48 protein-coding genes, 1 tRNA gene and 1 riboswitch (1 of these 50 running past the window's edge) are annotated in these 57,671 nt (G+C 36.5%); of the genes, 34 read left to right on the top strand and 15 right to left on the bottom strand.

Annotated features, from left to right (window positions below; all coding sequences use genetic code 11):
- From RRB46_RS02270 to RRB46_RS02245, 6 genes are all read left to right on the top strand, one after another.
- Nucleotides 1–524, top strand: partial view of a hypothetical protein gene (locus tag RRB46_RS02270; protein ID WP_311537318.1) — the 3' portion only. Its footprint begins 52 nt before the window's first position; 524 of the gene's 576 nt are visible here — the last part of the coding sequence; its start codon lies off the left edge, out of view; the stop codon is at nucleotides 522–524.
- 146 nt (nucleotides 525–670) lie between these two features.
- The gene (locus tag RRB46_RS02265) at nucleotides 671–1,213 is read left to right on the top strand and encodes a hypothetical protein (protein ID WP_311537317.1); all 543 of its coding nucleotides are present in this window, start codon (nucleotides 671–673) and stop codon (nucleotides 1,211–1,213) included.
- A 143-nt stretch (nucleotides 1,214–1,356) separates the two neighbouring features.
- Nucleotides 1,357–2,739, top strand: a complete 1,383-nt coding sequence (locus RRB46_RS02260; protein ID WP_311537316.1) for an aminopeptidase — start codon at nucleotides 1,357–1,359, stop codon at nucleotides 2,737–2,739.
- Between the two features lie 147 nt (nucleotides 2,740–2,886).
- Nucleotides 2,887–3,126 carry a Veg family protein gene (locus RRB46_RS02255; protein WP_106461749.1) on the top strand — a complete coding sequence of 80 codons (240 nt, stop codon included), beginning with the start codon at nucleotides 2,887–2,889 and terminating at the stop codon, nucleotides 3,124–3,126.
- 77 nt (nucleotides 3,127–3,203) lie between these two features.
- Nucleotides 3,204–4,040 carry a PHP domain-containing protein gene (locus tag RRB46_RS02250; protein WP_311537315.1) on the top strand — a complete coding sequence of 279 codons (837 nt, stop codon included), beginning with the start codon at nucleotides 3,204–3,206 and terminating at the stop codon, nucleotides 4,038–4,040.
- On the top strand, nucleotides 4,024–5,397 hold the full coding sequence (locus RRB46_RS02245) for a sodium:alanine symporter family protein (protein WP_311537314.1): 1,374 nt from the start codon (nucleotides 4,024–4,026) through the stop codon (nucleotides 5,395–5,397). Before RRB46_RS02250 ends, RRB46_RS02245 begins: the two co-directional genes overlap by 17 nt.
- 45 nt (nucleotides 5,398–5,442) lie before the next feature.
- Here RRB46_RS02245 and RRB46_RS02240 read toward each other — a convergent pair whose 3' ends face one another.
- Nucleotides 5,443–5,823 carry a VOC family protein gene (locus RRB46_RS02240; protein ID WP_311537313.1) on the bottom strand — a complete coding sequence of 127 codons (381 nt, stop codon included), beginning with the start codon at nucleotides 5,821–5,823 and terminating at the stop codon, nucleotides 5,443–5,445.
- Between the two features lie 149 nt (nucleotides 5,824–5,972).
- Here RRB46_RS02240 and RRB46_RS02235 point away from each other — a divergent pair, with 149 nt between their 5' ends.
- Both RRB46_RS02235 and RRB46_RS02230 read left to right on the top strand, forming a co-directional pair.
- On the top strand, nucleotides 5,973–6,269 hold the full coding sequence (locus RRB46_RS02235) for a DUF2089 family protein (protein ID WP_297687750.1): 297 nt from the start codon (nucleotides 5,973–5,975) through the stop codon (nucleotides 6,267–6,269).
- The gene (locus RRB46_RS02230; RefSeq protein WP_296127243.1) at nucleotides 6,266–6,592 is read left to right on the top strand and encodes a hypothetical protein; all 327 of its coding nucleotides are present in this window, start codon (nucleotides 6,266–6,268) and stop codon (nucleotides 6,590–6,592) included. The genes RRB46_RS02235 and RRB46_RS02230 overlap by 4 nt, the downstream gene beginning before the upstream one ends.
- A 93-nt stretch (nucleotides 6,593–6,685) precedes the next feature.
- Here the strand turns inward: RRB46_RS02230 and RRB46_RS02225 are convergent, their stop codons facing one another.
- The 6 genes from RRB46_RS02225 to RRB46_RS02200 all read right to left on the bottom strand — a co-directional run bounded on the left by RRB46_RS02225 (nucleotide 6,686) and on the right by RRB46_RS02200 (nucleotide 10,659).
- Nucleotides 6,686–7,198 (bottom strand): GNAT family N-acetyltransferase, encoded by a 513-nt coding sequence (locus RRB46_RS02225; RefSeq protein ID WP_311537312.1) that lies wholly within the window; start codon nucleotides 7,196–7,198, stop codon nucleotides 6,686–6,688.
- A complete protein-coding gene (locus RRB46_RS02220) occupies nucleotides 7,195–7,998 on the bottom strand; it encodes a bifunctional 2-polyprenyl-6-hydroxyphenol methylase/3-demethylubiquinol 3-O-methyltransferase UbiG (protein WP_296127240.1) in 804 nt (267 codons plus the stop codon). The genes RRB46_RS02225 and RRB46_RS02220 overlap by 4 nt, the downstream gene beginning before the upstream one ends.
- A gap of 120 nt (nucleotides 7,999–8,118) precedes the next feature.
- Nucleotides 8,119–8,194: transfer RNA gene (locus RRB46_RS02215), tRNA-Ala, on the bottom strand.
- Between the two features lie 78 nt (nucleotides 8,195–8,272).
- Nucleotides 8,273–8,539: a hypothetical protein gene (locus tag RRB46_RS02210; protein ID WP_296127238.1), complete on the bottom strand. Its 267-nt coding sequence runs from the start codon at nucleotides 8,537–8,539 to the stop codon at nucleotides 8,273–8,275.
- A gap of 10 nt (nucleotides 8,540–8,549) precedes the next feature.
- Entirely contained in the window at nucleotides 8,550–9,890 is a 1,341-nt protein-coding gene (locus RRB46_RS02205; protein ID WP_399529817.1) for an MATE family efflux transporter, read from the bottom strand.
- A 10-nt stretch (nucleotides 9,891–9,900) separates the two neighbouring features.
- Nucleotides 9,901–10,659: a bifunctional hydroxymethylpyrimidine kinase/phosphomethylpyrimidine kinase gene (locus tag RRB46_RS02200; protein ID WP_311537310.1), complete on the bottom strand. Its 759-nt coding sequence runs from the start codon at nucleotides 10,657–10,659 to the stop codon at nucleotides 9,901–9,903.
- 94 nt (nucleotides 10,660–10,753) lie between these two features.
- Between RRB46_RS02200 and cls the strand changes: the two genes are divergently transcribed.
- The 11 genes from cls (at nucleotide 10,754) to RRB46_RS02145 (ending at nucleotide 22,849) form a co-directional block, all read left to right on the top strand.
- Entirely contained in the window at nucleotides 10,754–12,352 is a 1,599-nt protein-coding gene (cls, locus tag RRB46_RS02195) for a cardiolipin synthase (RefSeq protein ID WP_311537309.1), read from the top strand.
- A gap of 103 nt (nucleotides 12,353–12,455) precedes the next feature.
- A complete protein-coding gene (locus RRB46_RS02190) occupies nucleotides 12,456–12,830 on the top strand; it encodes a GntR family transcriptional regulator (RefSeq protein WP_296127230.1) in 375 nt (124 codons plus the stop codon).
- Nucleotides 12,820–13,683: an ABC transporter ATP-binding protein gene (locus RRB46_RS02185; protein ID WP_296127228.1), complete on the top strand. Its 864-nt coding sequence runs from the start codon at nucleotides 12,820–12,822 to the stop codon at nucleotides 13,681–13,683. The genes RRB46_RS02190 and RRB46_RS02185 overlap by 11 nt, the downstream gene beginning before the upstream one ends.
- Nucleotides 13,680–14,912 (top strand): hypothetical protein, encoded by a 1,233-nt coding sequence (locus RRB46_RS02180; protein WP_296127226.1) that lies wholly within the window; start codon nucleotides 13,680–13,682, stop codon nucleotides 14,910–14,912. Before RRB46_RS02185 ends, RRB46_RS02180 begins: the two co-directional genes overlap by 4 nt.
- Nucleotides 14,913–14,921: 9 nt before the next feature.
- Nucleotides 14,922–15,374 carry a deaminase gene (locus RRB46_RS02175; protein ID WP_311537308.1) on the top strand — a complete coding sequence of 151 codons (453 nt, stop codon included), beginning with the start codon at nucleotides 14,922–14,924 and terminating at the stop codon, nucleotides 15,372–15,374.
- Entirely contained in the window at nucleotides 15,352–16,029 is a 678-nt protein-coding gene (locus RRB46_RS02170) for an HAD-IIB family hydrolase (protein WP_311537307.1), read from the top strand. The genes RRB46_RS02175 and RRB46_RS02170 overlap by 23 nt, the downstream gene beginning before the upstream one ends.
- Nucleotides 16,026–16,793, top strand: coding sequence for a uridine phosphorylase (udp, locus tag RRB46_RS02165; RefSeq protein WP_297687783.1), 768 nt, complete (start codon nucleotides 16,026–16,028; stop codon nucleotides 16,791–16,793). The genes RRB46_RS02170 and udp overlap by 4 nt, the downstream gene beginning before the upstream one ends.
- A 199-nt stretch (nucleotides 16,794–16,992) precedes the next feature.
- On the top strand, nucleotides 16,993–20,865 hold the full coding sequence (locus tag RRB46_RS02160) for a pullulanase-associated domain-containing protein (RefSeq protein WP_311537306.1): 3,873 nt from the start codon (nucleotides 16,993–16,995) through the stop codon (nucleotides 20,863–20,865).
- A gap of 121 nt (nucleotides 20,866–20,986) precedes the next feature.
- Entirely contained in the window at nucleotides 20,987–21,370 is a 384-nt protein-coding gene (locus tag RRB46_RS02155) for a GntR family transcriptional regulator (RefSeq protein ID WP_311537305.1), read from the top strand.
- Complete coding sequence (locus RRB46_RS02150; RefSeq protein WP_311537304.1) at nucleotides 21,363–22,199, top strand: ABC transporter ATP-binding protein; 837 nt, start codon at nucleotides 21,363–21,365, stop codon at nucleotides 22,197–22,199. The genes RRB46_RS02155 and RRB46_RS02150 overlap by 8 nt, the downstream gene beginning before the upstream one ends.
- Nucleotides 22,199–22,849: an ABC-2 transporter permease gene (locus RRB46_RS02145; protein ID WP_311537303.1), complete on the top strand. Its 651-nt coding sequence runs from the start codon at nucleotides 22,199–22,201 to the stop codon at nucleotides 22,847–22,849. The genes RRB46_RS02150 and RRB46_RS02145 overlap by 1 nt, the downstream gene beginning before the upstream one ends.
- A gap of 43 nt (nucleotides 22,850–22,892) precedes the next feature.
- On the opposite strand, the gene RRB46_RS02140 is transcribed toward RRB46_RS02145, so the two are convergent.
- From RRB46_RS02140 to RRB46_RS02130, 3 genes are read right to left on the bottom strand one after another with little or no spacing between them, the layout of a single operon-like run.
- The gene (locus RRB46_RS02140; RefSeq protein WP_311537302.1) at nucleotides 22,893–23,825 is read right to left on the bottom strand and encodes a 1-phosphofructokinase family hexose kinase; all 933 of its coding nucleotides are present in this window, start codon (nucleotides 23,823–23,825) and stop codon (nucleotides 22,893–22,895) included.
- Between the two features lie 11 nt (nucleotides 23,826–23,836).
- A complete protein-coding gene (murF, locus tag RRB46_RS02135) occupies nucleotides 23,837–25,216 on the bottom strand; it encodes a UDP-N-acetylmuramoyl-tripeptide--D-alanyl-D-alanine ligase (RefSeq protein ID WP_311537301.1) in 1,380 nt (459 codons plus the stop codon).
- Nucleotides 25,213–26,250, bottom strand: coding sequence for a D-alanine--D-alanine ligase family protein (locus RRB46_RS02130; RefSeq protein WP_296127203.1), 1,038 nt, complete (start codon nucleotides 26,248–26,250; stop codon nucleotides 25,213–25,215). The genes murF and RRB46_RS02130 overlap by 4 nt, the downstream gene beginning before the upstream one ends.
- Nucleotides 26,251–26,677: 427 nt before the next feature.
- On the opposite strand from RRB46_RS02130, the gene RRB46_RS02125 reads away from it, so the two are divergent.
- The 7 genes from RRB46_RS02125 (at nucleotide 26,678) to RRB46_RS02095 (ending at nucleotide 33,011) form a co-directional block, all read left to right on the top strand.
- Nucleotides 26,678–27,529, top strand: a complete 852-nt coding sequence (locus tag RRB46_RS02125; protein ID WP_311537300.1) for an SH3 domain-containing protein — start codon at nucleotides 26,678–26,680, stop codon at nucleotides 27,527–27,529.
- Between the two features lie 254 nt (nucleotides 27,530–27,783).
- Nucleotides 27,784–28,800: a TRAP transporter substrate-binding protein gene (locus RRB46_RS02120; protein ID WP_296127200.1), complete on the top strand. Its 1,017-nt coding sequence runs from the start codon at nucleotides 27,784–27,786 to the stop codon at nucleotides 28,798–28,800.
- Entirely contained in the window at nucleotides 28,797–29,351 is a 555-nt protein-coding gene (locus RRB46_RS02115; protein ID WP_297690032.1) for a TRAP transporter small permease, read from the top strand. The genes RRB46_RS02120 and RRB46_RS02115 overlap by 4 nt, the downstream gene beginning before the upstream one ends.
- Nucleotides 29,351–30,652 (top strand): TRAP transporter large permease, encoded by a 1,302-nt coding sequence (locus tag RRB46_RS02110; RefSeq protein WP_297690034.1) that lies wholly within the window; start codon nucleotides 29,351–29,353, stop codon nucleotides 30,650–30,652. Before RRB46_RS02115 ends, RRB46_RS02110 begins: the two co-directional genes overlap by 1 nt.
- Before the next feature lie 207 nt (nucleotides 30,653–30,859).
- Complete coding sequence (locus tag RRB46_RS02105; protein WP_297690036.1) at nucleotides 30,860–31,129, top strand: ACT domain-containing protein; 270 nt, start codon at nucleotides 30,860–30,862, stop codon at nucleotides 31,127–31,129.
- 1 nt (nucleotide 31,130) lies between these two features.
- Nucleotides 31,131–32,480, top strand: a complete 1,350-nt coding sequence (locus RRB46_RS02100; protein ID WP_311537299.1) for a PFL family protein — start codon at nucleotides 31,131–31,133, stop codon at nucleotides 32,478–32,480.
- A 9-nt stretch (nucleotides 32,481–32,489) separates the two neighbouring features.
- Complete coding sequence (locus tag RRB46_RS02095; RefSeq protein ID WP_296127190.1) at nucleotides 32,490–33,011, top strand: peptidylprolyl isomerase; 522 nt, start codon at nucleotides 32,490–32,492, stop codon at nucleotides 33,009–33,011.
- 43 nt (nucleotides 33,012–33,054) lie between these two features.
- On the opposite strand, the gene RRB46_RS02090 is transcribed toward RRB46_RS02095, so the two are convergent.
- Nucleotides 33,055–33,441, bottom strand: a complete 387-nt coding sequence (locus tag RRB46_RS02090; protein ID WP_311537298.1) for a PTS fructose transporter subunit IIBC — start codon at nucleotides 33,439–33,441, stop codon at nucleotides 33,055–33,057.
- A gap of 163 nt (nucleotides 33,442–33,604) precedes the next feature.
- Between RRB46_RS02090 and RRB46_RS02085 the strand changes: the two genes are divergently transcribed.
- Both RRB46_RS02085 and RRB46_RS02080 read left to right on the top strand, forming a co-directional pair.
- Nucleotides 33,605–34,735 (top strand): SIS domain-containing protein, encoded by a 1,131-nt coding sequence (locus tag RRB46_RS02085; RefSeq protein WP_311537297.1) that lies wholly within the window; start codon nucleotides 33,605–33,607, stop codon nucleotides 34,733–34,735.
- The gene (locus RRB46_RS02080; protein ID WP_311537296.1) at nucleotides 34,735–35,436 is read left to right on the top strand and encodes a GntR family transcriptional regulator; all 702 of its coding nucleotides are present in this window, start codon (nucleotides 34,735–34,737) and stop codon (nucleotides 35,434–35,436) included. The genes RRB46_RS02085 and RRB46_RS02080 overlap by 1 nt, the downstream gene beginning before the upstream one ends.
- A gap of 36 nt (nucleotides 35,437–35,472) precedes the next feature.
- On the opposite strand, the gene RRB46_RS02075 is transcribed toward RRB46_RS02080, so the two are convergent.
- Nucleotides 35,473–37,371, bottom strand: a complete 1,899-nt coding sequence (locus tag RRB46_RS02075; protein WP_311537295.1) for a fructose-1,6-bisphosphatase — start codon at nucleotides 37,369–37,371, stop codon at nucleotides 35,473–35,475.
- A 51-nt stretch (nucleotides 37,372–37,422) separates the two neighbouring features.
- Complete coding sequence (locus RRB46_RS02070) at nucleotides 37,423–38,514, bottom strand: hypothetical protein (RefSeq protein ID WP_311537294.1); 1,092 nt, start codon at nucleotides 38,512–38,514, stop codon at nucleotides 37,423–37,425.
- Nucleotides 38,515–38,830: 316 nt separating this feature from the next.
- Here RRB46_RS02070 and RRB46_RS02065 point away from each other — a divergent pair, with 316 nt between their 5' ends.
- The 3 genes from RRB46_RS02065 to RRB46_RS02055 all read left to right on the top strand — a co-directional run bounded on the left by RRB46_RS02065 (nucleotide 38,831) and on the right by RRB46_RS02055 (nucleotide 46,826).
- Nucleotides 38,831–42,520 carry a DNA-directed RNA polymerase subunit beta gene (locus RRB46_RS02065; RefSeq protein ID WP_311537293.1) on the top strand — a complete coding sequence of 1,230 codons (3,690 nt, stop codon included), beginning with the start codon at nucleotides 38,831–38,833 and terminating at the stop codon, nucleotides 42,518–42,520.
- A 21-nt stretch (nucleotides 42,521–42,541) separates the two neighbouring features.
- A complete protein-coding gene (gene rpoC, locus RRB46_RS02060; RefSeq protein ID WP_311537292.1) occupies nucleotides 42,542–46,108 on the top strand; it encodes a DNA-directed RNA polymerase subunit beta' in 3,567 nt (1,188 codons plus the stop codon).
- Between the two features lie 238 nt (nucleotides 46,109–46,346).
- The gene (locus RRB46_RS02055; RefSeq protein ID WP_297690055.1) at nucleotides 46,347–46,826 is read left to right on the top strand and encodes a hypothetical protein; all 480 of its coding nucleotides are present in this window, start codon (nucleotides 46,347–46,349) and stop codon (nucleotides 46,824–46,826) included.
- A 43-nt stretch (nucleotides 46,827–46,869) separates the two neighbouring features.
- Here RRB46_RS02055 and tenA read toward each other — a convergent pair whose 3' ends face one another.
- Nucleotides 46,870–47,538, bottom strand: coding sequence for a thiaminase II (gene tenA, locus RRB46_RS02050; protein WP_296125871.1), 669 nt, complete (start codon nucleotides 47,536–47,538; stop codon nucleotides 46,870–46,872).
- Nucleotides 47,539–47,621: 83 nt separating this feature from the next.
- A riboswitch (TPP riboswitch) is annotated at nucleotides 47,622–47,709 on the top strand.
- Between the two features lie 66 nt (nucleotides 47,710–47,775).
- On the opposite strand from tenA, the gene RRB46_RS02045 reads away from it, so the two are divergent.
- Nucleotides 47,776–48,477: a class I SAM-dependent methyltransferase gene (locus tag RRB46_RS02045; protein ID WP_265212562.1), complete on the top strand. Its 702-nt coding sequence runs from the start codon at nucleotides 47,776–47,778 to the stop codon at nucleotides 48,475–48,477.
- Between the two features lie 50 nt (nucleotides 48,478–48,527).
- On the opposite strand, the gene RRB46_RS02040 is transcribed toward RRB46_RS02045, so the two are convergent.
- A complete protein-coding gene (locus RRB46_RS02040) occupies nucleotides 48,528–49,649 on the bottom strand; it encodes an aldo/keto reductase (protein WP_311537291.1) in 1,122 nt (373 codons plus the stop codon).
- An 82-nt stretch (nucleotides 49,650–49,731) separates the two neighbouring features.
- Between RRB46_RS02040 and RRB46_RS02035 the strand changes: the two genes are divergently transcribed.
- Nucleotides 49,732–51,009, top strand: coding sequence for a ClC family H(+)/Cl(-) exchange transporter (locus RRB46_RS02035; RefSeq protein ID WP_297690060.1), 1,278 nt, complete (start codon nucleotides 49,732–49,734; stop codon nucleotides 51,007–51,009).
- Between the two features lie 227 nt (nucleotides 51,010–51,236).
- On the top strand, nucleotides 51,237–57,671 hold a 6,435-nt coding region (locus tag RRB46_RS02030; RefSeq protein ID WP_311537290.1), incomplete at its 3' end, for a S8 family serine peptidase.

Below are 57,671 nucleotides of genomic sequence, written 5' to 3'. Positions count from 1 at the left end.
TGGGAAATTTATTCGAATCAACATCAAAGAACGACTCTGAAATACACAAGGACAAATGGAAGGAGTTTGAATATATTGATAAAGAATATAATCTTGAAAGCTTTCAAAAAGATTTGTTAGAGTTAAAACCTGGCTTGAGTAGCGATGAAGTTAAAGAATACACCCAGGATTATATTGATGCATATAATATGTTTAAAGATATGTATCCTGAGATTTCTAGTAAAGAAATCGCTAAAAAGGCAAGCTCTAGCTTATTAAATAAATTGGATTATTTGGTTGATGATAATGAGTATTATAAAAGTAAAAATGGCAAAGCCTCTTATGAACCAGATGGATATGAGCTAGTGGTTAACTATATTAATGAAAACTTAAATCCAGGATATGAAGCGACACTAGACACAACTGAAAAGAATATTGAAATCTTAAAGAAAAATCTTGATAAAATGAATAAATCGGATAAAGACTTGGCTCTGCTATATATTGAGGATATGGAATTAGAGGATAAATTAAATGCTTACAAATAAAAAGAAGATTTTGATCTCCTTATCCAAGGATCAACTTCAAGAAGTGATCAAGGGTATGCGAAACTTGCAAAGGATATAAAGGAAATATATGAAAAAATTATTGATAAGTAGTTTTTCATATATAAGAAATTTTGGAGGTGAAATTTATGAATTATTCTAAGTCTTGGAGTTTTAAGAAGCTTTTAGGAATTTTCCTTTGGGCATTTTTGGTTTCTAGCGTATTTTTACTAGCAAGTTGTGATAAAGAGCCTGTATTAGAAAAGAAAGAGGATATAGAATTTCCGGTCGATGATAAGGGATATCCGAAAAATAATGTTGTGATGATTAATAACAAAGCTTATCCTATAGATCTTGTAGGAGAATCACATATGGGTTCTGAAATAGAAGTTAAAATGGATCAAGATAGGGATATTGTTGAGATTGTTCTTCCTCAACGTCTTCCTATTAACTATTGGTCCCTTGATGAAAAAGAATATATGGATTTAATTTCATATAGTATGGTTGATTTTCCAATAAAAGATGAGGATATGGTGGAGGGCCCATCAGCAGCTGTACAAAAATTTGGAATCAGTGTTCCAAGAGATGAAAGGACCGAAATTTTACTAAAGTGGTCAAATGTAGATGAAATAGGAAAGTTATTTAAGGATAAAAAAGAGGATTATCTTTTAAAAATTATAGTAACTTATTAGGAAGTTTTGTTACAAAGGGGCTGGTTCTTAGCATCTTTTACTTTGTAAGAATTTGAAAAAAATAGGTAAATTTCACCATAAACCAGTATAATAATATAAAAAGAAATACAGGGGACTGAGGTCTCCTTTTATTGGGAGGAAATATGGAATATAAAAGAACTAATGCTTGGCTTGCTATGGATAAGGCTGACCTTGCTAAGTTAGAAGCTATGTCTAAGGATTATCTAGACTTTATGGATAAGTCTAAGACTGAGAGAATGGCTGTTAAGGAGATTGTTAAAAGAGCTGAGGCAGCTGGTTTTAGAAATCTTGATGACTTAATCGCAAATAATGACCTTAAGGCAGGATCTAAGGCCTATGTTATAAATAGAAATAAGGCTGTGGCTATGTTTGTGCTTGGTAAGGAAGATTTGGAAAAGGGCATGACTATTGTGGGTGCCCATCTTGATAGCCCAAGGCTTGACCTTAAGCCAGTTCCACTTTTTGAAAAAAGTCATGCCGCTTACCTTAAGACCCACTATTATGGAGGTATTAAGAAATATCACTGGACAAATATTCCCCTAAGTCTAGTGGGAGTTGCCTTTACTAAGGATGGTAAAAAGGTTGATATTTCAATAGGAGAAAGGGATGATGAGCCGGTATTTTTCATCTCTGAGCTTCTAATCCACCTTTCAGCCGACCTTAACCAAAAAAAGGCTGGTGAGGTTATAGAAGGTGAGCAGCTTAATATCATGGTTGGCTCAATTCCACTTAAGGATGAGAAGGAAAATCCTATCAAGAAAAATGTCCTTAAGATTTTAAATGAAAAATATGGGATTGAAGAGGAAGATTTCCTTACAGCTGAGCTAAATGTAATACCTGCTACAAAGGCTCGTGAAGTAGGCCTTGATAGGTCAATGATTATGGCCTATGGCCACGATGATAAGGTATGCTCTTATGCAGCCCTTAAGGCAATCCTAGAAGTAGAAAATCCAGCAAAGACCCTAGTTGGACTTTTTGTAGATAAGGAAGAAATAGGATCTGTTGGTGCAACAGGCATGACCAGCCAATTTTTTGAAGACATGACCCTTGAAATCCTAAATGCCTTTGGCAAGGGAAATATTGTTAGCTTAAAGAGAGCACTTAGAAATTCTAAGGTCCTTTCAGCAGATGTAACCTTAGCAGAAGATGCAAACTTCCTAGAGGCTACAGAAGAGATGAATACAGCCAAGCTTGGCCATGGGGTATGCTTAACCAAGTATACTGGCAGCCGTGGCAAGGGTGGCTCAAATGATGCGGACAGCGAATATCTAGCTGAAGTAAGGACTGCCTTTTCTAAAGAATCAGCTATTTGGCAAACAGGTGAGCTTGGTAAAATCGACCAAGGAGGTGGTGGAACAATCGCTTATATCCTTGCAGAATACGGAATGAGTGTAGTTGATTGCGGTACACCAGTGGTATCTATGCATGCTCCTTTAGAAGTTATTTCAAAGGCAGATTTATATCAGACTTTTAAAGCATATCTTGCCTTTTACAAACATATCTAAAATATTGATAACTACCCATTTAATCAGCTATAAAAACTTTACGAAAAATATTTGACAATACTTTTAGCAGGTGTATAATATATATTTTTTGACAAATACGTCCCTCTAGGGTATAATGATACAAGTATCAAACGGAAGGATGATTAAATGGCACAAAGATCAGTTCACGATATTAGAAAAGAAGTTGAAAGTTCGGTAGGTAAGGAAGTAATTCTCAAAGCCGATATGGGCAGGAAGAGAGTTAAAACTAAGACAGGTGTCATAGTAGATGCATTTCCAAGTGTATTTACAGTAAAGGTCAATAATGACTTTGATGTGGAAAGAACAGTGTCATACACTTATTCTGACATTCTCACATCTACAGTAAAATTGACTCCAAATAAATAAAAATAGGGGATGAGCTTGACTTGTCCCTATTTTTTTGCTAATTTTTAAGTCTTTCCGACAAATTCTAAAGGAGTTCTATGAAATACGCAGACTTACACATGCATACATCTTATTCGGATGGTGATTACGATATAGAAGAAGTAATAAAAATGATGGCTGAGGCAGGCTTTAAAAAAATTGCCATAACAGACCACGACAGGTGCGACCATTATGATAAAATTAAGCCCCTTGGCAAGGCGTATGACCTTGAAACTATAAAGGGGATAGAAATATCAGCCTATGACTATGAAGTGGGTAAAAAAGTCCATATAGTAGGTCTTTTCTTGCCAAATTCAACGCCTAATATTAAAAAACTTAATGACCACACAAATAAGCTCAGAGAAGCCTGTCACATCGAGCTTTTGCCTGAACTTGCGAAAAAGGGATTTGAAGTAGACTATGATTTTGTCAAAAAATTTGCCCCAAATTCCATAATCTATAAGTCAGACATATTTTGGGCCCTAAAGGCAAAGTATCCAGAAAAGATGGAAGGCCTAGGCTTTAAGGATATTTTTAATGAAAAAACTACAGATGACCTGGCTAGGAAAATGGGCTATATACCGGTAAAAGATGCCATTTCTGCTATAAATGCCGATGGGGGCTTATCTATCCTTGCTCATCCTCAAGAATATGACAATTGGGATGAGATTGGAAAATATGCAGGCTTTGGCTTAAGAGGAATGGAAATTAACCACTCTAGGATGAAGGGAGATGATTTTGAAAGGGCTAGGGAAATTGCAAAAAAATTTGACTTTATCATGTCAGGTGGGTCTGATTTTCATAGGCTGGGTCGATTTGAATTAGGCCAATATGGACTAAGTCAGGAAGAATTTGAGAAATTAGAGAAAGGATTTAAAGATGAATATATTTATTGATATTGCAAACTTTATGTGGGCCAATGTAATTGGCTATGTGCTTTTGGGGGTGGGCCTTTATTATTCAATAAGGCTGGGATTTCCCCAATTTCGCTATGCCAAGGATATCTTCCATGTCATAAAGAAAAACCTAAAATCTGATTCCAATGTATCAGGTTTTGCAGCCCTTGCAACAGCTGTAGGTGGCCAGGTTGGAACAGGATCTCTAGTAGGAGTTGCCACAGCCCTTGTAGCAGGAGGACCAGGAGCTATTTTTTGGATGTGGATTACAGCCCTACTTGGCATGATAATCACTTTTGCAGAAACAGTTCTAGGACAAATTTACAGGGTGAAATTATCTGACGGGACCTTCAGGGGAGGACCTGCTTATTATGTAAGGTTTGGCCTAAAATCAAAAGTTATGTCAGTAATAACTGCATTTTTCTACATAATAGGAGTTGGTCTTTGCATAGCCTTTATGCAGACAAACTCAATCGCCCAAGCACTTACAGGAGTATCAAATATCAACCCAATCTATGTTGGAATCGTTGTTACAATAATAGCGGCAATCGTCACAATTGGCGGTGTAAAAAGGCTAACAGATATTTCTAGTAAGATAGTGCCTGTAATGGCAGGCCTTTATATACTTGCAGTACTTGTTATATTTGTTACAAATATAGGCAAAGTGCCAGCAATGTTTTCTGACATTTTTAAGGGCGCTTTTGGACTAAAACAAGCCTTCGCTGGCCTTGGTGGCTATACAATCATGCAAACCTTTAGGTACGGGGTTGCAAGGGGCTTATTTTCAAACGATGCTGGTAATGGTATAGCAGGTATCATGCATGCTTCAGCAGATGTTAAACATCCTGCAGAGCAAGGATTTTTGGGCATGTTTGGAACCTTTGTCACAACAATCATAATTTGTACCCTTACAGCCTTTGCCATCATGCTTACAGGAGTTTTAGGCAATGGAAATGACGGCATAGTCCTAGTCCAAGATGCCTTCCAATCACAACTTGGCAACCTTGGTCGTTGGATGATATTCTTTGCCATGCTAATGTTTGGTTTTACAACCCTAATAGCAGACTTATTCTATGGCGAAACCAATGTCCTCCTCATATTTAAGGAAAATAATAAAATCCCACTTTGGATTTATAGGCTAATAGCCTTTGCCATGTTTATAATATCAACCACCTTAGACCTTGAAGTAGTTTGGGGCATTATAGATGTCTTTGTTGGGATAATCGTATTTATCAATGTAATCAGCTTATTCCTGCTTTTTAAGAAGGTAAAAGAAGTAATGGATGATTATGAAAGACAAAAAAGAAATGGAATCGAAGACCCTCTTTGGGAAAGAGAAGAAGAATATAAATTGTAGAATTTAAAAATCCGGATGAGATCATAAGATCAAATCCGGATTTTTTTATCTTTCTTGGATAATTTCTATCCTGTAACCATCAGGGTCTTCTACAAAGAAATATTTATTAGAATCTGGCCTAAGGCCCCTTACTTCTGTCACTTCGTAGCCTTTAGCCATCAAATCTTCCCTTAGAGAGATAATATCTGGGTGGGAAATTGCAATGTGGCCATAGCCTGTACCTAAGTCATAAGGCTCTTCTTGGTCGTAATTGTAGGTTAATTCTAATTCAAATTCTGGTGAATCAGGAAGAATTAGATAAACTAGGTCAAATTTCTTTTCAGGAAATTCCTTTCTTCTAGATTCAACAAAATTTAATTCTTCAGTATAAAACTTAAAGGACTTATCTAGGTCCTTGACTCTAATCATTGTGTGTAAAAATTTCATAGATCCTCCTTGTTCTATATATAACCCAAAAGGGTAAATCTTACACTTCTAAAATATTATTAAAGTAGTATTTTTAATTATTTTTAATAAAATTAAACTTGACTTTAATATTATTTAGGTTTATAATGGTATTAACAAAGGAGGATGCCATGGGAAATGATAAGAGAGAATGGATAGAAAATCTCGATGATAGCGAAATTGACTTTATCAAGAGATTTATCCTAGAATCGGGATCCTTAAAGGAAATGGCAAAAATCTACGGTGTATCCTATCCGACAGTCAGGCTTAGGCTTGATAGGCTAATTCAAAAAATAAAACTAGCAGACCAAAGAGAAGAAAATTCTTATATTGCCCTAATTAAAAAGCTAGCCATAGATGAGAAGATAAGCCTAGATGCGGCTAAAATTTTGATTGAAGAATACAAAAAAGAAGGAGAAGAGAGATGAGATTAGCAGTAAATACTATAATATTTCTAGGATTGTTTCTTATAATTTTGCCCCTAATAATTCAAATTATAGTTTGTAAAAATACCAAAGGAAAATGGGGCCTTATAATACCTATCTTATCTTTTTTAAATGTAACTTTGTGGTTGATAGGCCAGATGTCTTTTGATGCAGTTGGTAGTGAGAAAAATACAATACCAACTTTCATAGGAGCAATTCTTATAGGTAATATCCCAACAATGATTCACTATTTGGTTTATATTTACTACAAAAATAAGAAAAAACAAAAAGATGAACTAGACAAGATGGAAATAATGGATATGTAAAAAAAACAGAGCTGAGGTTGACCTTAGCTCTGTTTTTGAATTTTTATTGGATTTTAATTACTCTATAGTTTTGTATTTTCGGATAGTTTCGAATTATTTATTTTCAAGCTCAAGATATAAGATTTCATCAGATTCGTGAATGATTTTAAATCCCAAATCCTCATGGATTTTTAAAGCAGCTGCACGTTCTTTTTCAAAATCATTGTGAAGGACCCTTATAGAATCAAAGGAAAAAGCCTTCTTGATTAAAAGTTTTAGTCCTAATTTTCCATATCCTTGACCCCTAAATTCGTTTTTAATCACAACTCCTATATCCCTTGTATAAGGGTTAAGCTTTGAAGGATGAAAATTAACATCTCCTACAAAGGCTTTTAGATTTTTGTCATAAATATAGGCGTAAAAATATTCTCCTGGATTAGTAAAATAAAGGTCATACCATTTTTTCCGATAGGTATCATCATGGCTGATAGTGCCAGTTTCCTTATCATAGCCAGGAAAATCCAAATCATAGCCCTTGTTGTAGGCCATGGTGGCAGGATCTTTTAGGAGATTTTTGGCAAAGTCTAATTCCTTTTCTTTTGGGATGTATAAGTTGATATTTTTCATTTTTTATTCTCACCTACAAAAAGCAGGTGGTTAGTTGCACCGAGCGTTTCTGGGTCCTTGCAGTGGCTTAGGTGCCAGTCTAGGTAATTTTTGAAGGATTCTTCAGTCATTTCCTCAAGCTTATTACTCAAAACTTCTGCATAACCATCGCTTGCTATTATTTCTTTTATTTTTATATCCGCTTCTTCAATCATTTTTTTAGCTTCATTGACCTTAAAAAATACAAAGGGCCTATCAATTAACCTTTGTTTTTCACTATCATAGCTAGGTCCTGAAAAAATATCTGTATTGAAGTTTATAGTTTCGCTAATTAAAACCATATCGTGGTTTATAAAGGAAATTAAGATGTGGCCATCATCCTTGCAGACTCTTTTGGCTTGATTTAAGACATCCTTCCTGTCTTTTTCGTTAGAGAGATGATACATAGGACCAAAGATTAGAACTAGGTCAAAATAATTATCTTCCAAGTCTTTAAGGTCAAAAGATGACTTGTTGTAAGACCTAATATTTGGAAATTCCTTAGCCTTCGCCTCCAAGGCCTTAAAATTTGAACTTGCTGGCTCAAAAGCAACAACTTCTTTAATTTTAGTAGCAAGGGGGATAGTATAAACACCTGTTCCAGCCCCTATGTCAAGGGCCCTGGAATCTTTATTAATTAATTTATCAATTTCCCTTTGGGTAGTAATTTTCTCAACCAGGCCAGTCCTTGATTTAAGGCGGGCTTCCTCGTCAAAAAGCTTATAGAGCTCTTCGTTTCTTTCTAAATCATCATCTATTTTAATAATATTTTCCATGTCCATGAAATTCTCCTTTATGTAAATATACCTTAAAATAAATAAGATGTGGCAGAAGTTATTGAACTTGAAAAAACCTTGTTATAAAAAAACATCCGAGAATCAATTCCTCGGATGTTTGCTATTTGGTGGAGAATAGGGGACTTGAACCCCTGACCTCTTGGCTGCCAGCCAAGCGCTCTCCCAACTGAGCTAATTCCCCAAATATAAATTTATTATACCACAGAAGAAATTTAAAAGCCACCCAGATGGATGGCTTTTTGACTTAGTGAAATTACTATTAGTTATTTCCTTTGTCTTTTGATTCTGTTGCTTCTTCTACTTTTTCTTCAGCTGCATCTTTAGCTGCATCTTTTGCTTCATCTTCAGCTTTGTCAGCATCTTCTTGAGCATCTTTTGCTTCTTCTACTTTTTCTTCAGCTTTTTCTTCTGCTGGAGCTTCTGTTTTAGTAGTTGTTTCTGTTGGTTCTTCAGCTTTCTTGTCTGCTGAGTTTCCACATGCTGTTAGCACTAAAGATAGAGCTAGTAGTGATAGTAATTTTTTCATTTGTACCCTCCTAAATTTTCTTGTGTACCCATTCTCCTTTGTTGAATCTGTATCTTAAACTTACAAACCTTGATGCTTGGTCAGATAGGATACCAATCCAGATACCAGCTAGTCCTAAGTTTAGTATGTTAACACAGATAAGAGTTACTATTGATCTGATCAATGTAACAGATACTAGTGCAACTCCTAAGGTATATTTTACATCACCTGCGGCTCTTAAGCAACCCCCATAGATAATTTGTGATATTTGTATGAGGTTGATAAATATCAAGAACCTTGAAATTTCAACACCCATGTCGAGTAAATGTTCTTTATTAAAAAATATAGAAAATATGCTTCTTCCGAAAAATATCAATATTGCTGATATTATTATAGATGCTAAAAAGCCTATTTGCTGGCAGGTTTTGCCGTATTTTTTAGCTTCTTCTTTAAGGCCTGCACCGAGGGCATTTCCTGTTAGGGCTATGGCTGCTACTTGCATACCATCTCCTAGGGAAAATGACACGGATAGGAAGTTCATTCCAACATTGTGGGCCGCAAAGGCATCTGTTCCTAGTTTTGCAGCTGTGATTGCTGTTACTAAGAATCCCACCCTGGCTGATACGTTTTCTATGAAGATATTTACTGCTAGGTTTTTGATTTCTTTTGCAATTTCTAGTGAAAATTTAAATTTAGTTTTTATTATTTGGCTTAAGCTCATATAAGAAGTTTTTGAAAGTAGACTTATTATACACATTATTGATGCTACTACTGTACCTAAAACTGTGGCAAGGGCTGCACCGGCTACTCCCATTTTTGGAAATCCAAATTTACCATTTATGAGTAGGAAGTTAAATCCAATATTTACAAAAGATGATACAAGATTTGAAAAGAAGGCTATCCTTGTATTGCCACATCCCCTGTGGGCAGCATTTATTAGCATTGATAGGCAGTTAAAGAACATTCCCACCATGGTTATGATGTAATACTGGTAGGCTAGGTCGTGGGTATCTGCATTTGATCCGGCAAATTTAAGAATTGGATCAGCCAGAGGGATCATGATTAGATCTACCACTATTACAAAAAATATCATAATATAAAGCGCTGTTGTAAGGGTTTCATTTGCCTTAAATCTCTTACCTTCTCCTTGCCTACGGGCTACAAGTGCCGATACAGATGCATTTATGGAGAAGAAAACCGATAAGGCTATAAATTTTGGCTGGGTAACAAGTCCTATCGCTGATATGGCTGATGGGCCCATGCTTGATACCATGAAGGTATCTATCATACCTGCTATGGAAATAAATAAAAACTCAAGAACAGCTGGCCAGGCTATTTCAAGAGATTTTTTGAAATAGGCTTTATCTGCTATTTGCATTTTCCTATCCCTTTATAAGTGTGAGGTATTTTTCAATATTTACCTCGCTTGCACCAGGTTTATCTTTATCATTGGCCCTTAAAATTTTGATTATATCCTGGCAAGTCTTATCAATTGCAGCTTCTGAGTCATAATTTTTCAATTTATAGCCTATGAAAAGTCCATCGAACAAATCTCCAGACCCACCGACCTTGAGGTCTTGCTTGTCAAAATAGATTGTGAATTCATTTTTGCCATAGACTTTGACACAATCCTTATCTTCATCCTTACTAGAAGTTATAATCAATTCTTTCTTATTATCTTTAAAAGAATCTATATCAAGGTCTAAAAACTTTGCTTCTGTTTCATTTGGAATTACAATGTCAGCCAGGTCTATAAGGGACTTGTAATTTTCAATCTTTCCATCATCAAGACCTGGATAGAGGCTGCCATCATCACCCATTATTGGGTCTAGGATTATTGTTGTTTCATAGTCTAGATTTTCTAAAAAATCTCTTATTAGATTTCTTTGTTCAACATCATCGATATAGCCTATAAAGATTGTATCAAACTTAAAACCAAGTCTTGTCCAATTATTTAGGCAATCTTTAATGTAGCTATTTGTATTTAAAAATGCATTTCCGCCTAGGGAAAAGTTATTTGCAATCATTGCTGTTGGTAACAAAAAAACTTCCACATCCATGTAAGCTAAGACTGATGCCATAAGTCGTGCAGCAATCTTGCCCTTGGATACGAAGTCATTTAAAATTAAAACATTCTTCATTTAAACTCCTTATTCTCCTTATATATATCTTATGAACTTTAATTATATTGTCAAATATAAGAGAAAAATAAGTGGATTTGGGTATAATTACCATATGAACGAGAAGAAAAAATTATTGCTTAAAAAAGTTAAAGAAAATAAGTATGTCAAGAAGACTAAAAAGGGGATGGGCAGCCTTATATTCTCAAGAACTGGTCTTTTTGCCTTCTTGATAATCAGCCAGATTTTTATAATTTATGGACTTTATAGGCACTTTGCTATTGATGAATACTGGTTATTGGGAGGTTCTTCTGTTATTTCCTTTGTAATGATGATAATAATCCTGAATTTGGATGAAATGAATCCTTACATGAAGCTATCATGGTCACTATTTATCTTTGTGGCACCTCCCTTTGCCTTAGTTGCATTTTTAATGGCTCACTTTAGAATAGGCTACAGGAGGATACATAGGAGGGTATTAGAAATTGAGGCAGATGCAAGCAAAAATCACCACCAGGCAATGACTAAGGAAGCTGTTGAAAATATTGAAGATAAGAGGTTTATAAACCTAACTTCCTACCTTAAAAACACTGGGGGATTTCCTGTATACAATCAGACAAGGTCAGAGTATTATAAACTTGGTGATGACATGTTTAAGGCTATGATCAAGGATATTAGAAAGGCTGAAAGCTTTATCTTTATGGAGTTTTTCATCTTAGATTATGGCTATATGCGGGGAACTATTCTTGAAGAATTGGTTAAAAAAGTCAACCAAGGAGTCGAGGTAAGGCTTCTAATAGATGGGTCAAATCTCATTACTAGGCTTCACAGCGACTTTGAAAGGGAGATGGAAGACTTTGGTATCAAATTCAGGGTCTTTTCCAAGATGTATCCAATTATCTCAACCTACCTAAATAACAGGGACCACAGGAAGGTCATGGTTGTTGATGGCAAGTGGGGTTATACTGGTGGAATCAACCTTGCCGATGAATATATAAATAGGTATGAAAGGTTCGGCCATTGGAAGGATTGCGGTCTTAGGCTAGAAGGTCTGGGAGTAGACGCCCTTACCAATTTATTTTTGACCATGTGGAATGCAGCAAATCCTGAGACTGTAGTTGAAGATTATAACAAGTATTTAGTAGCCAAGCCTAGCAAAGACCACGATGGCTATTATGTGGCCTTTTCTGACAATCCAACTGACGATGAGAGGCTTTGCCAAAATATTTTCCTTGATATGGTAAATAATGCTAGAGACTATGTCTATGCCATGACTCCATACTTTATAGTAGATAATGAGATTATATCTGCCCTTCAAGCTGCGGCTAAAAAGGGGTTAGATGTGAGAATTTGTATACCTCACATACCGGATAAAAAAGTTGCCTTTAACCTTGCCAAGACTCATTTTGCGGAACTTATTAAGTATGGAGTTAAGATTTATGAATATACTCCAGGCTTTGTTCATTCAAAAACTTGGCTTGCTGATGGCAAGATTGGTATGGTTGGTACAATAAACCTTGACTATAGGGCCCTTTACCAAAACTTTGAATGCGGAGTCTTAATTTATAAATCCAAGTCCCTTGAGACTATAAAAGAAGACTTTGATGAGTTTTTCCAAGTTAGTCAACTTGTCACAGAAGAAGAAGTAAAAAATATGAAATTAAGAACAAAGCTAGCAGGTGCACTCCTAAAGCCATTTGCTCCTTTGATGTGAGTCCTAAGCCCAGTCTTAGGGCTTTTTTTCTTGACAATTATTAAGAAAGTCTATATAATTATTATATGATGTATGGCATATAACCAAACAATAAGGAGTTAAGATGTTTAAGCTAGATACTAGCTCTGACAGTCCTCTTTATATGCAAATAGTTGATCAGACAAAGATAGCTATAGCAAGTGGTATCTTTAGGAATGGCGATAAGTTTCCGTCAGTAAGAGACTTATCAAAAGAACTTTTGATCAACCAAACCACCGTATCCAAGGCGTTTAAGGAGCTGGCAAGTCAGGGAATCATTGAAAGTAAGCCAGGAGTAGGCACAATTATCAAGCTAGATGACAAAAAGATTAATCTAGAAAAGGAAGACTTTTTAAGGAAATTAGAAGAAGATATGTCCCAGGCGATTTTTTTGCAGGTGACTAAGGAAGAGATTATATCCCTTTATGAGAAAGTAAGAGGTGAGATAGATGATTTTTAAGGTTTCTAATATCACAAAGGCCTTTGGCAAAAACAAGGTCCTGGAAGATGTAAGCTTTGACCTAAAGCCAGGCACGATTACAGGCATAGTAGGCAGAAATGGGTCAGGCAAGACAACCCTCCTTAAAATCCTCTGCGGTATTTATAGGGCAGATTCTGGGAAATTTAGCCTGGATGGGAAAGAACTTACAGATGACCCAAAGCTAATTTCTCACATAGGATTTTTGCCAGATAGGTTTGACTACTTTTCTTTTTATAAGGCAAAGGATGTGCCAGATTTTTATAAGATAATTTATGAAAAATTTGATAGCGACTATTTCTTTTGCCAACTTAACAAAAACGAAATAGATCCTAATCAAACGATTAGAAACTTCTCCAAAGGTCAGAAAAATCTCCTAGGCCTAATTACAATTTTGGCAAGTGGGGCTGATATAATCCTTGTCGATGAAGTCCTTGATGGGATGGATGTCCTAAATAAAAAGCTAATCCTATCTTATTTATTAGATGCTAAGGAAGCTGGTAGGACAGTTCTTGCTTCAAGCCACGAGCTAGATTATCTGGCAGGAATTTGTGAAGAAATCCTCTACCTATCAAAGGATGGCAAGCTTAAAAACACAAGCCAAGACACTAAAAACATCAGAAAGGTCCAAGTAGTAGTCAAGGACAAACTCCCACAGACCCTGGCAGATAGTTCTGTGATAATATCATCCCTTGGCAGGGTCAAGGTAATTTTGATCAAGGCTGATGATAAGCTCTTAAGCGAATACCTATCAGATGATCAGATTGTCCAATACGATATCCTAGGTCTAAATATAGAAGACTACTTCTACATGGAAGCAGGAGGAAAAATATGAGAGATTTTAAGAAACTATTAAAAATATCCTGGAAAAGATATGCTATTTGGCTTATCCTTTTAGGATTTTTCCTAACTCTTTCAAATGTCCTTGGAGTAAAACAAAATATAGATTGGAATAAGAGAAGACTTTATTCTAGCATCATAGAGATTGAAAGGTACATGAATAAGGAAAGTGTCCACCTTGATGATCAGAAATTCGATGAAAAATATCTGGAAGATAGCAAAAAACTTGCTGAAGAATTTGCCAAAAAATACAAGCTTTCTAGAGACATGGATAGGAAGTTAAGTGAAGATGAATATGAAAAGATGGATAAAAATGGAATACTTGATAAGTATTATGCCTACGACGATTTTGTAAATATCGTAGAAGCATATAAGGATAATAAATTCCAGGCCGTAGATAATCTAACAATTACTATGAGCTTTACTATAGCTTTTATTTTCATCCTAGCCATGGCACTGACATCAATAGAAGAATCCCTAAACTATTACGACTTTACAAGGATGCTTCCTTGGTCAAAGAAAAAGGAATTTGTCATGAAGATAGGCATTTGCCTAGTCTTTGGTCTTGGCCTATTTATCATAAATTCTGTCATAGTTTGCGGACTTGTAAAAAGCTCAGTCTTTTCTGAAATTGCTAGCTTTGAAGGATTTGGGACTTTCATTTTAAAATCAATCCTATCTCTTATATCTGCTAGTATAGTTGGCGTTTCCCTAGGACTCCTTGCAGGAAATTTCTTAGGCCATATGGGACTTTCAGTAATTGCCATAGGCTTTATAGAATGGTTTAAGTTTATAGTACTCTCCTTTATGGCAGTATTTGGTGAAGGCCTTGCAAGTAGGGCAAATGATAGCTTTTATGCCTTTAAAAAGACTCTAAGCCCAGCCGGTCAAGTCTTTCTATCCTTAATTAATGTTAACTTTGAAAAGACATCATCCGTGTGGGCAGGTTTAGTTGTAGCCTTAATAATAGGGGTAGCCTCCTATTTTCTAATAGGCAAGTCATCTGCAGAAAGATCAGGCTACATGGTTAAGAATAAGGTGATTTCAAATATTTGCAAGTGGTCTGGCATCCTAAGCCTCACATCATTAATTTTTATGATAACAACAGGCATATTAAGCACTGATGTAACAAATATTTTTATAAATATCATAGCCTACGGCCTATCCCTCTTGATATCTTACAAGTTATTTGATATCCTATTTAAGATAAGACTTAAATTTTAGGAGTGAATAATGGCAAAAGATAGATTAACATGGAATGAATATTTTATGAGGTTGGCAGAAACAGTAGCTATGCGAGGAACTTGTGATAGGGCCTATGTGGGTTGTGTTATAGTAAATGGTGAAAATAGGATAGTATCAACAGGCTATAATGGATCTATTAAGGGCAATAGCCACTGCGATGAAATAGGCCACACCATGAGAGATGGCCACTGTATAGCCACAATACACGCTGAGATGAACGCCCTTTTGTATTGTGCCAAGGAAGGCATAAGTGTCAATAACTGCATCTGCTATGTGACCCATTTTCCTTGCCTAAATTGCACCAAGTCACTCATTCAGGCAGGCATCAAAAAAATTTATTACAGGAATGCCTATCGTGTGGATGATTATGCAATAGAGCTTTTAGAAAAAAATAATATAGAATATATAAAGATAGAAGATGATGAAGCTAATAGCATCTGACTTTGATGGGACAATCTTAATTGACGAGTCCATAAGCAAAAACGATATAAAAGCCATAAGAGATTTCCAAAATGCTGGAAATCTTTTTGGCCTTGTAACAGGTAGATCCTACCACAATCTTGCTCCTCTCATAGAAGGAAAAATAGCTCCGAACTTTATAATAGCCAACAATGGTGGCCATATCCTCGTAAGAGAAGATGAATCTTATAAGGAAATTTTCAAATCTGTAATCGAGAAGGCAAGTGCTCAAAAATTTGTCGACCTATATGAAAAAGATTATGAGGTTACAATCTTTACCGAAGATAGGAAGCTTTATGATTTAGAAGATGTAGATAAGGATATCATGGCCCTAGCCATCTACACAGAGGACCAAGTAGAAAATAGATATAAAGACCTATTTGATTTTCATTATTCAATAGGAGTAGTAGATGTAGTAAATAGAGGAATTGATAAGCAAAGGGGTATAGATATAATAAAGGACTATTATAAATACCAAGATGAAATCTACGCCATTGGCGATGATTACAATGACATAGTATTTTTAAAAGCGACCAAAAGGTCCTATACCCTATCTTATGTAACAAACCCTTATGTAAACGAGCTTTGTAAGTATAGGGTAGAATCGATTGCAGATTTAATCAAGGAGGTCATATGAAATATACAGAAGATGGCAGACAATACCACATAGGACTAAAAGAAGGCGATGTAGGAAGCTATGTAATCCTGCCAGGTGATCCTAAGAGAAGCGAAAAAATTGCCCAATACTTCGATAATCCAGTCAAAGTAGGCGACAATCGTGAATATATAACTTACACCGGCTACCTAGATGGAGTCAAGGTCTCAGTCACATCCACAGGCATAGGTGGTCCATCCGCAGCCATAGCTCTAGAAGAGCTAAGCAAAATCGGAGCTCATACCTTCATAAGAGTAGGTACTTGTGGGGGAATAGACCTAGATGTCAAAAGTGGGGACCTTGTCATAGGCCAGGCAGCAATCAGGGCAGAAGGCACCAGCAAGGAATACGCCCCAACTGAATTTCCAGCAGTGGCAGATTTTGAAATAACATCAGCCCTTAAGGAAAGTGCCAATAAAATGGGCCTAACAAGCCATGTGGGAGTAGTCCAGTGCAAGGATTCTTTCTACGGTCAGCACGAAGCAGACCTCATGCCAGTCTCCTATGAGCTCACCAACAAATGGGAAGCCTGGAAAAGACTAGGAACCCTAGCCAGCGAGATGGAATCAGCAGCCCTATTTACAGTAGGAAGATTTTTAAAAGTAAGGGTAGGTTCATGCTTTTTGGTAGTAGCCAACCAAGAAAGAGAAAGAAAGGGGCTAGATAATCCAGTAGTCCACGACACAGACATAGCTATAAGGCTTGGTATAGAAGCCCTTAGAAAATTAATAAAAGAAGATAAGTAATCAAAACCGCTAGAAATAGCGGTTTTTATATTATATTAATATGGGGCATATTTTTTATAAATAATCAAAAACAAAACCCAATAAAATTAAAAGAATTTTAGAAATTTATAAATATAAGACAATAAATAAGATTGATAAATCAAAAACTAAGTTGTACAGTATATTTGAAATATTAAGAATCGTTTTCAAAGGAGAAGAAATGAAAATAAAGCAAAACAAAGTACTAAAAGCATGCAGTTTAAGTTTAGCCTTACTATTAATAGGCGGTATAACAACAAGTCCAATTGCAAAGACCTTTGCTCAATCAGAAGCGAATCAGGTTATACCCAAAACCACAAAAACTGTAAGAATCCATTTTAATAAAGAAACGAAAAATTATAGTGTTTGGGTGTGGTATGATGGAGAAGATGGAAAAGAATATAAATTTAACAAAAAAGATAGCTATGGTCCTTATATTGAGCTTGAAGTTAGCAAAGATGTAAAAACCATTAATTATATAATTGCTGATATAGCTAATGGTTGGAAAAAAGATGTTGAGCAAAATAGAATTTTTAATTTAAAAGATAATGATACAACAGAAATATGGGTCAAATCGGGAGTTGTAGAACACTATGTTACAAATCCAAATGGTCAAGATAATACTTCAAACTCTGGAAACGATTCTGATGGACTAGAAAAATCTAATAAGACTGTAATAAGAATATATTATTTAAGAAAAGATGTAAGAGGATGGGAAGTTTGGCTTTACAATGATAATTATGAATTAGTAAGGGCTAAGTTTGATAAAACTGACTCAAAAGGTCGTAAATATGCTGAGATAAGTCTTGATGGCAAATGTAAAGAAGTAAGGTACTTTATTGCTAAGGATAATGGCGCAATTAGGGAGTATGAGGGTACTAAAGATCAAAATGGATATAGGACCTTGATTATAAAGGATGATAAAGCAGAAGATCTCGTAAGAGCAAGCAACGAACCAGATTTAAATGAAAAAGAAACCATTACTTTTAGAGTCAAAAACGCTAAGGAAGGCTATGGAATATGGTATTGGCACGAAGGTGAAGAAGGAAAGTTCTTAGAACTTATTCCTGGAGAAGATGGATACTCATATGCAACAACTGAAGTACCAAAAGGACTTGATGAAATTCCATTCTTTGTAACTAATAGAAAAAAGGATGAAAATGGAGAATGGATGAGGGATATAGGTGGAGCAGATAAACGCAATAGAACTTTATATCCAAAGCATCAAAAGGGAATAGAGTTTGAATTTGGAAATCCGTCAACTAAAACTTATAATGATAAAATTACTAAAACAACCAGAACAGAAATTATCCAAGCCAAAGTAAGATACCAAGCTGACGAAAAAGTAGAATTCGGTCAACAAAAAGTAGAAAAATCTCCAGTAGATGGAGAAAAAGAAGTTACAACCGTATCTGAACCAGGTAAAGACCCTGTAGTAACAGAAAAAGTTACAAAAGAGCCAGAAAATGGACTAACCAAAGTAGGAAACAAGCAAGTAGAGACCAAGGAAAACGCTAATGGATCAACTACAACCACCACAACAATTTATGAAGTTAATCCAAAAACAGGCAAATTAGAAAACCCAACTGCAACAACAAAAACCAGCATGCCAGCAGGCACAATAGAAGACATTGCCAAAACAACAAAAATAGAAAGAAAAACTATACCAGGCAAAGTAACCTATGAGGCTGATGAAAGCTTAAATTTCAAAGAAAAGAAAGAAGAAAAAACTCCAGTAGATGGAGAAAAAGAAGTTACAACCGTATCTGAATCAGGTAAAGACCCTGTAGTAACAGAAAAAGTTACAAAAGAGCCAGAAAATGGACTAACCAAAGTAGGAAACAAGCAAGTAGAGACCAAGGAAAACGCTAATGGATCAACTACAACCACCACAACAATTTATGAAGTTAATCCAAAAACAGGCAAATTAGAAAACCCAACTGCAACAACAAAAACAAGCATGCCTGCTGGCACAATAGAAGATATAGCAAAAACTACCAAAACAAAGACAGAAATAGTTCCAGGCAAAATAAAATACCAAGCTGACGATAATCTAGCTTATGGAACAAAAGAAGTGGTAAAAGCTCCAGTAGATGGAGAAAAAGAAATCACAATCGTATCTCAGCCAGGCAAAGAAGATGAAGTAATAGAAAAAACAATCAAAGAAGCCAAAGATGGACTAACCAAAGTAGGAAACAAGCAAGTAGAGACCAAGGAAAACGCTAATGGATCAACTACAACCACCACAACAATTTATGAAGTTAATCCAAAAACAGGCAAATTAGAAAACCCAACTGCAACAACAAAAACAAGCATGCCTGCTGGCACAATAGAAGATATAGCAAAAACTACCAAAACAAAGACAGAAATAGTTCCAGGCAAAATAAAATACCAAGCTGACGATAATCTAGCTTATGGAACAAAAGAAGTGGTAAAAGCTCCAGTAGATGGAGAAAAAGAAATCACAATCGTATCTCAGCCAGGCAAAGAAGATGAAGTAATAGAAAAAACAATTAAAGAAGCCAAAGATGGATTAACCAAAGTAGGAAACAAGCAAGTAGAAACAAAGAAAAACGCAGATGGTTCAACAACCACAACTACAACAACCTACCAAGTAGATCCAGACACAGGTGAATTAACAAACCCAAATAAAACAATAAAAACCAGCATGCCAGCAGGAACAATAGAAGACATTGCCAAAACAACAAAAATAGAAAGAAAAACTATACCAGGCAAAGTAACCTATGAGGCTGATGAAAGCTTAAATTTCAAAGAAAAGAAAGAAGAAACAACTCCAGTAGACGGAGAAAAAGAAATCACAATCGTATCTCATCCAGGAAAAAAAGATATAGTAACAGAAAAAACAATCAAAGAAGCCAAAGATGGATTAACCAAAGTAGGAAACAAGAAAGTTGAAACTAAGACAAATGCTGACGGTTCAACTACAACCACAACCACAATCTACAAAGTAAATCCAGATACAGGTAAATTAGAAAACCCAACCTCTACAAGAAAAACAAGTATGCCAGCAGGAACAATCGAAGATATTGCTAAAACAAGAAAAGTAACAACCAAAAAAGTTCCAGGCAAAGTAAGATACCAAGCTGACGAAAATGTAGAATTCGGTCAACAAAAAGTAGAAAAAGCTCCAGTAGACGGAGAAAAAGAAATTACAACCGTATCTCAGCCAGGCAAAGAAGATGAAGTAATAGAAAAAACAATCAAAGAAGCCAAAGATGGACTAACCAAAGTAGGAAACAAGCAAGTAGAGACCAAGGAAAACGCTGATGGATCAACTACAATCATCACAACAATCTACGAAGTTAATCCAAAAACAGGCAAATTAGAAAAACCAACTACAACAACAGAAAAAACTGAACCAGAACAACCATCAGAACCATCAAAACAAGAATACCTATTAATCTTTAATGGAAATGCTGGAAGTCCAGCTGGCCAAAGAGTAAAAGTAAAAGATGGTGAAAAGATAGAAGTCATAAAAGAACCTACTAGAGATGGCTATAAGTTTATTAAATGGGTAATACTTGGTACAGACAAGACCTTTGATCTTAATGATAAGTTTAATAAAGATGTCCTAGCTAAAGATGATAAGGTCCTAATGCTAACTGCTGTATGGGAAAAAGTTGAAAAAGATACAAAACCAGGTAAAGATTTAGAAGAAAAACCAGGCAAGAAAGACCCAGAAAAGGAAAAACCAGGTAAGAAAGAGCCTGAGAAAGAAAAACCATCCAAGTCTAAAAAGGATAGGGATGATGACTATTATTGGGTATACTACAACCTAAGAGCCAATAATTTCAAGGAATTAGGCAAGACTTGTGGTAAAAATCTAAGGCTAAAAAGAAACTACGATGCCCTAAAGAAAGCTTATAATAAAAACCTAATCACATCAAAGGCAGCAAGATACCTACTAGATAAGTATCCAGAAACAGTAAAATCAGTAAGACATGAGCTAGAAAAACTCTTAGAAAGATCAGAAATCCTAAGGAAAGAAGCTTATGAACTTCTCAAAAAACTAGAAAATTGCTATGATTATTAAGAAGAAAACCGCTAGAAATAGCGGTTTTTCTTATGGGAAAATTCATAGGATAAGAGATTTGTAGAAATAATTGACAAGTGTTATAAACTGTTATATACTGTTATAGAGGAGAGGAAAGAATTTGAAAATAATTATTAAAAATGGCTCGCCAGTGCCAATTTATGAACAAATTAAAAATGCCATCAGGGATGAGATTTTAAAAGAAAATTTAAAAGCAGGTGAGAAACTTCCTTCTGTAAGGGCTCTTGCTCGTGAGCTTTCTATATCTATATTGACGGTAAAAAAGGCTTATGATGAGCTTGAGAGCGAAGGCTTTATAGAAAGCCGTCAGGGTCTTGGAACCTTTGTAGGAGAAGATGATCCAGGCCTTAGGAGAGAGGAGAAGCAAAAGAAATTGGAAGAAAGTTTGCTAAAAGCGATTGAAATATCAAAAGACTTGGCTATGGAAAAGGAAAATTTTTTAGAACTTGTAACTTATTTGTATGAAGGAGATTATAATGACTGATAAGATTCTTGCTAGAAATCTTAGTAAAACTTATGACAAATTTAAACTCGGACCAAATAATTTTGCCATCAAAAAAGGCTTTGTAACTGGCTTTATTGGCAAAAATGGCATGGGAAAGACCACTACTATCAAGGCCCTCTTATCCCTTATAAATTACGATGGGGAAATTTTTATAGATGGGAAAAAAATAGAAGATTTATCCTACCTTCAAGATGTGGGCCTTGTCATGGATGATTCATTTTTGGGCAAGGATTGGACCTTAGATTTGGTAAATGAGGCCATGAGTGTAGGTTATAAGAATTGGGAAGCTAGCACCTATTATGGATATCTTGAAAGGTTTGGCCTAGAAATGGAGAAAAAAGTTTCTGACCTATCAAGGGGAATGAAGATAAAGTTAATGCTTGCAGTAGCTCTTTCCCACCAGGCAAAAATCCTAATCCTAGATGAGCCAACAAGCGGCCTTGACCCTGCCATGAGGGATGAACTTGTGGATATGATTTTAGACTTTATGGAAGATCCCAATCATACAGTTTTATTTTCTACTCACATAACTCAAGATCTCGATAGGATAGCAGATTATATTATCTTTATAGACCAGGGGAAAATCGTCTTTGAAGGCAGTAAGGATGAATTTTATGATAAATTTTTACTAATAAAGGGTGGCTTAGACGATTTTGAAAAGATAAAAAACCTTAAAATTTATGGAAAAAAGAAGAGCCAATATAATTTTGAGGCCCTAGTCTCAAGAGAAGGCTATAAGGAAGATGAAGCCTTGGTGGTAGAAGTGCCAAGTATTGACCAGATAATGATTTATTATGGGAGGATATGATGGATATTAAAAAACAAATTAAACTAGATATAATTTCAATGAAACCCTATTATACTTTGAAAAATTTAATCATACCATTAGGTATAGTTCTTATTTATTCCTATATTAATAAATCTCCTTTCGTAATGCTATCAATGACTTTGTCATTTGCGGTAATTTTTTCAACCTTTCCATTTTTACTAGGAGAAAATTCTGGAATTGATGGCTTATATAAGATTTTTTCTATTGATAGCAAAAAGGTTGTCATAGGTAGGTATATCCTAGCTGGTTTTATTTTTATATTTGCAAACCTAATTGGATTTTCAATCTATATTATAATTTCTCTTATAAAAAATATGCCAGTAGGCCTTGATATGTCGATGCTTATAGGAATTAACTTTATTATATATTCGGTAATAATTTCCTTTCAATATCCAATGTTTTTTAAATACGGTTATACAAAAGCTAAGACTTTTGGATATTTACCGATACTTATTATTGGGATATTAGGAATGGTCATAGGAGCTTTTATAAAAGACTTTGGACCAATTCTAAAGTTTGTAGAGGAAAATGAATCGATGATTGTAATCGGACTTGTCATCCTTATTGTCATTTTTCTTACAATTTCAATCAAACTTTCTATTAATTTTTACAAAAAAAGAGATTTTTAAAGTAAAAATCGTCCCAACTTTTTAAGGTCTGGGACGATTTTTTTTATTCTATTATTTCAATATCCACTAATGGGAGGATGTCTATTATTTGATCTCTTGTTGGTAGGTCTAGGACTCTGGCTGTGGCAGATGCTGCTGCTACTGCTACCATGTAAGATTCGATTGGGTCGTTATCTCTAACAATTGTACCTATAAAGCCACCTATCATGGCATCCCTGCAGGCTACTGTGTTTATGATTTCGCTATCATCTTCTACTGGAGCTGCTGCATAGACCCCATCACTTGTAAAGAACATGGATCCTTCAGAACCGTAGGATATTATTACGTATTTAGCTCCCATTTTGATTAGTTCCTTGCCATAAGGGATATAGTCCATCTTATCTTCGATTTTGACATTAAAGATTTCTTCTATATCTTCTCCGTTTGGTTTTACTAGGAGTGGGCCATTTTTCACCATGTTTAGGAGGTATTGGCTTGGTACATCTGCTACGAAGTAGGCTCCGTTGGCTTTTGCTATTTCTACCATCCTGTCATAGATGTCGGAATCTTCGCCGTTTTCCATTGGAGGTACTGATCCACCAAAGATTATAGTATCTCCTTCCCTTACTCTGGCTAGGTAGTAAAGGAGTTCTTCGACTTCTTCTGAGGATATGGTTGGACCTTGGAAGTTTATTACAGTTTCTTCTAGATTTTCAAAGATTTTGATGTTAATTCTGTTATTTTCTTTTATATCTACAAAGTCTGCTAGGATATCTTCCTTGCTTAACCAGTCTTTGATAAATAGGCCTTGGTAGCCTCCAGTGAAGCCTGTAGCTGTGGTTGGTATCCTAATTTGTGATAGGATTCTTGATACGTTTATTGCTTTACCACCTGGTAGGGTTCTTTCTGTTTTGATGTTGTTGTTGTAGCCTGGATTTAGCTTATCTACCTCTACATAGAGGTCTATAGATGGGTTTAGGGTTACTGTATAAATCATTTTTTCCTCTTTCATATATTTAAGTTTCTTACCTGGTCTATTACTTCTTCCATGTGCATGCCGTGGCTGCCTTTGACAAAGACAAGGGAACATGGGCTTATTAGGGATTTTAATTTCTCTACTAAGCCATCCTTATGTTCAAAATAGAAGCACTTATTAGGCTTGAAATTTTGAAGGGCACCCTCATACATGTGGGCTGATAGGGGACCGTAGAACAGGCAATAGTCGATTTTTTTTGGATCGATTTTTTCTCCTACTTGGTAGTGGAGTTTTGCTTCATCTTCGCCTAGCTCTAGCATATCTGATAGGCAAATAATTTTTTTATTGTAGCCAAATAATTCATATACTGTCTCAAGGCCTGCAAGGAGGGCTTGTGGATTTGACTTGTAGGAATCATCTAGGACATCAAAGCCATTTAGCTCTAAGAGTTCAGACCTATTTTGGCTTGATTTTGCCTTCATAAGGCCCTTATCAATTGTTTTTTTATCTAGGCCAAAGATTTGGGCTATCATTACTACAGCTGCCGCATTGTAGACATTGTGCTTGCCAATTAGTGGGATTTCGTAAAGGTCGTCCTTATTTGAAAACCTTAATTTTGATGATGGTGACTTTTCAAAATTTATCCTAAAGTCTGCTTCAGGATCTGTACCAAAGGATAGGACTTTTTGCTTGATAGCATAAGTAGGGACTTCTTCCTTCATGGTTGGGTCATCTATATTATAGATGAAGGTTCCATCCTCTGTCATTCCTTCAAGGATTTCAAGCTTGGCCTTTAGGATGCCTGACTTGCTCTTAAGGTTGTGAAGGTGGCTATCACCTATATTTGTGATCATTGATATGTCAGGTCTTACAATCCTACTTGTTAGGGAAATATCTCCAAAATTATCTGTACCTAACTCTATTACAGCTATTTCGCAATCATCATCTAGGGATAGGACTGTCTTTGGTACTCCTATTTCGTTGTTGAGATTACCTTTGGTCTTTTGGGTCTTAAATTTCTCGCTTAAGATGGTTGCAAGGAGGTCCTTTGTAGTTGTCTTGCCATTTGATCCTGTTATGGCAACTACCTTACACTTAAGCTCGTCCCTATAGGCCTTAGCCAAGTCTTGGAGGGCCTTTTTTGTATCTTCTACCCTTATGTAAGGGATGGTGACATTTTTATTTATCTTATAATCCTTATCCACAATAAAGGCGGCTGCTCCCTTTTCTTCGCACTCTTTGATGAAGATTCTCCCATCAAAGACCTCGCCAACTAGGGGGATGTAAAGCTCGCCTGGATCTATGGTTCTAGAATCTGTTGAAACTCCACAGATTTCAATATCTGAAAAAGCCTCGTCAGAAAGTTCGCCACCAATCATTTTCGATATGTGGCTAAGACTTCTTTTAATCATAAAGCCCTCCTAAAACCATCTTCTATAAGCTTATCTAAAAGCTCACTGAAAGATATTTGGTAGAGGGATTCTGCCATTCTTCCGAAAAATGAAGAAGGAGTAAAGCCTGGGAAGGTATTGATTTCGTTGATGAAAAATTCCTTATCTTTTGTATAAAAGATATCAACTCTGGCAAAACCTTCGCATCCACATGCCTTATAGCAGGCCTTGGCGAAGTCACGACCTCTGTCATATTCATCTTCTTCCATGTGATAAGGGAGCTCTTCTCTAGTAGATTTTGAAAAGTATTTAGCATCGTAGTCTAAAAATACGTGGTCAGTGATGTAGGCAGCTGGGAGTGACACATCAATTTTTGAACCATCACCAAGAACAGCAAATTCAATTTCTTGGCCTACAATTAATTCTTCAACAAGGACCTTGCGGTCATATTTTAAAGCCTCAAGGCCAGCCTTTTTGAAATCTTCCTTGCTATCAACTCTAGAAACTCCAACAGAAGAACCATTGGCAGATGGCTTTACAATTAGAGGAAGTCCGATTTCTTTTATACATTCATCTATAAAGCTATCTGTGAAATCCTCCTTATAAGCATATTTGTATTTAGCTTGTTTAAGGCCGTTTTTTTCAAATATATCATTGCTTGTAACCTTATCCATGCAAATAGCAGAAGATAAAAGGCCGTTACCGATGTAATTTAGGCCGGTGGCATCCAAAAAGCCTTGGATAGTACCATCTTCCCCATAGGTCCCATGGACAACTGGTAGGATAATTGTGGATGCTAGGTCATTTTTGCTTACTTCTATAAGGAATTCTGCGATAGATTCTTGTCTTGACTTATCAATTGTCTTAACTAAAGAAAATTCATCAGACTCGTCGTAATCAAAAAAAGTTGGTGAGAATTTTCCTTCCTTATCTATATATATAAGATTTATATTGTATTTTTCTTTATTTAAATTTTTGGCAATATTAAGAGCACTTCTAAGGGCAATATCATGCTCGCTAGAAGGGCCGCCACATAGGATGTAGACAGTTTTCATACTTTCTCTCTTTCATTTATATATCTATGTAAATTTTACTCTTATTAAGAATATGGGCAAATCAAATAGCTATTATAAGGAAGTTAAGAAATAAGAAGAAGAAAATTGTTACAAAATAAAAACTAATTATAAAGGAAATGTGTAGGAATTTGCCCATAATTTACTGAAAATACTCAAAAAAGACTTTGGTAAAAGGCTTATGCTTTGATAAAAATCTGGGGAAAACGCTTGAAATTCTAAGCTTTAAAAATTTTGTAAAGATTTTGTAATATTTAGACGAATCTACATAATTTCCACACAATTAAAAGTTATACTAGGTCTTGTAAAAAAGATTTGTTATCAAATTGTAACTATTGTTACAAAATGCTAGCAAGGTTAAAGAAAAAAATAATTTACTTTATATAGAAAGATTAAAGAGGAGAAGAAAATGAAAATTTTTACTAAATACGCCCTAGCGGCAGCCCTAGTTATACCGTCTGTATTTGGCCTAACAGGAAGAAATGCAGAAGCAGCAAGTGCTGTACTTAATAAAAACGCAGCTAACGGTGTAAATGTTAGAAGTGAAGCAAAACTTGGTGATAATATCATAGGCCTTATCGATGATCAAGACGTTTATGAAATCAAAAATGAAAAAGATGGTTGGTTTGAAATCGAATTTGATGGCAAAAAAGCTTTCGTATCAAGCGACCTTTTCCACCTACTTGAAGAAACAGAAGTAGTAAGCGCTACAAACTTCAGAAGTGAAGATAATCTAAATTCAGACGTAATCGAAGTGCTAGATGCTGGTAAAAAGGTAGAGGCAATTGATGTGGCTGAAAATGGTTTTGTAAAGGTAAAAGTAGATGATAAGGAAGGATTTATCCACTATAGTCTACTAAAAAGCTTTAGAGATAGACAAGATGTCTATGCCCAAGTAAATCAAACACAAACAAGCACAAATAATAATGTTAAGGCTAATAATTACCAAACCCAAACAAATTATTATCAAGCTCCAGCACAAAATACCCAAAGTCAAGCACCAGCTCAAAACACAAATGAATCTTACCAAGGATCTTCAAACTGGGCTAAGGAATGGATAGCTCAAAGAGAATCAGGTGGTTCTTACCAAGCTTACAACCCAAGAGGTGGATACTATGGTAGATACCAACTTAACCCATCCCTAATCTCTTACGGAGCAAGCCCAGCTGAACAAGAAGCTGCAGCAGATAACTATGTAGCTCAAAGATATGGTTCATGGGAAAATGCCCAAGCTTTCTGGCAAAGAAATGGCTGGTATTAAGCTAAAAATTAAGTAAAGAATGAAATGTAGCAGGATTTATCCACGATGGATAGGTCTTTGCTACATTTTTTATTTGTTGACAAAAACAAAAATTTTTAATATACTTTTATTAAGTGAAAGTGAAATCGATTACAGATTTTTATTAAAATATAAAAGCTTGAAAATTTGAAACAGCCCTAACTTGTTGGCTGTTTTAATATTTTTTGCTAAGTTATTTATGTTTTGCTTTCAGAAAAATTTTATAAGGAGGAATTATGTTTAAAAGATTTAAAAATCTTATACTCTGTCTATTAGTCCTAGTGACTATGGTTGCTTGTTCTTCTAAACCAGAAAAGAAGATAATAAGGATTGGCCACAACCAATCGCAAAACCATCCTACTCACCTTGGACTCTTAGCCTTTGAAAAATATGTGGAAAATGAGCTTGGAGATAAGTATGATATCCAAGTTTTCCCATCAGAACTATTAGGTAGCCAAACTGACATGGTCCAGCTTACTCAGACTGGAGCTATAAATATGGTTGTTGCAAGTAACTCAATACTTGAAACTTTTGATGATGTTTATGAAATATTTAACCTACCATATTTGTTTGCTTCAAGCGAGGCCTACCATGCAGTTATGGATGATAAGTCTATAACAGATCCAATCTTCACCTCTACAAGAGATGGGGGATTTGAGGCTGTTACCTGGCTTGATGCTGGTTCAAGGTCATTTTATACCAAAGATAAACCTATAGAAAAACCTGATGACCTTAAGGGTCTAAAGATAAGGGTTCAACAATCACCTACTAATGTTAGGATGATGAACCTACTTGGAGGATCTGCTTCTCCTATGGGCTTTGGTGAGGTTTACACAGCTCTTCAATCAGGAATTATTGATGGGGCTGAAAATAATGAAATGAGTCTTACAGACAATGGCCACGGCGAGGTGTGCAAGTATTATTCATATGATATGCACCAAATGATTCCTGATATTGTCCTTGCTAATTATGAATGGTTAGAGTCTCTTGGGGAAGACAGGAAGGTATTTGACGAGGGCTTTAAAGTTTTAAATAAGGTCCAAAGAGAAGAATGGGTAAGTGCTGTGGATAAGGCAAAAGAAGGAGCCAAGAAGCTTGGAGTAAACTTTATCTATCCAGACCAAAAGCCATTTGTTGAGGCTGTTGCGCCACTTACAGAAGAGGTTCTAAATAGGAATGAAAAATTAAAACCATTCTATGAAAAAATTCAAGAATATAACAAGAAATACCCAGCTAAGGAGGAAGCTAAATGAGAAAAGCACTAGATAATTTAATGAAAATCTTATCAGCAGGCACCCTTCTTGCTATGCTTTTATTTGTAGTTTGGCAAGTATTTACCAGATATATCCTAGGCAAGCCATCAACATGGTCTGAAGAGCTAGTAGGATATTTATTTGCCTGGTCAACTCTTTTTGGAGCAGGCCTTGTGGTAAGTGAAAGAGGCCATATGAATATACCTGTTCTAATCGATACAAAATCGGTCAAAACACAAAAATATGCAGCTATATTTTCTGAAGTAATTATTTTTATTTTTTCTCTAGTAGTTCTTAGCTACGGAGGAATCAGGATTACAAAGCTTGCCCTAAACCAAATGACTTCATCACTAGGTTTGCCAATAGGTTTGTTTTATATACCTCTTCCAATAGCAGGAGTTATTAATATGATCTTTTGTATACTTAATATCAAAGATATCCTAGCAGGTAAGGTTAAATTCTTTAAGGCAGCAAGTGCTTCAGAGATTTCTGAAAGAATTGCCAATGAAGCAAGCGAAGTAAGCAAATATGAAAGCGAAGGAGGTAAGTAATGGGTGGACAAGCTTTAGCAGTTATATTAATAGTTTTAGCCTCCTTACTTATATTAGGAGTGCCAATTGCCTTTTCAATTGGTATAGCATCAATCGTTACAATTCTTGCCACAATTCCGCTAAATGTTGCGGTACTAACAGCAGCACAAAGGACCTTTGTAGGCATGGGATCATTTACCCTTACAGCCATCCCATTTTTTATCCTAGCAGGTAACTTTATGAATGAGGGTGGTATAGCCAAGAGATTAGTAGATTTTGTAATGGCAATCCTTGGTAAATTACCAGGTGCCCTTCTTGTTACAAATATAGGGGCCAACGCTCTTTTTGGAGCAATCTCTGGATCTGCATCAGCAGCTGCAGCAGCTGTTGGATCAATGGTTAAGGAAGGCGAGGACAAATTAGGTTATGATAAGGCCTTATCTGCAGCTTCAAATGGAGCAAGTGCACCAGCAGGACTTTTGATTCCGCCATCAAATGCCCTAATCACCTATTCTTTAGTATCAGGTGGTACATCAGTAGCTGCCCTATTTTTGGCAGGCTATATACCAGGTCTTATATGGAGCTTGGCTTGTATAATAATTGCAATCTTTGTAGCTAAGAAGAAAGGTTATAAGGGCACTGAAGGAAAATTCTCCTGGTCTAACCTAGGAAGGGCTACAATAGCAGCCATACCATCTCTAGGCTTAATTATAGTAGTAATAGGCGGTATAGTAGCCGGAGTATTTACGGCTACAGAAGGTTCAGCTATTTCAGTAGTCTATTCCCTAATACTTGGCCTAGTTTATAAGAATCTTAACTTTAAAAAGATAATAAATATCCTAGTAGAATCAGCTAAGATGAGTGCTATAGTTGTCTTTTTGATAGGTGTTTCTAACATCCTATCATGGGTAATGGCCTTTACCGGTATCCCACAAATGATTGGTGAAAGCCTCTTATCAATTACAGATAATCCTATAATTATCTTATTGATAATGAATGTGATCTTATTAATATCAGGAACCTTTATGGATGTAACCCCTGCTATATTAATTTTTACACCTTTATTTTTACCTATTGTCCAAGAGTTTGGTATCCATCCTGTTCACTTTGGACTTATAATAGTTTATAACCTATGTATAGGCAATATTACTCCACCAGTTGGTAACACCTTATTTGTTGCAATCAAAATTGGGGATACAAGCCTTGCCAAGGTTATGCCATATATGATAAGGTACTATGCACTAATTTTATTAGGTTTATTACTTGTAACTTATGTTCCAGCTGTAACTATGTTTTTACCACAATTAGCAGGACTAATATAGAAAAAGAGGGGCTGTTGCAAAACTATGAATAACTATCGTCCCATCATTAGAGGGTTCTCTTAGAAAATTTTTTACCTAGCCTGCCGGCTCATGGAGGCAAAATTTTCGTGGAGGTTCCTCTAATGATTTGGGACGATTTATTCATTCTGCAACAGTCCCTTTTTAATTTTCAAAAATATAGGTACAATAAGACTAATGGAGGAGCGTATGAAAGCAATATTGACAATAATTGGCAAGGATAGACCAGGAATTATTTATGAAGTGACAAAAATTCTCTTCAAATATAATATAAATATCTTGGACATGAGCCAAACCATAATGGAAGATAAATTTGTAGCTATGTTAAATATAGACATGAACCAGGCAAAGGCGGATTTTGCTGAAATTTCAAAGAGCTTTGAAGACTTATCAGAGGCGACAGGCCTAGATATAAGAATACAAAATGAAAAGCTCTTTGATGCTATGACAAGGGTTTGATATGGATAAGACCAATATTTTAGAAACCATAAAGATGCTTGATGAAGAAAATCTTGACATTAGGACCTTAACAATGGGCATTAGCCTTTTTGATTGTATAGATCCAGATTATGAAAAGGCTTGTGCCAAGATTTATGACAAGCTAATTAGAGAGACTAAGGATTTTATAAAGATATCAAAGGAAGTGTCAAAAATCTACGGAGTACCAATCATAAATAACAGGATTTCAGTGACACCTATATCTATGATAGGGGCAGCAACTGACCTTGACGACTACACACCCTTTGCAAAAGTCCTAGATAAGGCTGCTAAAGACATCGGGGTAGACTTTATCGGTGGTTTTTCTGCCCTTGTAGAAAAAGGAATGACAAAAGCTGATGAGATATTAATTAAATCTATTCCAAAGGCCTTGGCCCAAACAGATTTGGTTTGCGGGTCAATTAATGTTGGTTCTAGCAAGGCTGGGATAAATATGGATGCTGTGGCCCTTTGTGGCCAAACTATAAAGGACTTGGCAGCAAATACCGACGATGCCTTCGGTTGCGCAAAGCTAGTTGTCTTTGCAAACGCAGTTGATGACAATCCCTTCATGGCAGGAGCCTTCCATGGAGTAGGTGAAGCTGAAACTGTTATAAGTGTAGGAATTTCAGGTCCTGGTGTAGTAAAGGCAGCCATAGAAAATAAAAAAGACTTACCAATCAATGAAATTTATGAAATAATCAAGAAAACCGCCTTCAAAATTACAAGGATGGGAGAATTGATTTGCAAGGAAGTTTGCGAAAAACTTGGTAAGAACTTTGGAATTGTAGACCTTTCCCTTGCCCCAACGCCTGCAATTGGGGACTCTGTAGGAAGAATCCTTGAAGAAATTGGCATCGACCATGTAGGAGGCCATGGAACAATAGCAGCTCTTGCTATGCTAAATGATGCAGTCAAAAAAGGTGGAATTATGGCAAGCTCCAGGGTCGGTGGCCTATCAGGAGCCTTTATACCTGTTAGTGAAGATGAGGGAATGATAGAAGCTGCTGGCAAGGGCTATATTTCTTTTGACAAGCTTGAAGCCATGACCTGTGTATGCTCTGTAGGCCTTGATATGATAGCAATCCCAGGCAAGATATCAGCTACATCCATCGGGGCAATGATTGCCGATGAGGCAGCCCTTGGGGTAATAAATAATAAGACAACAGCTGTTAGAATAATCCCAGTTCCGGGTAAAGATGTAGGTGACAGGGTAGAATTTGGTGGCCTCTTAGGCTATGCACCAATAATGGATGTAGGCGAGTCTAATTCAGATATAATGATAAAAAGAGGCGGCCACATACCAGCTCCTGTCCACTCATTTAAAAATTAAGGAGATAATATGACAAATCCAATAGTAACATTTGAAATGGAAAGCGGAGATGAGATAAAGTTAGAACTTTTCCCAGAAATCGCTCCAAATACAGTTAAAAACTTTATATCACTAGTAAATCACGATTTTTATGACGGACTAATCTTTCACAGGGTCATCAAAAATTTCATGATCCAAGGAGGAGATCCTGAAGGAACAGGCATGGGAGGCCCAGGCTATGCTATAAAAGGGGAATTTTCTCAAAATGGTTTTAGAAATGACCTAAAACACGATAGGGGAGTAATCTCCATGGCAAGAAGCTTCATGCCAGATTCAGCCGGCAGTCAATTTTTTATCATGCATAAGGATAGCCCACACCTAGACGGAGCCTATGCGGCCTTTGGTAAGGTCATCGAAGGAATGGATGTGGTAGATAAGATAGCAGAAGCAAAAACTGACAGAAATGACAGACCAAAAGAAGAGGTAAAAATCGCAAAGGCAAGCGTAGACACCTTTGGTCTTGACTACGATGAGCCTGAAATAATAGAGTAATAAAAAATCTAGCCTAGGATTCTTATCCAACAGGCTAGATTTTTTAAAATACCATTAAAGATTGTTTTGAATATTCGATAATTTCTTCTACAAGATCATCAATGTTTTCAGTTTCAAGCTCAAGTGCCTTATATAGTCCTGCAAAGTTAAGGCCGGCAAGAACTTTGACATTGGGAAATTTTCCCAAGGTCAGAACTGCCCTATTAAAGGGAGTTCCCCCTGCCATATCGGCAAAAACTATAATATTTTTACAAGAATCAGCCAGACTATGGTAAGCTGCTTCAATTCTTTGATCAAAATCTTCATAAGATTGATTTTTCTTAAATTCTTCAATTCTAATATTATCAAATTCTCCAGCGACCATCTTTACAGCTGAATAGACCCCACTTGCAAGAGAAGCGTGGCTTACAGCGATGATTCCGTTTGTCATAAAAACTCCTTAGTATTTACTTAAATTACTATAATAATTGTAAGATAAAATAAATTACTTGTCAATTATCATTGGCTCTTGACATAAATACCAATTTCATATACAGTAATATAAAATGGTAATTACCATACTTAGGAAATTTTAGGTACAAAGGAGATTTGTGATGTTACTTGATAAGACAAAGTTAGAAGAAAGAGATTTTAAAAACACCTATACAGAGATTTTTGCCCAGGCTAACACTTGGCTAGAAATTTATAGTTTATATGAAGAAAGAAAAGCTGATATAGAAGATTACCTTGCAAAGATTGGCAAAGATTGCAAGGTAATCTTTACAGGGGCAGGCACCAGCGAATATGTTGGAAATATCGCAACAGACTACCTAAAAAGTCACGGAGACTTTGAATTTGAATCAATAGCTACAACAGATCTTGTATCAGCCCCTTATCTTCACTTTGAAAAGGGCAGGAAGACCCTCTTAGTATCTTTTGCTAGAAGCGGAAATTCGCCAGAATCCCTAGCGGCTGTAGAGCTTGGTGGACAGCTAGTAGATGACTTCTACAACCTTCCAATAACCTGTGCAGAAAATGGAAAACTAGCAGCAAATCTAAAAGAAGATCCAAAATCATATGTATTCTTAAACCCAGAATACACCAATGACAAGGGTTTTGCCATGACAAACTCCTTTTCATCAATGCTCCTAGCAAGTCTATTAATCTTTGATACAAAAACACAGAATAAGGCAGAAATAGTAGAAAAACTATCAACAATAGCCAAAGAAATTTATGAAAGAAGTCAAGAAATAGAAGACCTAGTAAACTCTGACTTCGACAGAGTAGTCTATCTGGGATCAGGCCCACTAGGAAAACTAACCAAAGAAGCAAGACTAAAAATTCTAGAACTCACAGCAGGCAAAGTAGCAACAATCTGGGATAGCTCCATGGGCTTTAGACATGGCCCAAAATCCTTCATAAACGAAAAGACCCTAGTCATATCATTTGTATCAGAAAATGAATACACCAAAGCCTACGACATAGACATCCTAGACGAAATAAAATCGGATGGAATTGCTCCTAAAATAATAGGCATAACAAATGAAGAAATAAATCGCCCATATGAATTTGTACTAAAATCAGAAGGGATAAATGATGCCTACCTAGCAGCAGCTTATATAGTATTTGCTCAGCTAGTATCATTAATAACAAGCCTAAGAGTAGGAAATACACCAGACAATCCATCAGCAAGTCACACAGTAAATAGAGTTGTAAAAGGCGTAACAATCCACGAGTATAAGTAATGTCAAGCCTATATTCAAATCTCATAGACGACTTGATGGTAAAAATATCCACCATGGAAAAGGGAGCCAAGCTTCCATCAGAAAGACAGCTATGCTATGATTATAAAGTATCAAGGACAACAGTAAGAAAAGCCTTAGGATATTTAGTAAACTCAGGCATCCTCTATCAAGTCCAAGGCAGGGGGACCTTCGTCAGGGAAAGTAATAAGGAAAACTTATCAAACTACTATTCCTTTACAGAACAAACCAGAAAAAATGGCAAAACACCAAAATCCCTAGTCCTAAGCTTTGAAATAAGACAGGCAAGTCCCGAAGAAAGAGAAATCTTTGAAGAAAAGGAAGGCTTTAAGGTCATTGCCTTTACAAGACTAAGAATTGCAGATGACCTAGCCATGATGCATGAAACAACCCTCATCCCTTATGAGAGGTTCAAGGAAATCGACAAAAATCTACTAGAAAATAAACCCCTATATGATATTTTCGAAGAAGATTATAAGTCAAAGATTTATAATATAAAGGAAAGATTTTCGGTATCGTCTATGACAAGTCAAGTGGCAAAAACGATGAACCTAGAGGATAAGAGCCCTTGCCTTAAAATAAGCAGGCTGTCCTACGATTTAGAAGATGATCTTATAGAATATACCCTATCCTGCGCAAGGGCAGACCTCTTCTATTATGAAACTTCATATACCCACAGCTAAAAATCAGCCCTATCATTTGGGCTGATTTTTATGTGCTTACTTATTTTCGTAAATTTTTAAAAGCTCTTGCAAGAGTTTTATTTTTTCTGCGTTCTTCTTGCCTTCATCTGTATCTTTTCTGAGCATCCTTGGATTCATTATCTCAACTTCCTTAATGTTTGGGGTGTAGGATGAAACCTTATCTGTGATTGATTCATAGGTCTTATGTTCAGCAAGGGCTACGTGGTGGGAGTTAAAGACTAGGGTATAGCCTGCAATTCCTGTTTTGGCTTGGTAAGGCTTGGAGATGCCGCCATCTATTACATAAAGCTTGCCGCCTGCCTTGATTGGACTTTCGCCAGCTTCTGTTATGACTGGTACGTGGCCATTTATTATCCTTCTTCTGGAGCCTGTAACTCCAAATTCATCCAGGATCATATCTACGATTTCTTCTTTTTCGCAAAGGTCGTAGTAAGGGTTGTAGTGCTCTTTTCTAAGGGCCTTATCATCTACAAAGACATTTTCAAAGTATGAATACTGGCTCTTTCCAAAAATTGGAGAATACCTGCCGCTTATTAAATACCACATCATATCCTTGGCAAAGAGGTCGTTTGTAAAGTAGGCATCCCTGGCTAGCCTATCAAATTTATCCATGAGGTTTTTGCCCTTGTAGGTCACACCTTTGATTTCGACTTCTTGGAGCTGGCCTTCCTTTGTAAGTGGGATGCAGCCGTGGAAGAGGAGAGACCCATTTTCTACCTGGTACATGGCTCCATTTTGGTAGAGGAATTTCACGTGAGCATTTAACTTGTCATTTTTGATGAAGTCTTGCTTTAGGACATGGATTACGTTTGCCTCTTCCTTGGTCAACTTGGATGGATTCTTTGGATCTATGGTAGGAAAGTTTGTATCCCTAAGCTTGGCGCCCTTATAGGTAAAATTATCAAAGTTTATGAATTTGAGGGCGTTTCTGTTATCCATATTCATATCAGGATTTCGCTCAATAAGTGCGTAGTCTAGCTTGTACCTGATTATAGAAATTGCCTTGTGCATCTTAGCAGCAGCTTCTAGGGTGATATTGTCATAAATATTATCGTCATAGATTCTTGGTTTAAAATATAGGCATGGGTCATCGCCATAAGTTTCCATGGCAAATTCAAAAAGGACCCTGAGGTTGATTCCGTAGCCATCTTCTAGCATGTCAAAGTTGTTGTATTTGATGGCATCTGCCACGCAAGCTGCAATTAGGGCAGTATTTCCAGCACAAGCTCCCATCCAGGCTACATCGTGGTTGCCCCATTGGAAGTCCACATTTGGGAAGGTTAGAAGTTCATCCATGATTATATGTGGGGATGGACCCCTGTCATAGATATCACCAACTATGTGGAGCTTATCGACAGATACCCTCTGGATTAGGGCACAGAGGACTTTTATAAAGTCATAGGCTGTTTGGTAGGAGACAATATTTGATACCAAGGATTCATAGTAGGCACGCTTGTTGTACTCGGAGTCGTTGGTGTAGAGGAGTTCGTCAAGGATTAGGTTATATTTTTGAGGGAACTTGCTCTTTACATAATCTTTTGGATACTTGGTTGAGACGAATTTGAGGAGGTTTATTAGCCTGTGAATGGTTATGGTAAGGTAGTCGGCGGTGATTTTTTCTTTAGTTCTTAGTTCTTTTAGGACAATGTCTGGGTCATAGATTAGCTTAGCTAGGTCATCCTGATCACGCTTTTCTAGGGTATCACCAAAGAGCTTTTGGATTTTATCCCTAATATTACCTGAGGCAGACCTGAGTAAATGCAAAAAGGCATCGCTTTCCCCATGTATATCAGAGAAAAAATATTCGGTTCCCTTAGGTAGGAACTGCTGGCTAGTTAGCAAAATTAGCTCATCTTGGATGGTGTTCTTGTTTGGGTAGAGGGTTTTGATTAGTTCATGGTAAGTTTTATCCATATTTTTTCCTTTCCTTAAAATTAAAAGAGCAAAGGCCCGAAAATCGGGCAATTACTCATTTCTTTCCTCTTTTACAAATGTTGATTTATCGTAGATTCTTTCATCTTCTGCTTTTTGAAAATCTTCTGCCAAATCAGGATCATAGGTCATATCGCTATTATCAGTCATGATTACCTTGTTGGTCTTTAAATTCTCGTGAGATTTTTTCTTTAGGTCATCTAAGTTTGTTTCCTTAATGATAAGGTCATCAGCCTTTTTGTTTTCTTCTGGCTCTTCATTAGGGACAGGCTCATTAGAAGCCTTAACTTCTTCTACTGCTGTATTTTGTTGCTCTTCAGAAGTTTCTTCATCCTCAGATATTTCGCTACTTTTATCAAGGGCTTCATTTTTAGAAACTTCTTCGGATGGCACTTCTATCTTAGCAGCCTTTTCTTGTTCTTTAATATCAGCTAGGGTTACTGGTTTTTTTTCTACCACTTCGTCCTTTTCCTCAGAATCTTTTTCCTCAGAATCAGTTACTTCTACATTGTCAGCGGCTTTTTCTTCTGATTCGGTATCTTTCTCAATTAGCTGACTGGTCTTTATTTTTGTCTGGCCATCGATTTTCACTTCTTCATTTTTAAGAAGCTTTACCTCATCAGATTTTAAAACATGATCAGAATTATCGGTATTGTTTTGGTTAATTTCGATGTATTCTGTCTTAGTTTGCTTAAATCCCTCTATTCCGTATATACCCCTAACTTTGCCAATTAAGCCTATAAGTGAATTTAATAATAAAAGTCCATTGAAGCCTACAAGGATAAATAGAAGTTTTTCCCTAAAAGTTATGAGTAAAAATCCATCTATAGCCAAAAATATTAGGGCAAAGAAAATATTTGATGGGTGGCTTTTGCCATTTTCTCCAGCCTTAAAGATATTTCTAGCGACAATTGTGTTAATAATAAAGGCAATTAATACTAAAATTAGGCTTAAGGGTTTTAGGATAGACCTGGCTATACTTGTGATCCCTATTAGGTCAAAGGCGGCTAAGTATAGGTTATTATCGACAAATACTATAAAGCCTACAGCAAAAAACAACAGGATGCTTATTATAGACCTAAAAAGGCCTGTTATTATTGAAAAAAATTTAATTAAGTCTTTCATATCTCCTCCATTACTTATATTATATCATAAATTTCTGATTGTTTATATATTTTATAAATGTATAATAGAAGAAAGATAAAAAAATACTATTAGATAATTGACAAATCTATATTATCTGATATCATATTTAGATAGTTTTATAAAATAGTTCCAAGAGAATATATAGAATATAAGGAGAAATCTCAATAAAAGACTTGAAGGTTGATTGTTTTGAAGTATAATATACAATTGCTAGAAATCTATTTATGGAGATTTTTTTTATCTTATAGACAAGTAGAATTTGTCATTTGAAGTTTGCAAACAGTAAGGAGTAACAATGGCCCAATATCACAAGAAGTTATATGGGAAAACCGAGAGAATGTCCTTCTCAAAGTTTCCTGAAGTCTTAGATTTACCAAATTTATTAAAAGTTCAAAAAGATTCATATGATTGGTTTATTAATGAAGGTCTTGGAGAAATCCTAGAAGACATTTCGCCAATTGAGGATTATAATGGCAAGCTCAGCCTTGAATTTACAGGCTATGAGTTTGAAAAAGAACCAAAGTATACCCTAAAAGAAGCTAAATACAAAGACTTAACCTATGCTAGAGACCTAAAGGTTATGGCTATCTTATTTAATAAAGAAACTGGTGAAATCAAAAGACAAGAAGTCTTCATGGGTGATTTCCCAATGATGACTGATTCTGCAACATTTGTTATAAATGGTGCTGAAAGAGTTATAGTAAGCCAGCTTGTAAGAAGTCCGGGCGTATATTATGCAGAAGAGACTGATAAGAGCGGGGATAAGCAATATTCATCCACAGTTATACCAAACCGTGGTGCATGGATAGAATTTGATACTGACGCCAGCCATACTGTAAATGTCAGATTAGATAGAACAAGAAAATTACCAGCTACAACCCTTGTTCGTGCCCTTTTATTTGAAACAGATGAGGAAATAATTGAGGCTCTAGGTGATACTAAACACTTAAGAAATACCCTAGAGAAGGAAAATTCTGAAACTAGCGAAGAAGCTTTAATAGAAATTTATAGAAAGCTTAAACCAGGTGATCCTGCTTCCCTAGAATCATCCACAACCCTAATAAATAACCTCCTCTTTGATGATAGAAGATACGACCTTGCCAGAGTTGGTAGGTATAAATATAACCTAAAACTTGCCCTAGCTAATAGAATTGAAGGCGAAAAAGCTGCAAGAGATGTAGTTAATAGTGAAACAGGCGAAATCTTTGTCAAAGAAGGTGAAGTAATTGATAGGGAAACTGCCCTAGCTATCGAAAATTCTGGAATAGTTACAGTTGATATCAACAAAATTAACTCAGATGGCAAGGAACAAACCCTAAGAATAGTTGGAAATAACTTTGTAGACGTTCACTCATTTGAAGAGCTAGAAGGCCTAGATATTGATTATGATGAACTAAGCGAAAAAGTTTATTATCCAGTAATGAGAGAAATAATTGATGAAGCTAGTGATGATGAAGAGCTTGTAAAACTCATTCAAAGAAGAAAGAAAGAACTTTGTCCTAAAAATATCACAAAAGCTGATATACTTGCAATAGTAAACTACCAATTCAACCTCTTTGAAGGTGTAGGCGAAACAGATGATATAGACCATCTAGGCAACCGTCGTGTCAGAGGAGTTGGAGAATTATTACAAAACCAATTTAGGGTAGGTCTTGCTCGTATGGAAAGAGTAGTCCGTGAAAGAATGACAACCCAAGACCCAGATATAGCAACACCACAAGGCCTAATCAACATCAAGCCTGTGACAGCTGTTATAAAGGAATTCTTCGGTTCATCCCAATTATCACAGTTCATGGACCAAACCAACCCAATGAGTGAGCTTACTCACAAGAGAAGACTATCAGCCCTAGGACCAGGCGGTCTATCAAGAGATAGGGCAGGAGTTGAAGTAAGAGACGTTCACGATTCTCACTATGGTAGGATCTGTCCGATAGAAACCCCAGAAGGACCAAACATCGGTCTAATCACATCTCTTACAACCTATGCTAGAGTAAATAAATATGGCTTCATAGAAACACCTTATAGAAAGGTAGAAGCAGGTGGCCATGTAACAGATGATATTGTATATCTAACAGGAGATATAGAAGATAATTTCATCATTGCTCAAGCCAATGAACCACTAGATGAAAACAACGTATTTATAAATGACAGGGTATCAGGCCGTGGTTATAAGGGTGAAAATGATATTTATCCAAGAGATGCCATCCAATACATGGACGTATCACCTCAACAGATAGTATCAGTTGGAGCTTCTCTAATACCATTCCTTGAAAACGACGACTCTACCCGTGCCCTCATGGGTGCCAACATGCAGCGTCAGGCAGTACCACTAATCAAATCCCAAGCCCCAATAGTAGCTACAGGAATTGAGCATAGGGCTGCAAAGGACTCAGGCGTATGTGTAGTATCCAAAGAAGCAGGAAAAGTTGTCTATGTATCAGGTGATAAGATCAAAGTTAAGTCAGACTCAGATGGCGAAATAATCACCTATGACCTACTTAAATTTGAAAGAGCCAACCAAGGTACTACTATCAACCAAAGACCAATTGTAGAGCTTGGCGAAGAAGTAAAAGCTGATCAAGTAATCGCAGATGGTCCATCAACAGAACAAGGAGAGCTAGCCCTAGGTAAAAATATCCTAATAGCCTTTACAACATGGGAAGGTTACAACTTCGAGGATGCTATGCTCCTTAACGAAGAGCTAGTAATCAACGACGTTCTAACTTCAGTCCACATCGAAGAACACGAATGTGAAGCAAGAGAAACCAAGCTAGGTGCAGAAGAAATTACAAAAGATATACCAAATGTCGGCGATGATATGAAAAAAGACCTTGATGAAAATGGTGTAATCAGAATCGGAGCTGAAGTGACAAGTGGTGATATCCTTGTAGGTAAGGTATCTCCAAAGGGAGAAACTGAACTATCTCCTGAAGAAAGACTACTTCGTGCAATCTTTGGTGAAAAGGCAAGAGAAGTTAGAGATACATCCCTAAAAGTACCTCACGGTGAAAAGGGAATCGTAGTTGATGTCAAAGAATACAACAAAAAAGACGGAGATGAATTATCTCCAGGTGTAAATAAAGTTATAAGAGTCTATGTAGCTACCAAGAGAAAAATCATGGTAGGAGATAAGATGTGCGGTCGCCACGGTAACAAGGGTGTCGTTTCAAGAATTCTACCAAGAGAAGACATGCCATTCTTACCAGATGGAACCCCAATCCAAATCTGCCTAAACCCACTAGGTATCCCAAGCCGTATGAACCTTGGTCAGGTACTAGAAGTGCACATGGGTCTTGCAGCAAGAACCTTAGGTTGGAAGATAGCAACACCAGTATTTGATGGTGCTATGGATACAGAAATCGAAGAAGTCCTAGAAGAAGCAAAGAAAGTTGCCCCATATGTAAATAAGACAGGTAAGATCAAACTACGTGATGGTAGAACTGGTTTAGAGTTTGAAAACCCTGTAACAGTCGGAGTAATGTACATGCTCAAACTCCACCACATGGTAGAAGAAAAAATCCACGCCAGGTCAATCGGACCATACTCCCTAGTAACCCAACAACCTCTAGGTGGTAAGGCACAATTTGGTGGACAAAGATTTGGAGAGATGGAGGTTTGGGCCCTAGAAGCATATGGTGCAAGCCATACCCTCCAAGAAATCTTGACAGTCAAATCAGACGATGTAACTGGAAGAGTTAAGACCTACGAATCAATAGTAAAGGGTGAAAATATCCCAGAACCAGGAACACCAGAATCATTTAAGGTACTTGTAAAAGAATTACAATCCCTAGCCCTAGATGTAGAGCTTCTAGATGATAAGGGTGAAGTCGTAGAACTTAAAGAAAACATAGACGAACAAGATAGATTTTCTCAAGTAGAAAAGATAGATGCATCAAAGATAAGAAACCAAAGCAAACTTTTATCCAATGCCTCTGCAAAAGCTGAAGAAGTAAAGGCTGCAGAAGTAGAGGGTGAAGAGGCTTAAGTCATAGTTAGGAAGTTTGAATTGAGCGAATTAAAAGAATTTATCGGCATGAGGATGAAAGTCGCATCGCCAGAAAAAATAAGAAGTTGGTCTCATGGTGAAGTTAAAAAACCAGAAACAATAAACTATAGGACCCTAAAGCCTGAAAAAGATGGCCTTTTCTGCGAAAAAATATTTGGACCAACCAAGGACTATGAATGTTCTTGTGGTAAATACAAACGCATGAGATATAAGGGCGTAGTGTGCGAAAAATGTGGAGTAGAAGTCACAAAATCAAAAGTAAGACGTGAAAGAATGGGACACATAGAGCTAGCAGCTCCAGTAAGTCACATTTGGTTCTTCAAGGGAATCCCATCTAAAATGGGACTTCTCCTTGACATGAGCCCAAGAGTATTAGAGAAGATCCTCTACTTTGCATCCTATGTAGTAATCAACCCAGGTTCAACAGATCTAGTAGAAAAACAAGAAATCTCAGAAACAGAATACCAAGATATACTTGAACAATATCCAGACGATACAGAATTTAAGGCAGCAATGGGTGCAGAAGCAGTAAAAGAACTCCTTCAAAACATCGACCTTGAAAGAGAATACGAACTTCTTCTAAAAGAGCTTGATGAATCATCAAACCAAAAAAAGGTAAGAGTATCAAGAAGACTAGAAGTAGTAGATGCCTTCTTAACAAGTGGCAACAAGCCTGAATGGATGATCCTAGATGTCCTTCCAGTGATGCCACCAGAATTAAGACCAATGGTCCAACTAGAAGGTGGAAGATTTGCAACATCTGACTTAAACGACCTATACAGAAGAGTAATCAACAGAAATAACAGACTAAAAAGACTCCTTGATATAGGTGCTCCAGAAATAATCGTCAGAAACGAAAAGAGAATGCTCCAAGAAGCAGTCGATGCCCTAATAGACAACGGTCGTAGGGGAAGAGCTGTAACAGGAGCCTCAAATAGAAACATGAAGTCCCTATCAGACCTCCTAAAGGGTAAATCTGGTAGATTTAGACAAAACCTTCTAGGTAAGAGGGTAGACTATTCAGGACGTTCGGTAATCGTAGTAGGTCCAGACCTTAAGTTCAACCAATGTGGTCTTCCACAAGAGATGGCCCTTGAGTTATTTAAGCCATTTATCATGAACAAGGTAGTAGAAAAAGACCTAGCCCACAACCTAAAGACAGCCAAGAAAATGGTAGAGAAAAAGGACCCAAGAGTATATGAAGTCCTAGAAGAGGTTATCAAAGACCATCCAGTACTTCTAAACCGTGCTCCGACCCTCCACAGACTTGGTATCCAAGCTTTTGAACCAACTCTAGTAGAAGGAAAGGCAATCAAGCTTCACCCATTAGCATGTAATGCCTTCAACGCCGACTTCGATGGTGACCAGATGGCTATCCACCTTCCACTATCAAACGAAGCCCAAATTGAAGCAAGACTACTAATGATGTCAACAAACAACATCCTAGGCCTTAAAGATGGTAAGCCAATCACAACCCCATCTCAGGATATGGTATTAGGTGCTTATTACCTAACAACCATCAAAGAAGGAGCCAAGGGTGAGGGAATGGTATTTGAATCTACAAATGAAATGTACAAGGCCCTAGTGAATGGACTTGTAGAATACCAAACAAAAATTGGCGTAAGAATCAAAAAAGATGAAATGGATCCAGGAAAGATTGTAACTTCATCAGTAGGTAGATTTATTTACAATGAAGGTATTCCACAAGATTTAGGCTATGTAAATAGAAAAGAAGATCCATATTCACTAGAAATAGACACAGTTGCAGATTCTGGAACCCTAAAAGATATAATCGATAGGTGCTTTAGAAAACATGGTAACATAAAAACAGCCGAAGTTCTTGACTACATCAAGCACACAGGCTACAAATACTCAACCCTATCAGGCCTAACAGTATCAATGGACGATGTAAAAATCCCAGCTGAAAAATGGCCACTAATAGATGAAGCTGATAAGGCAGTTGATAAGTACGACAAGCTTTATAGACGTGGTCTTATAACTGACCAAGAAAGATATGAAAAGGTAATTGAAATCTGGCAAGATACAACCAACAAGGTTACAGATGCCCTACTTTCAGACCTAAGAGATGACAACAACATCAAAATCTTTGCTGATTCTGGTGCCCGTGGTTCAACCAACCAGATCAGACAGCTAGGCGGTATGCGTGGACTTATGAGTCAGGCCGATGGTAAAATCATCGAGATTCCAATCAAGGCTAACTTTAGAGAAGGTCTATCAGTACAAGAGTACTTTATATCAACCCACGGTTCTCGTAAGGGTCTAACAGATACAGCCCTAAGAACAGCCGACTCAGGTTACCTAACCCGTAGGATGGTAGATATATCTCAAGATGTCATAGTAACAGAAGATGACTGCCATTCAGATGGTTTCGTTGTAGCCCACGAATTTAAAGATGGCAACGAATTGATAGAAGACCTAAAGACAAGAATCGTAGGCCGTACATCCTTTGAAGATATAAAAGATGAATCAGGCGAGATAATTGTCCATAAGGATGAAGTAATAGACGAAGACTTAGCTGACAAAATCGTAGGGGCTGGCATCAAAGAAGTAAAACTTCGTTCAGTCCTAGAGTGTAAGTCAAAACAAGGTGTATGTGCTAAATGCTACGGTAGAAACCTAGCTACAGGCAAGCACGTAAACATCGGTGAGGCTGTAGGAATCATAGCAGCCCAATCAATCGGTGAACCGGGTACCCAGCTAACCATGCGTACCTTCCACTCCGGTGGTATAGCAGGCGTTGGAATCACCCAAGGTCTTCCAAGGGTTGAGGAGCTTTTTGAAGCTCGTAAGCCAAAGGGACTTGCCTTCATAGCAGCAAACTCAGGCCAGGTTCGTCTAATCCAAAACGAAAAGAAAACTGACGTAGAAATAGTAGGCGAAGATGGCCAAGCTAGAGAATACAAGATACCATTTGGTTCAAGAATCCTAGTAAGAGATGGCGATTATGTAGAAATAGGTGCCCAACTAACAGAAGGTTCCCTAGATCCACATGATGTCCTAGATGTACTAGGCAAGGTTGGAGTTCAAGACTACATCACCAAGGAAGTCCAAAAAGTATATAGACAACAAGGTGTTGAAATCGACGACAGACACATCGAAGTAATAGCTCGTCAGATGCTAAAGAAAGTAAAAATCATAGACTCAGGAGATACAGAATTCCTACCAGAAAGCTTGCAAGATAGACGTGAAGTAGATCTAGTAAACAAGGAAATGGAAGAAGCAGGAAAAAGACCAGCAATCTATGAACAAGAGCTTCTTGGTATAACCAAGGCATCTCTTGCCACAGACAGCTGGCTATCAGCAGCATCCTTCCAAGAAACAACCAGAGTTCTAACAGATGCTTCAATCAAGGGCAAGGTAGATGACCTAAGAGGTCTAAAAGAAAACATCATCATAGGTAAGCTAATACCAGCAGGTACAGGCCTAAAATACTACAATGATGTAGAAATCGACTACGAAACCAAAGAGCTAGAAGATGAACAAATCAGAGCAAACGTGGAATCAGTAGAAAGAGCCATAGCCGAAGAAGAAATAGAAGAAGCATAAAAATAAGGGGCTGTTGCAGAATGAATAAATCGTCCCAAATCACTAGATGAACCTTGCGGAAAATTTTGCCTCCACGAGCCGGCAGGCTAGGCCAAAAATTTCCCACAAGAACCATCTAGTGATGGGACGATAGTTATTCATAGTTTTGCAACAACCCCTTTTTCCTTACAAAGATTGTAATTCTCATATTTTTTATTTTTGCTATAATCATAATATAGAAAAAATAAAGGAGAAAAATATGAAAACAAATATTAAAAAACTATCTTCAATATTATTAGTAGGCGGCCTTGCTCTTGGCCTTGCAGCTTGTGGAAAGGCAGATGCGGATGATTATTCTACAGGAATGATTAGCCAGAAAGAAATCCAAGAAGAATTTACAAAAACTAAGGAAAACTTAGACTGGCCAGAAGGCTATGAAGTCCCAGAAGAGATTGACTATAAGGATGATGACCTATATCAAAAAGGATTTGGATCTACAAGGGCAAGTATGTATTGGGAAGCAGCCTGGGAGAAGGAATGGCTAAATACTTATAAGACTGATCCAGCAAGAGCTCAAAAGGCACTAGATGAGTTAGAAAAAGCTAAGACTATGACTTATATGTCAGAAGCTAAATGTGATGATGCAACAAGAAAATATTTTAATGATATTTTAGAAAAAGCCAAAAATGGAGACCCATCAGGCTTTGAAGAAAATATCAAACTCAATGCCCCAGAATAAAAATAAAGCTGATGGAAGAGGTAAATATCCTCCCATCAGCTTTTTAAAATAAATCTCCTTCGTTATAAACCATATCCCAAAATTTAAGTTCATAGACCAGGCAATTTTTAAAGATACCTATCAAATGCCTTCTTCTTCCATCGGCCATGTCTCTTCCTATTTTATTAATCTCATCGACAGTTCCATCTACATAAGCAAGGTAGGTTGGATCTAGGTAGCCTGTGATAAATTTCCCATAGACTGGGTGGTTTTTAGCATCTGGATTTACCCTATCTATGTGCCTAAAAATATTTACATAACCCAAATCACAAGCCATAAGGACCATCAAAATTTCTTCATAGCCGCCAATCATAGATTGGGCTATCCTGTAATTAGAATAGGAAAGATTAGTGAGATTTGCAGGTCTTTTTTCAATTTTTTCGACATCTATGCCAAAATCTTTCATGACCCCACGGTGGATGGCCATTTCATTTTCCATACAATTATTCAAAAGGTAGGAAAATTTTCGGATGATTTCCTTATTATTTGTCTTTGTAATACCAATTGCAAAAATCTTTACATGGTCCCAAAGATAGATGTAATCTTCTTCAAGATAATATTTAAATTTGGAAATCTCAAGGTCTCCGCTGATAAGGCCTTCTATAAAGGGGTGGTTATAAAGGTCTTGCCAGATGTCTTTAGTTTCTTCATATAAGTAGTCAATAAATTCCATAATTCCTCCACTAAAAATCATACCCGATTTTGCTTTATTTTTTCTTAGAAAACTGTTATAATATTATTAACAATTAAATATTCCTTTTATATTCGGGGTGCCTCGTGCTGAGATTATACCCGCTAACCTGATAAACTTAGTAGTTTCGTAGGGAAATAAAAAAGCTAATCTAACTCTTTTTTCCGAATATAGAAAAAGGAGTTTTTTAATTGAATATTTAATCATACAGGAGAAGAAATGAAAGCAAAATTTGACGGACACGCCAATAAATATGACCAATGGTTTATGGAAAATGAAAATATGTATCTTACAGAGTTAAATGTAGTAGAAATGGCTCTTAAGAGTGTAAATACAGAAAAGTCCTTATCTGTAGGATGCGGTAGCGGTTTGTTTGAAGTTTCCCTAAAGGATAGGGGAATTACAATTACTGACGGCCTAGAACCATCAGAAGATATGGCTGCCATTGCAGAAAAAAGAGGTTTAAATGTAATTATTGGCATAATCGAGGATGCGAAATTAGAAGATGAATATTATGATTGCATCTACCTAAATGGCTCTTCAACATATATAGAAGATTTGGAAAGTGCCTACAAGACTGTCTACAAGGCCTTAAAACCAGGTGGCCACATTGTAGTAATCGATGTGCCTAAAGAGAGCTCTTTTGGAATTTTATACCAATTTGCTGCCTATGCAAAGACTTTTGATCTTCCAAATTTTGAGGGAATCCTACCAAAGTCACCATATCCAATAGAACTTGTGACAAATACTGTAATGACCACAACCCCTCACAAGCGTGATGTGCTTGAAAAGGTAGGTTTTAAAGACTTTAAATTCTACCAAACCCTAACAACAGATCCTGCTTATTCAGATGATTATGTAGAAGAAGCCCAAGAAGGCTATGACAAGGGTTCTTATGTGGCCATAGTTGGTCAAAAATAAAAATAAAGCTGATGAGTGAGGAGAATATCCTCCCATCAGCTTTTGCCTTTTTATCTTAAATATTCATCAGCACTTCTTAAACCCTCTATTATTTCAAGACTTTGTGGGCAGATGCCCTCGCATTTGCCGCATTCTATGCACTCTTCAGGGCTTACTCCATCTTTTATATATTCTTCATAAGCCTTTTGAGATTTTTCTTTTTCGTCATAAAGGTGGGCGTTATTCCAGAGGGCAAAGACCTTTGGTATATTAATATCAACTGTACAAGGCAAGCAATATTCGCAAGCTGTGCAGGCAATTTGCTCTCTTGACTTATAGATTGCCCTGGCCTTTTGGTAAAAATCCCTATCCTCATCACTTAGGCTTCCTGGCTCTACAGCACTTGCAATAGCAAGATTTTCCCTTACTTGGTCTATGTCATTCATACCAGATAGGACTGTCATGACATTATCTAAATTTAGGACAAATTTAAGGGCCATTTGGGCTGGGGAAAGGTCTGAATCCTTCATAAGGTCCTTTACTTCTTCAGGTGGATTTGCAAGTCTACCGCCCTTTACAGGCTCCATTATCACAAGATGAATACCCATTTGCTTGGCTAGTTTATAGCCCTTCATACCTGCTTGAAGGTTGATATCCAGATAATTTAGCTGGATTTGGCAAAAATCCCATGGATAGGATTTGATAATTTCTTCAAAAACCGGGTATTCATCGTGGAAAGAAAAGCCGATATTTTTGACAAGTCCCTTTTCTTTTATGTCCTTGATGAAGTCAAAAAGTCCATTTTCTACAGCTTGGTCAAATTTTTTTTTATCTAGGGCATGGATTAGGTAAAAATCAAAATAAGCTGTACGAAGATTAGCTAATTGTTCCTTAAAAATCCTCTCATAATCTTCATAAGCATTTACAAGCCAAACCGGCATCTTAGTTGCAATGGTCACCTTATCCCTTAGGTCATTTTCCTCAATAAATTCTCCAATAAATTTTTCACTCATCTGATTGTGGTAAGGGTAGGCTGTATCTATGTATGTAAGTCCTTTATTTATAGCCTCTTTTATAATCTCTCCCGAGTATTTCTTGTCAATCTTACCATTATCATCATCGAGGGTTTTAAATCTCATACAGCCAAAGCCGAGTCTTGAGACCTTACTCCCCTTATAGTCAAAATATTTCATAAATTCCTCCTCAACTATATTTCTACCCAAATTTAAAATTGTTAACAAGGAAAATTTCTGTATAGTAAATATGAGGTGAATTATGGAAAAATCGTTCAAAAAATTATATTTATTTGTTATTCTAGGAATTTTTGTAGGTTTATTAATTGGGATTTTCAAAAAAACCATAGGCTTAGTTGCTAGTTTCATGGAGGAAATCCTAAGCAAGGCTTCTGGCAATTTATTAAATTCCTCCTTATTTGTTTTATTTTTAATAGTCATAGGACTTATTACTTTTTATATCCTAAAAAAGGATAAAAACACTAAGGGATCAGGTATCCCTGTGATGATGGGGATGATGGAGGGTAAATTTGAAGTTAATTCAAAAAAAACCATCATAAATAAATTCATAGCATCCTTCTTAACCATCGGCTCAGGTCTAACAGTAGGCAGGGAGGGCCCATCAGTTCAGCTTGGCGGCCTTGCTGGGGATATTTTTGCAGACTTTGATGACACCTTTGAGAGGAAATATTTTATAGGATCTGCGGCAGCAGCAGGTTTTGCGGTAGCCTTCAATGCACCGGTAGCAGCAATTATTTTTGGCGTAGAAGAAGTCTTTAGAAAACACGATATAAAGACCTTTCTCACATCAGCTACAACAATAATTGCAGCGACAGTCACATCAGGACTAATTTTTGGAGACTTCCCAAGCCTAATAGAGATACCGGTTTTTGATAATGTAAGCCAGGCAAGGCTTTGGATAATTCTTATCCTTGGAATAGTAACAGGCCTTTCTGGAGTCTTATTTAATAAGCTGGTAATAGGGGCAAAATCAGTTTACAAAAAAATTCCCCTTCCAGACCTTGTGAAATACCTGGCCCCATTTGTCATAACAGGCCTAGCCTTACTAGTAGATCCAAGGCTTTTTGGATCAGGAGAAGAATTAATATACCTACCAGCAGGTGGGGGCGAATCTTTGGCCACACTTATATATATGTATTTTGCAAAAATTCTCCTCTTAAGCCTTGCCTTTGGCATGGGCCTATCAGGAGGCTCCCTAGTTCCACTCCTAGCAATAGGGGCAATCCTTGGCAATATCTACGCCACAGCCCTCTTTGATATGGGTCTAATCCCGGCAGAAAGAATCTTTGCCATAAGTTTAATAGCCATGGCAGGCCACTTCTCAGCCATAGTAAGAACTCCAATTGCAGCCATAATCCTAATTGTGGAAATGACAGGCGGAGCCTTCTCAAACATCCTAGGCCTAGCCCTAGTATCCTTTATAGCCTACCTAGTAGCAGAAATATTTAAATCAAAACCATTCTACGAAGACCTCTATGAAAGGCTTCTAAAAACAGAAAAATCTTACTTTAAACATTAATTATTTGCAAACTACAAAATAAATGCCTATATAGGTTTAATTAATCGGCTATCTAAATCTTGACAAGTGTTAAAAATATATAAAGATTATATTGACAAGGTGATATAAATGTTTTATAATTGATTAGTGGTACTGAAAATCATTATCACAATTTTATATTTTGTACATTAATATGAATTAATATTTAACATGTTAAATAAATAATTAATAGAGGATATGGAGAATAAATGAATAATAAAAAAATTATTAAGGCGACATTAATTGCCGCCTTATCTATTTCATTCTTATTTAATGAGCCTTCCTTCGCAAGTGGCGAAGAAGAAAAACCGCTAGAGGCAAATAGCCAAAGCCTTGCTAGTGAAAATGAAGCAACTACAGAAAAAAAAGAAGAAGCAAAGAGTGAAGAATCTTTTGATAAAGAAAATGAACAAAAGAAAGAAGATGAAAACAAAGACAAAGCTTCTGCTTTAGAAACTTCCCTCAAAGAAGATAAGTCTGATGAAAAAGAAGGTAAATCAACAGAAGATACACATAAAGCTGACCTTAATAAGGATTCATCTATTGAAGAAAAGAAAGATGATAAGGCTGTAGATAATAAAGATGATAAGTCTGTAGGTAATAAAGATGATAAGTCTGTAGGTAATAAAGATGATAAGGATGTAGAAAAAAAAGATGATAAGGATGTAGAAAAAAAAGATGATAAGGCTGTAGAAAAGAAAGATGATAAAGTTTTAGATAATAAAGATAAGGGTAGAGTCATCTACATAGCCGAATTTAAAGATAAAGAGGCTGCTGAAAGGGCAATGAAGGAAATATCAAAATTTTCTTCTACAAAAGTTTTGTATGCCTATAATACAATTTTCAATGGTTGTGCAATTGAAACAAAACAAGATAATCTTGATTTGATTAAACATATCGAAGGAATATCATCTGTAGAAAGAGCTCAAAAAGTTGAGCCAATGATGAATCACGCAAGAGAAGAAATCGGTGTCAATGAAGCTATCGACTACCTAAAAGCCATTAACAAAGACATGGTAATGAAGTTTGACGGTAGGGGCATGGTAATTGCAAATATCGATACTGGAACTGATTATAGGCACAAGGCTATGAGAATTGACGATGAAGCTAAGCCTTATATGAAATATAAAAAAGAGGACATGAAGGGAACTGACAAGGACTTTTGGTTGAGTGATAAAATTCCTCACGCCTTTAACTATTATAATGGTGGCAAAATTACTGTCGAAAAATATGACGATGGTTCTGACTATCATGATCCACATGGCATGCATATAGCGGGAATCCTTGCTGGTAATGATACTGATAAGGATATAGCTAAGTATAATGGTATAGACGGAATAGCACCAAATGCTCAAATCTTTTCTTACAAGATGTACTCAGATTCAGGTGATGGCTTTGCTGGTGATGAAACAATGTTTCACGCTATCGAAGATGCAATCAAACATAAGGTTGATGTAGTATCTGTATCTTCTGGATTTACAGGAACAGGTCTTATTGGTGAGAAATATTGGCAAGCAGTTAGGGCTTTAAGAAAAGCAGGGATTCCTATGGTAGTTGCTACTGGTAACTATGCAACATCTGCTTCAAGCTCATCATGGGACTTGGCTGTTAATAACCAACTAAAGATGACCGATACAGGAAATGTAACTAGAACTGCTGCCCACGAAGATGCCATAGCTGTTGCATCAGCTAAAAATCAAATAGTAGAGTTTGATAAGGTAAATATTGGTGGCGAAAGCTTTAAGTATAGAAATATCGGTACCTTCTTCGATAAAAATAAGATTATTAGTAATGAAGACGGAAGCAAAACCTCTGACAAAATGAAATTTGTTTATATAGGCAAGGGTCAAGATGAAGATCTAGTTGGGCTTAATCTTAAAGGCAAAATTGCTGTTATGGATAGAATATATACAAAGGATTTAAAATATGCCTTCAAAAGAGCTGCCGATAAGGGTGCTCGCGCAATCATGGTTGTAAACACTGTTAACTACTATAACAGGGATAACTGGACAGAGCTTCCAGCCATGGGCTACGAAGAAGATGAAGGAACAACTTGCCAAGTATTTTCAGTATCTGGTGATGATGGACTTAAAATTTGGAATATGATTGATCCAGCCAATAAAACTGAGGTTAAGAGAAACAAGAAAGAAGACTTCAAAGATAAGCTTGACCAATACTATCCAATTGATATGGAAAGCTTCAACAAAAACCGTCCAAAGCTTGGTGATGAGAAAGAGCTAGACTTTAACTTTGCTCCTGATACAGACAAGGAACTTTATAAAGAAGAAGTAATCGTGCCAGCAGCCTCTACATCATGGGGTCCAAGGGGTGACCTCCTACTAAAACCAGATGTATCAGCACCAGGAAAGAACATCAAATCAACTCTAAATGTAATTGATGGTAAATCAACTTATGGTTATATGTCAGGAACAAGTATGGCAACACCAGTGGTCGCAGCATCAACAGTATTGATTAGACCAAAACTAAAAGAGATGCTCGAAAAACCTGTCCTCAAAAACCTAGAAGGTGAGGATAAAATCGACTTAACTACTCTTACAAAGATTGCCCTACAAAACACAGCAAGACCTATGATGGACCCAACATCTTGGAAGGAAAAATCACTATATTATGCTTCGCCAAGACAACAAGGTGCAGGTCTAATTAACGTTGCTAATGCACTAAGAAGTGATGTTATAGCAAGCTTTAAAAATGTTGACTCCGAAGGTCTAGTAAACTCATATGGATCTATATCACTTAGAGAAATTAAGGGAGAAAAGAAATATTTCACAATCAAGTTGATTAATACATCAGATAGGCCTCTCACATTTAAGGCTTCATCATCTGCAATAACCACAGATTCCCTTACCGACAGGCTAAAACTTGATGAAACTTACAAGGATGAGAAATCATCAGATGGTAAACAAATTGTTCCAGAAATTCATCCAGCAAGTATTAAGGGTGCAAATATTAGCTTTGAACACGATGTATTTACAATTGCTCCAAACTCTTCATATGAATTGAAGGCTGTAATAAATGTAGGAGATGCAAAAGATAAAGACCAATTTGTAGAATCCTTCATTAGACTTGAATCTAAAGAAGAACTTGAGGCAATGTGTGGCAAGGAAAACAAGACAGTATTCCAACCATCTCTATCAATGCCACTTATGGGCTTTGCTGGAAATTGGAACAAGGAGCCAATCCTTGACAAGTGGGCTTGGGAAGAAGGCTCTAAATCAAAAACCATGGAAGGTTATGACGATGATGGTAAACCAAAAATACCTGGAACCTTGAACAAGGGTATAGGTGGAGAACATGACATCGATAAATTCAATCCAGCAGCCGTTATCCAAAACAGAAAAGATGGAAATACAAAATCACTTGATCAAGATCCTGATTTATTTGCACTAAATAACAACCACGGATTATATGATCCATCACAAAGCGAATCAAAAGTCGCAAGAATTTATCCACTTGATAATAAGGGACAACCACAAGAAGTTCAAATCGAAACAGGGCTAACACCTTCCCCACTCGTTCTAAGAAGTGCAAGAGAAGGCTTAATCTCAATTGTAAATACTGACAAAGAGGGCGAAGGGCAAAAAGACCTCAAGGTTGTATCTAGAGAGCACTTCATCAGAGGAATCCTAAACTCAAAGAGAAACGATGCTAAGGGGATTAAGTCATCCAAGTTAAAAGTTTTGGGAGATTTGAAATGGGATGGCCTTATTTACAATCCTAGAGGAAGAGAAGAAGGCGCTAATGATGATAATAATAACCAAGACTTGGAAACAAAACTTAGGGGTCAATTTGAACCGATAGCTGAGGGTCAATACTTCTACAAGTTCAAATATAGATTAACTAAGGATTATTCATGGCAAGTTTCTTATATACCAGTAAAAATTGACAATACAGCTCCAAAGATTGTCGATGTTGATTTCTCTAATCCAGACAAAATCAAATTAATAGCAAAAGATACCTACCACAAGGCAAAAGATGAGTACAAAAATGAAACCTTGTTTGTAAGAGATCAAAAAGACCATCCAGAGAAATTTGAAGAAGTAGCCAACGAAGTATGGTATGCAGGTGCAGCTATAGTTGACGAATACGGTGATGTTGAAAGAAACCTCAATGTAAAATATGCTGGAGAAGGCGAAGGTAGACATAGAAAGCTTGATGATAAAGGAAATACTATCTACGAAATTAGCGGTGCAGGAGATTTAAGAGGAAAAATCATAGAAGTAATCGCCCTAGATGGTGCAAGCAACTTCACCAAAATCCATAGGATAAAATTTGATAAGCAAGCTGATGCAAACGGAATGATTTCTTATTACCTAGTAGATCCTGACCAAGATTCTTCTTCTTACAAAAAACTTGGAGAAATTTCTGAAGAAAAACTCAAAAATGCAAAGAGCTCAGAGGAAAATACCAATAATAATCAAGCTAAGGATGAAGACTCAAAACCAGCTGAAGAAAGTTCAGTTGAGGGAGAAGCTAGACTTGAAATAAATAAAAATATTTCAACAATTAGAGACTTTGAAAATAAAGACCTAAAGAAACTAATTAAAAAGAAATATAAGGAAATATATGACTTTGTAAGTGGTGAAATGAAAACAGTAGAGTGTGATTACGAATATGATGAAAAAGGAAATATAAAAGCCTACGATGATGGAAGTGCTCTAGAATATGAAACTGAGAAACTTGATGATGTTAAATCAAAGCTTGGTGGAGTGTTAAGTCCATCAAAGGATGGCCATTTTGAAATTCTTGGAAAAGTAAATAATGTATCAAAAGATGCTAAGGCCTACTATGGTAATGACTATAAAATAATAGAAATCAAGGCAAGTAAATACGACCCACAAACAAAAACTCTAACATTTGACTTATTTGCAAACACAAATGATGTAGTCAATGGTCTATCCTTTACTGGAGATATGAATATTATCGTAAAAGATAAGGGTCAAACAAAAGCTAAAACTATAATAAGGATGCCAGAAAAAAAGGATGAAGCCGCGGAAGCTGCACCATATGCTTCAAGCTATGGAAATATTATCGAACTAGGTGAAGGTGAACTAACTAAACAAAAACCAAAAGATCCAAGCAAGATGGATACAAACAAGATGTTCTTCGATAAAGAAAAGGGTCAATATGTATTAAATGATAAAATGATTGTAAGAAAGGGATATGCCCTAAGAGTTACGACATTTAACCCAGGAAAAACTGATATGCTTGATGGTAATGGAGTTTATAGCATGGAAGATATAGAAAAAATCCAAAAGACTGCCCCTAACATCAAGGCTCTATCACAAAAAACAATCTACTGTGATAGTAGAAATGTTGAAGATGGTAGAAGCACTCAATCGGTTCTCATGTCAGCCTTGGACGGATTTAATATAGTTAGATATCAAGTCTTTACATTTAAAACTAATGACAAGGGAGAAGCTATAGATAAGGATGGAAATCTTGTAGATGATCCTTCTAAACTAGTTCTTCTTGGCAAAGATGGCAAGGAATATCTTGGAGATGATAAATCCAATGTAGAAGCCATCAAAGAAGATGGAGGAATGCTATTTATAGATGCAAAATCAGTAGATTTGACTATGGATAGAAACTATTTCAATCCAACAAAGGACAATAAAATCTATGTAAGAAAACCAGAATTCTATTTAAGAGGAAAAATAGGAGATAAGGGTGGTTTCAACTGGGAAATGAGAGTTAACGAGTCAGTTGTAGACAACTACCTAATCTACGGTGATTTACACATAGATAATACAAGAGACTTTAACATTAAGCTTGATGTAAAAGATGGGGATATCATGGACTGGGGAATGAAGGACTACAAGGCTAATGGATTCCCAGACAAGGTCAAAGATATGGATGGCAATGTATACCTACAAACTGGTTATAGTAAACTTAATGCCAAGGCTGTTGGAGTTCACTATCAATTCCTCTATGATACTGTAAAACCTGAAATCGAACAAAAGGATGATGGTAACACAGCTATTGAATATGAAAAAGATAAATTTATCAAATTCAATGTTACAGACAAGAGAGATGGCGATAAAGCTGGAGAAATCCAAGACAAACAAATCTTTGTAAATGGTATAGCATACGAGTCCTTAGATGATATAAAAGATATAAAGGAAAATACGCTAACAATCAAGTTTGTTGTAAAAGACTTTGCAAACAATACTAGGGTAAAGGAATTTAGCTTTGACAAAGAAAGTGGCACATTAACTCTTATAGATCCAGAAAAAGTCAAGATTACAATAGATAATAAGGAAAATGAACTTGTAAAGGGAGAGGATTTCCAATTACCAGAATACAAGGGAGAAGTTCCAGAAGGTAAAGGCTTCAAGGGTTGGAAAGTCAAAGATAAAGACGGAAAAGAAGAAATTAAAGCACAAGGTGCCTTCTTATTTGCTATGGCAGATCTAAGTGTTCAACCAGACTTCTACGATCTTCCTAAAGAAGTTAAAGAAGAAAATAAACAAACTTTTGATGAAACAAAGAAAAAAGATGAGGATTATTCAAAGATTTGGAATATAACTTGCCCAAGTGATACAGAAAATCCTTCAGAAGACCCTTCTGTAATTCCTTCAGAAGATCCTTCTGAAATTCCTTCAGAAGATCCTTCTGAAATTCCT

Origin of the sequence: uncultured Anaerococcus sp. (assembly GCF_963512375.1) — a bacterium.
Classification (GTDB): Bacteria; Bacillota; Clostridia; order Tissierellales; family Peptoniphilaceae; genus Anaerococcus.
Note: the sequence above shows the minus strand (reverse complement) of the source record. Positions and strands in the feature narration are given on the sequence as shown.

What these genes read in the sequence shown, in the direction of transcription:
- RRB46_RS02170 (WP_311537307.1), top strand. Translation starts at nt 15,352, where the DNA reads ATGATGAAGCTAATAGCATCTGACTTTGATGGGACAATCTTAATTGAC.
- RRB46_RS02175 (WP_311537308.1), top strand. Translation starts at nt 14,922, where the DNA reads ATGGCAAAAGATAGATTAACATGGAATGAATATTTTATGAGGTTGGCA.
- RRB46_RS02110 (WP_297690034.1), top strand. Translation starts at nt 29,351, where the DNA reads ATGGGTGGACAAGCTTTAGCAGTTATATTAATAGTTTTAGCCTCCTTA.
- RRB46_RS02235 (WP_297687750.1), top strand. Translation starts at nt 5,973, where the DNA reads ATGGGAAATGATAAGAGAGAATGGATAGAAAATCTCGATGATAGCGAA.
- RRB46_RS02105 (WP_297690036.1), top strand. Translation starts at nt 30,860, where the DNA reads ATGAAAGCAATATTGACAATAATTGGCAAGGATAGACCAGGAATTATT.
- RRB46_RS02080 (WP_311537296.1), top strand. Translation starts at nt 34,735, where the DNA reads ATGTCAAGCCTATATTCAAATCTCATAGACGACTTGATGGTAAAAATA.
- RRB46_RS02130 (WP_296127203.1), bottom strand. Translation starts at nt 26,250, where the DNA reads ATGAAAACTGTCTACATCCTATGTGGCGGCCCTTCTAGCGAGCATGAT.
- RRB46_RS02200 (WP_311537310.1), bottom strand. Translation starts at nt 10,659, where the DNA reads ATGAAGAATGTTTTAATTTTAAATGACTTCGTATCCAAGGGCAAGATT.
- RRB46_RS02245 (WP_311537314.1), top strand. Translation starts at nt 4,024, where the DNA reads ATGAATATATTTATTGATATTGCAAACTTTATGTGGGCCAATGTAATT.
- RRB46_RS02140 (WP_311537302.1), bottom strand. Translation starts at nt 23,825, where the DNA reads ATGATTTATACAGTAACCCTAAACCCATCTATAGACCTCTATGTAGAG.
- RRB46_RS02260 (WP_311537316.1), top strand. Translation starts at nt 1,357, where the DNA reads ATGGAATATAAAAGAACTAATGCTTGGCTTGCTATGGATAAGGCTGAC.
- RRB46_RS02090 (WP_311537298.1), bottom strand. Translation starts at nt 33,441, where the DNA reads ATGACAAACGGAATCATCGCTGTAAGCCACGCTTCTCTTGCAAGTGGG.
- RRB46_RS02070 (WP_311537294.1), bottom strand. Translation starts at nt 38,514, where the DNA reads ATGAAAGACTTAATTAAATTTTTTTCAATAATAACAGGCCTTTTTAGG.
- RRB46_RS02120 (WP_296127200.1), top strand. Translation starts at nt 27,784, where the DNA reads ATGTTTAAAAGATTTAAAAATCTTATACTCTGTCTATTAGTCCTAGTG.
- RRB46_RS02250 (WP_311537315.1), top strand. Translation starts at nt 3,204, where the DNA reads ATGAAATACGCAGACTTACACATGCATACATCTTATTCGGATGGTGAT.
- RRB46_RS02075 (WP_311537295.1), bottom strand. Translation starts at nt 37,371, where the DNA reads ATGGATAAAACTTACCATGAACTAATCAAAACCCTCTACCCAAACAAG.
- RRB46_RS02085 (WP_311537297.1), top strand. Translation starts at nt 33,605, where the DNA reads ATGTTACTTGATAAGACAAAGTTAGAAGAAAGAGATTTTAAAAACACC.
- RRB46_RS02045 (WP_265212562.1), top strand. Translation starts at nt 47,776, where the DNA reads ATGAAAGCAAAATTTGACGGACACGCCAATAAATATGACCAATGGTTT.
- RRB46_RS02125 (WP_311537300.1), top strand. Translation starts at nt 26,678, where the DNA reads ATGAAAATTTTTACTAAATACGCCCTAGCGGCAGCCCTAGTTATACCG.
- RRB46_RS02185 (WP_296127228.1), top strand. Translation starts at nt 12,820, where the DNA reads ATGATTTTTAAGGTTTCTAATATCACAAAGGCCTTTGGCAAAAACAAG.
- RRB46_RS02240 (WP_311537313.1), bottom strand. Translation starts at nt 5,823, where the DNA reads ATGAAATTTTTACACACAATGATTAGAGTCAAGGACCTAGATAAGTCC.
- RRB46_RS02100 (WP_311537299.1), top strand. Translation starts at nt 31,131, where the DNA reads ATGGATAAGACCAATATTTTAGAAACCATAAAGATGCTTGATGAAGAA.
- tenA (WP_296125871.1), bottom strand. Translation starts at nt 47,538, where the DNA reads ATGGAATTTATTGACTACTTATATGAAGAAACTAAAGACATCTGGCAA.
- RRB46_RS02065 (WP_311537293.1), top strand. Translation starts at nt 38,831, where the DNA reads ATGGCCCAATATCACAAGAAGTTATATGGGAAAACCGAGAGAATGTCC.
- RRB46_RS02145 (WP_311537303.1), top strand. Translation starts at nt 22,199, where the DNA reads ATGGATATTAAAAAACAAATTAAACTAGATATAATTTCAATGAAACCC.
- RRB46_RS02190 (WP_296127230.1), top strand. Translation starts at nt 12,456, where the DNA reads ATGTTTAAGCTAGATACTAGCTCTGACAGTCCTCTTTATATGCAAATA.
- RRB46_RS02265 (WP_311537317.1), top strand. Translation starts at nt 671, where the DNA reads ATGAATTATTCTAAGTCTTGGAGTTTTAAGAAGCTTTTAGGAATTTTC.
- cls (WP_311537309.1), top strand. Translation starts at nt 10,754, where the DNA reads ATGAACGAGAAGAAAAAATTATTGCTTAAAAAAGTTAAAGAAAATAAG.
- RRB46_RS02160 (WP_311537306.1), top strand. Translation starts at nt 16,993, where the DNA reads ATGAAAATAAAGCAAAACAAAGTACTAAAAGCATGCAGTTTAAGTTTA.
- RRB46_RS02230 (WP_296127243.1), top strand. Translation starts at nt 6,266, where the DNA reads ATGAGATTAGCAGTAAATACTATAATATTTCTAGGATTGTTTCTTATA.
- RRB46_RS02210 (WP_296127238.1), bottom strand. Translation starts at nt 8,539, where the DNA reads ATGAAAAAATTACTATCACTACTAGCTCTATCTTTAGTGCTAACAGCA.
- RRB46_RS02040 (WP_311537291.1), bottom strand. Translation starts at nt 49,649, where the DNA reads ATGAAATATTTTGACTATAAGGGGAGTAAGGTCTCAAGACTCGGCTTT.
- RRB46_RS02150 (WP_311537304.1), top strand. Translation starts at nt 21,363, where the DNA reads ATGACTGATAAGATTCTTGCTAGAAATCTTAGTAAAACTTATGACAAA.
- RRB46_RS02255 (WP_106461749.1), top strand. Translation starts at nt 2,887, where the DNA reads ATGGCACAAAGATCAGTTCACGATATTAGAAAAGAAGTTGAAAGTTCG.
- udp (WP_297687783.1), top strand. Translation starts at nt 16,026, where the DNA reads ATGAAATATACAGAAGATGGCAGACAATACCACATAGGACTAAAAGAA.
- RRB46_RS02220 (WP_296127240.1), bottom strand. Translation starts at nt 7,998, where the DNA reads ATGGACATGGAAAATATTATTAAAATAGATGATGATTTAGAAAGAAAC.
- RRB46_RS02115 (WP_297690032.1), top strand. Translation starts at nt 28,797, where the DNA reads ATGAGAAAAGCACTAGATAATTTAATGAAAATCTTATCAGCAGGCACC.
- RRB46_RS02180 (WP_296127226.1), top strand. Translation starts at nt 13,680, where the DNA reads ATGAGAGATTTTAAGAAACTATTAAAAATATCCTGGAAAAGATATGCT.
- RRB46_RS02095 (WP_296127190.1), top strand. Translation starts at nt 32,490, where the DNA reads ATGACAAATCCAATAGTAACATTTGAAATGGAAAGCGGAGATGAGATA.
- RRB46_RS02225 (WP_311537312.1), bottom strand. Translation starts at nt 7,198, where the DNA reads ATGAAAAATATCAACTTATACATCCCAAAAGAAAAGGAATTAGACTTT.
- RRB46_RS02035 (WP_297690060.1), top strand. Translation starts at nt 49,732, where the DNA reads ATGGAAAAATCGTTCAAAAAATTATATTTATTTGTTATTCTAGGAATT.
- murF (WP_311537301.1), bottom strand. Translation starts at nt 25,216, where the DNA reads ATGATTAAAAGAAGTCTTAGCCACATATCGAAAATGATTGGTGGCGAA.
- RRB46_RS02055 (WP_297690055.1), top strand. Translation starts at nt 46,347, where the DNA reads ATGAAAACAAATATTAAAAAACTATCTTCAATATTATTAGTAGGCGGC.